Source organism: Staphylococcus sp. SA22, assembly GCF_054165785.1.
The window spans coordinates 1-44,142 of record NZ_JBSZQY010000015.1; the positions used below are offsets into that span (position 1 = coordinate 1).

Below are 44,142 nucleotides of genomic sequence, written 5' to 3' on the forward strand. Positions count from 1 at the left end.
CGTCCGTTCGCTCGACTTGCATGTATTAGGCACGCCGCCAGCGTTCATCCTGAGCCAGGATCAAACTCTCCATAAAAATTATGATGTTTGATTAGCTCATAAATACTAAATAATGTTTGTAACTTATAGTTACGTTTTTTGGAATTAACGTTGACATATTGTCATTCAGTTTTCAATGTTCATTTTTCTTACCGACAAGAATTAATTATACATTTTATTAACATTTAAGTCAACAACTTTTTAAAATTAATTTTCGTTAGTAATTCAAGTTATTTCTTAAGTTGAGTTGTTTTGTTTGCCTCAACAAATAAATACTATACAGACTTTCAAACTGCTTAACAACAGTAAAAATTACACCTTTACTATCCATTCTGAACGCTCTCATTCTAAAAATCGAACTTAAAGAAATTACAATTGTGAATAGTACGTTTTCTAAAACAAATAAGGTGGTTATTTTTATGAAAAGATAATAAAAAAACCGCAAAACAGAACGTTATTTTTTTACCAGAAATTAAAAATAAATTTACAAGTTTTAAATAATCTCTCAAAACACCGCTATACAGGCTGATTTAATAAGCTTTAGACCAAAGAAGTACAACTACTAAGCCAGCATCTATCATTTCAATTACAAAAGAATTTCATTTGCATAGTCATTAACCATCAACCGCATTTATCAAATTAATAACACCAACACACCATAACGGTATTCCTACTTCGATAATCCAATTCGAATCATTACTATTAGAAGTAACAAATCACAACAAACGGCTTGCTTCCTAAATATTCCCCACCCTCAGTAAAACTAGCTAAACCATGCCACCAACACACCACAAATAAAGTAGTACACCTCACCATAAAAAAAGCCACAATGATTACACTGTGACTTTTCTTACTATAGTATTAAATTCAAAAATGTTTAATAGAAGACATTACATTTCTGTTCTACCTGCGATTGCTTTAGATAATGTTACTTCGTCAGCATACTCTAAATCGCCACCTACCGATAACCCTTGTGCTAATCTCGTCACTTTGATACCTATAGGCTTAACTAATCTAGAAATATACATGGCTGTAGATTCCCCTTCTAAGTTCGGGTTCATAGCTAAGATTAATTCGCTAACTTCATCGTTTTTCAAGCGTTCAATCAATGAAGGAATATTAATATCTTCTGGTCCAATTCCATCCATAGGCGAAATAGACCCATGTAAAACGTGATATAAACCTTTGTATTCTCTCATTTTTTCCATAGCTATGACATCTTTGTCATCTTCCACAACACAAATAACTGAACGATCTCTTTGCTTATCTTCACAAATATAACATGGATCATTTTCAGTAATGTGACCACATACGCTACAATATGTTAATTCTCTTTTAACATCTACTAATGCTTTGGCAAACTGAACAACATCGTCTTCTTTCATATCTAAGGTATGAAAAGCCAGACGTTGGGCTGTCTTTGGACCAATGCCTGGCAATTTCATAAAGCTATCAATAAGTTTTGATATAGGTTCTGGATAATGCATCTATGATCACATTCCAGGGATGTTTAAGCCTTGAGTATGTTTACCTAAACGTTCTTGAGTAAGCTCATCAGCTTTGTTCATCGCTTCATTAGTAGCTGCTAACACTAAGTCTTGTAGCATTTCAATATCATCTGGGTCTACAGCTTCTTCTTTGATTTCAACGTCGACAACTTCTTTATGACCAGTTACAGTAACTGCAACCATGCCACCGCCAGCTGTTCCTACAATACGCTCTTCTTTAAGTTTTTCTTGTTCTTGAGCCATTTTCTTTTGCATTTTTTGCATTTGTTTCATCATTTGTTGCATGTTTCCGCCACCGCGCATATTCCATTTCCTCCTTGAAAATCAATAAATATTTATCAATAAAATGATGTTTCTTTCATTATACATACGATTATATCGCTTGTCATGTATCACTCTTCATCTATCACATGTACAGTTTCTTCACCGAAAAGATCTTTTGCTTTTTGAGCAATATCTGTTTGTTGCGCTTGTTGCTTTGGCATATCATCGCCTTCGTTTTTACGATTTTGTAAATACTCCGTTCGAACTCTTTGCCATTGATCTGATGGTACACCAACAACTTTAACGTTTTTATTAACGATATTACATACAACACTTTCTATACTACTACGTTTCTCGTCGTCTTTATTGACGATTTCACAATGGATCTCTTCCTCAAATTTCACAAGTACGTGATCTTCACTTGCCGCCACAGGTTCCGAATTTTGCAATAAACTAACGAGTGATTTTTTATCATTGTTTTTGGCATGATCAATCACTTCTTGCCAATGATCTTTCAACAATTTGATATCTGCCTTATTCGCTTTATCTAGCACTTTTGCAATTTGTTGCATTGAAAATGCATTTTTAGATTTTTGTATACCTCTCGCAGGCTTTTTCGAAGATTTTTGAGCAGGAGCGACACTCACTCCTTGTGCTTTTAGTGTTTTTAGTTCTTGCTCTAACTGTTCCATACGTTGCAACAATACATCTGTGTTTGGCGATGAAGCAATTTGTGCTGGTTCAGCTACATTCGCAATCACTTGTGGTTGACCCTTAATCTGCTCAGCTAATTTTACTAACAACACTTCAAAATGAACGTTTTGATTCACACTAAAACGAATCGACACTAATGTATCATTAATAAGATCAATCATTTGATATAACATATCTAATTCTAAGTTCATCAGTGCTCGATACTCAGTATCTTTCTCAGATGTTTTATTCATAATCGTATCTCTGACAAAATAAATCATATCATTTATTAGGCGATTCACTTCTTTACCTTCTGTTATAAACTGATGGTATTTTTTAAAAGATGCTTGTACGTCACCTTGTACAATATCATCAAACAAGTGATCCAACGCTTCATCATGAACGCTACCCGTAACATTTAGGGCATCTTGTAATGTCAATGTGCCATCGCCGAAAGCAATAGCCTGATCCATAATACTTAATGCATCACGCATACCCCCTTCAGACGCTTTAGCGATAAATGCCAAGGCTTCATCTCCACATTCAATTTGTTGTGCATCTGCTACAAATTTTAAACGTTCAACAATTTGATCTAGGCTAATTGCTTTAAAATCAAAACGTTGTGCCCTAGAAATGATTGTTGGAGGGATTTTATGTGGTTCTGTCGTTGCCAATATAAAAATAGCGTGTGCTGGAGGTTCTTCTAACGTCTTTAAAAGGGCATTAAAAGCACCTGTTGTTAGCATGTGCACCTCATCTATAATATAAACTTTATATTTCGATTCACTTGGTGCATATTTAACTTTGTCTCTAATATTTCTTATTTCATCAACGCCATTATTACTAGCAGCATCAATTTCTATCACATCTGAATTAGTCCCCTGCGTAATGCCTTTACAAATATGACATTCATTACAAGGTTCTCCATCAGTGCTATTTAAACAGTTGATTGCTTTAGCAAACACTTTGGCAATACTCGTTTTTCCCGTACCTCTCGGACCACTAAAAATATATGCATGCGACTGTTTTTCTTTCGAAATCGCATTGCGCAATGTCTTCGTGACATGTTCTTGTCCGACGACATCCTCGAAACTTTGGGGTCTGTACATACGATATAAGGCTTGATAATTCAAGTTAGCACCTCCATAAACAATTACCTTTCATTATAGCATGATAATACCTTTACTTCTTAAATGAACAATTAATAAAAATGTTCTGGAAATTTTACGATTCCGTGTGGTGCATCCGTCAAATTATCCCATAAATATTTTACAAGTAACGGTGCATCACCAGATTCTAATTTAATGTCATGCTCAGCAGCATTCTGATAACCCAACTTTTCAAAGTAGTCAAAACAATGGTCTACAACAACCGTACTATACTCTTGCGCTTTTGCACGTTCTTCTACTGCTTGAACCAATCCACGACCTAATTTTTGTCCACGTAATTCAGGATGAACTGATAAAGAGGCAATCGCCAAACCATAATACGTCTTGTCATCACTATTCATTTCTACTTCAATTAATAAAACGTGTCCAACGACATCGTTATTTTCATTTTTCGCTATTACTTCTAATTCAAAATTATAGCAAGGAGATTTCCTTAAATGTTTCACTTTCGCACGTGCTTGCCAACTCGTTTCAGGATTATCATCAAAACTTTCTTCAATACTATTTAAAGATTTATCATAATCTAACTCTGTTAAAGTACTTAAATATATTTGCATATGTCCTCCGTAGGGATTTGATTGTCAATAATCATAACGTATCTCATTAATAATTCTATTGTAAGATACTCCCCCTCATTTCACCATCATTTCTTTATCATCAATTAATAACTTCTTACTTTTTATATCCGTAAAAAATCATTCAAACTGCGCATCGATTTCACTTGAATCAAACTTCACATATAAAAAAGCTACTTCCCCAAACATGTTCCACGTATAATACGCTGAATTGTCTTCAAGAAAGTAGCTTCTATAAATATATATTTTCAACTCTTAATAATCGGTTTAATATTTTTAAAAATAAAAAACCGTGCACCTAAGCATCGAACGTAATTCACGAACGTAACCAAAGTCGTTAGCTAAATCTCGGCTACCCTACGGCACATATGATGATCCACTTAATGCTGCTTCCGTCAGGACCTGACATGGTTCATGGGTTCATATTGCATAGGACCGAAATCTTCAAACACTACGTGCTTTGGGCAGACTTCGCAAAAATACGGCCTCAACAAAGGAATTAAGCCTCGCATAAAGCGGATTTCGAGTACAGGGAACCGCTACCTCCCCACCTAGCACGGCAAGATATATATTACTATATTTTAATAGTTAATTGCAAGTATAAATCATTTATATCATTGTTTACTTTATACGACGTCTTGAGAAGTCGTTAAATTTAAATTCATTTGCAAGATGTTTTGAAATGTTATATTGAAACGGCGTTGTATTTTCTAAATACACAATACTTCGAACTGTTGCTGAATAAGCCACCGAAACATCCCCAAACAATTGATATGCTTGTTCATCAAACGGTTCAAAAGTAATAGACTTACTTGAATAACTAATATTAAGATTTAATACCTTTTCCAAATAATCATAAATAGAATCACTCGCAACATCATTACCTATATCTGAAACAATCGACTTTAGAAAATAATCTTCATCAACAATCTTCACATGTTGGTTAAGCCGACGAGTTCTAACAATATGAATGAGTGATTCACTAGAATTGATGTTTAAAGCATGTTGAACTTCTGGAACTTCATGCGCTTCAACAACCTCATTCACAACAACTTCAGTTAAATATGCGACACCCATTTCTTCTTGCATTTCTTTAAAACTAACAAGTTCAGAAAATGGAAACTCTGTAACCTCCTGATAAATGACAAGTGACCCTTTACCATGAATCTTTTGAATCATACCGTCTAATGCCAACAAATCTAATGCCTTACGCACGGTCTCTCGAGATGACTGGTACAATTGCACCAAATCATGTTCAGACGGAATTTGTTCACCATATTGAATCTGCCCGTTTAGTATATCTTCTTTCAACGCCTCATAAATCTTCATAAACTTCTTTTGCTTCATCATATAAACGCATCCACTCAATTTATTTTACGCGTTTGTTTCGATTACAATTGCACCAAACCCGCTTATCGTATTATTTTCCACTGTGCCTGTTTGAATCACAACACGACCTTCGCTAGCCAATCCTTCTGGCAAATCAACAGCCGATGCTGAGAAATTCGCAATTACTAGCCATTGTTGATTCTTATAATGACGTTCATAAACAAATAAATGATCATGATCCATAAAACGTGGCACAATGTCTCCATACGTAATAATATCATGCGTATGTCTTAATTGTATTAATTTTTGATACGTATAGAAAATAGAATCTTTATTCTGAAGTGCTTGTCTAACGTTGACCTGATGATAATTTTCCGAAATATCAATCCAAGGCTTACCAGCTGTAAATCCAGCATTAACATCATCACTCCATTGCATAGGCGTTCTCGAATTGTCTCGTGACTTCTGTCCTAAAATCGCTAACACATCCGCTTCAGCATGCCCTTCACTTAACAACTGATGGTAGGCATTAATCGATTCAACATCACGATATTGTGCTATTGATGTAAAATGTGGGTCCGTCATACCAATTTCTTCACCTTGGTAAATATATGGCGTCCCTTGCAACATATGCAGTGCGATAGCTAACATTTTAGCACTTTGTATCCTCATCTCTTCCGACGTATCATCACCAAATCTAGACACTACCCGTGGCTGATCATGATTACACCAGAAAATCGCGTTCCATCCGCCACCGTCATAAATACCTCGTTGCCATTGCATCAGAATTTCCTTTAACTTATGAAAATCAAGCTTCGCATTTGTCCACTTTTCACCATCAACATAATCAACCTTTAGATGATGAAAATTAAAAACACTATTCAATTCTTGGCGTTCTGGCTGTGTATACTTAATACAATTTTCAATCGTCGTCGAAGACATTTCTCCTACAGTCATCATGTCAGTGTTACCAAACGTTTGACGATTTAATTCATGCAGAAACTCATGCACTCTAGGACCATCCGTATAAAATTCTTTACCTATTTTGTCAGAGTCCTTAAATTCACCTTTAGAAATTAAGTTAATGACATCAAATCGAAAACCATCAACGCCGAAGTCTATCCAATGATTGACAATACGATATAACGATTGACGTACTTCCGGATTATCCCAATTTAAATCAGCTTGACTGACATCAAATAAATGTAAATAATATTCATCTGTCTCAGAATCATACTTCCATGCATTACCACCAAATTTAGAATGCCAATTTGTTGGCGGTCCGTCTTCAGATGATCTGAAAAAGTAATAATCTCTATAAGAGTTGTCTTTAGATTTACGGGCTTCTTTAAACCATTCATGCTCCGTCGACGTATGATTAATGACAATATCTAACATCACTTTCAAGTCTTTTTGATGAGCAACTTTGATTAACTTTTCAAAATCATCCATCGTTCCAAAGTCTTCATTGATTTCTAAATAATTGCTGATATCATAGCCATTATCATTCATCGGTGATTCATACACTGGTGTTAACCAAATATAATCAACACCCAATAACTTGATATAATCCAATTTTTCTATAATTCCGTTAATATCTCCTATACCATTCCCCGTCGTATCATTAAACGACTTAGGATAAATTTGATATACAACGGATTTTCTCCAATCTATTTCTTTCGACACACAATTACCACCTTATAACGTAATAAAGGACGTCCAAATAACGAACGCCCCTTTTTTATTTTATTAATCTTCAACAATTTCTTTCGCTTTTTGTTTACTAAAATGAGACATCACAATTGTTAGTATACATGGTACAACAATAGCAATAGCTGTCACAATAAGATATACTGGCCAAAATTCTTTTTGAATTGAAATGAATGCTGGCACGCCACCAACACCAACTTTTCCAAGTACGTTATTCATACCAACGATTGCCCCCAATACACAAGACGTTGATATCGCAGCGATAAATGGATATTTCAGAGGTAAGTTCACACCAAACATAGCTGGTTCAGTAACACCTAACATACCAGAAATACCAGATGTTAATGCCAAGCCTTCTTCTTTAACCATTTTACGACGTTTATAGACAAACCATGCGCCAAATGCTGCAGACCCCTGACAAATATTGGAAATCGCAACAATTGGCCATAAATACGTACCACCTAAGCTGCTACCCATCAATTGGAAATCTACTGCTAAAAACATATGGTGTAGTCCTGTAATTACAAGTGGTGCATATAACAATCCATATATTGCTCCGCCAAGCCATCCTGCATGTTGGAATATAAATGTAACACCAGATGTAATACCTGTACCAATCAATAATGCAACTGGTCCAATGATAATAAATGCTAAAAATCCAGTAACTAAAAGCGCTACGGGTCCAACGACCAACATTTTTATCGAATCGTGAACGACTTTATTTAATCCTTTTTCAATTTTAGCTAGAACATAAGCTGCAATTAAAACTGGCAACACTTGACCTTGGTAATTCAACTGCTTAATCTCTAAGCCAAATAAGTTCCACGTCGGAATATTCCCTTTTGCCAAATCATACTGAGATACTAATTGCGGGTGCATTAAAATCAAACCTAAGACTAAACCTAGAATCGGACTACCACCAAATACACGCATACTACTCCAACCAATTAATGCTGGTAAGAAAATAAATGCCGTACTCGCAATCACATTAATGATGTTTGAAATATCAGCAATTTGTGGATACATCTCAATAAGTGTTTTTGGACCAAATAAACCTTTCATTGTAAGTAAATTATTGATTCCCATTAACAAACCAGCTGTCACAATCGCAGGTAATATTGGTATAAAAATATCCCCCAATAATTTGATCAAACGTTGTACTGGATTCCCTTTTTGCGCAGCTGCTTGTTTCGCTTCATCTTTCGAAGCTTCTTGAGCACCTGTTTCATCAATAAACTGCTTATACACTTCATCGACTGTTCCTGGACCAATGACAATTTGATATTGATGGTCTGCTTTGAACTGCCCCTTGACCAACGCGTTATTACTTAATGCGTCTTTATCAACTTTACTTTCATCCTTCAGCACTAAACGTAATCGTGTTACACAATGCGTTGCAGCTTCAAGATTTTCTTTTCCCCCAATAGCGGTTACGATGGCTTTTACATCTTCTCTTTTTACAGCCATATATTTCACTCCCTTAATGTCTTAAAACGAGTATAACTTGTCTAGACAAGTTATGTAAAGGCTTTCAACAAAATATTTTTATTTTGTCACAATTATCTGAGGTAGCCATTTCAGAAAATCAATGAGCCATAACGACATATGTAGCAATAACCCCTCGCTACAATTGTGTTATTAACAATACCTCACCACGCTCTCGCCATTATAAAGTGTAAATGCATGGCCAACTCCTAAATTGAAAAATGCATATCTACAAATAGCAAACTTGCCCACACAAGCCATCCATCATATTTCACAAAACAAAAAAGACATTTAGCTATGTATATTGCACAAGCCAAATGCCCTTCCAATCTCAATGCCTTATCATTTCTATTATCAAAAATACGAGTCATTCAAAGGCATATAAAAAAGGTAAACACTCAAACTTTGAGTACTTACCTTTTTTATATATAGTATTTAATATAAATATTGATGGCGGAGGAAGAGGGATTCGAACCCCCGCGAGCCGTTAAGCCCCTGTCGGTTTTCAAGACCGATCCCTTCAGCCGGACTTGGGTATTCCTCCTAAACACAATATTTATCATATATGAACGTTCTGTAAAAGTCAATATTGTTTTTTAGCATTACATGATTACCACAAATCATTGTCTTCCACTACAGTTGACTTATAAAACGCACTTAAAAAATCACTACTTATAATTAATCTATTTGTTGTCTTACAAACCTTTGTTTTTAGGTTACAAAGATGGCATGTGACGTTGATAGATACTAGATTATTTCAAACTCGATTCAGCATGACACAACGTCAACGTAACCACCATTTCCATACAAAGATTATACACAAACTTTACTCGCTAAATACTGATCTACTGCTTTCGCTACGCCTCTACCTTCTTTAATCGCCCATACAACTAAACTTTGACCACGTCTAGCATCTCCAGCAGCAAATACCTTTTCATTATTAGTTTGATAGTTTGTATCATCCGCCACGATTCGATTTCTATCCGTTTTAATGTTAAAAGCATTCGGTACTGTTGGTTCTGTACCTTCGAAGCCGATTGATAATAATACAAGGTCAGCAGGCCAAAATCTTTCAGGTCCTTCTTTCATGACCATACCATTTTCGCCTTGCTCTAAAATTTGAGTATACAAACCACGTATGTGTCCTTTATCGTCAACATCGTAACGCATTGTTTGAACACCATATGCACGTGGTTCCTTACCAAACTTAGCTTCGTACTCTTGGTGCGCATAGTCCATTTTAAACACCGGCATTGCTAAAGGCCATGATGCATTTTCTGTAAACGTAATTGCTTCTGGCAATTTCGTATATTTATTAAATTGAACAATCGATTTACAATTTTCTCTTAATGCTGTCGCTACACAGTCTGCCCCTGTATCACCAGCACCAATGATAATGACATTCTTATCTTTTGCAGTTATTGTTATATCATCAATTTCTCCATTTAACAGTTGCGTTTGTTCAGTTAAATAATCCATAGCGAAATGTATACCATCACCCATGCGTCCTTCTAAAGGTAAATCTCTACCTTTTTGTGCACCAGTACATAATATAATGGCATCATACTCAGATTCTAACGTTGCTTTATCAATATCAACGCCTACTTCAACACCATTAATGAAAGTAATGCCCGCTTCTTCCATTAACTTAATACGACGTCGAACCACATCTTTATCAAGTTTCATATTCGGAATACCATACATTAATAAACCGCCTGATTCTCTAGCACGTTCATAAATAGTTACTTGATATCCTAGTAGATTAAGTTCTTCAGCAGCAGTTAATCCTGCTGGACCGCTCCCAACGATTGCCACTTTTTCATCTCTACGGCGACTCGGAACTTTCGGCGCTACCCAACCATTTTCAAAAGCTTCATCAATGATTGTGCGTTCAATACCTTTAATCGCAATCGATTCTCTATTAATCTTCATCACACAAGCACTTTCACATGGTGCAGGACATACACGCCCTGTAAAGTCAGGAAAGTTATTTGTTTCACTTAAGCGTTCATAAGCAGTTTTAAAATCTTGATGATACACTAAGTCGTTCCATTCAGGAATGTAGTTTCCAATTGGACAACCTATTGTTTCCCTACCATACTGTTGTCCGGTTTGACAAAACGGCGTTCCACAATCCATACATCGTGCACCTTGGATAGAGGCATCTTCTTTAGTAAATCGTTGTTGATATGCTTTATGATGCTTCAAACGGTCTACCAGTGATAATTCACCTAAGTACTGTTTGTCATACTTCATAAATCCTTTAAATTCGCCCATCGTATCTCCCCCTTTCCTTAATACACAACGGCTGGTTTATGTTTAGCGTCGATTGTTTTACTGTTATCGTAAAATGCAGCTAACATCGCTTCATCTTCATTGTCATGTAATGATTTGTGCAAATGAATTTTTTGCATCATTAATTGATAATCTTTAGGAATAACTTTAACGACGACATCTTCAATACGATCAAAATGTTTTAACACATGAATCGCTCTCGTACTATTCGTATGTGACACATGTTCTTCCAGCATTTGCTTAATGAATGCTTTTTCTTCTTGGTGTTTAATCTTTGTAAACGAAAGCGTATCTAGTTGATTATTTTCAACAAAAGTTTCTACATCAGACGGGATAACGTAAGCAATACCACCACTCATACCTTGACCAAAGTTCTTACCTACATCACCTAAATTAATGACATGTCCACCAGTCATGTACTCTAATCCATGGTCGCCGATACCTTCAACGACAACATCTACACCACTATTTCTAATACAGAATCTTTCTCCTGCACTACCGTTAATAAATGCCTTACCACCTGTCGCACCATAGAATGAGACGTTACCAGCAATAATTTCATTTTGTCGTTCTTCAAAAGGTGCTTTGACAATGACCGTACCACCAGATAATCCTTTACCAACATAGTCATTCGCATCTCCAGTATGATGAATCATTAAGCCTTTCGGTGCATATGCTGCAAGACTTTGACCAGCATGACCATTCGTATAAACATTAATTGTATTTTCAGGAAGTCCTGCTTCTCCATATTGTTTCGAAATCTCACTACCTGTAATAACCCCTACATCACGTTGTTCATTATTTACTGTAAAGCTACCTGTATAGCGACGCCCTTCAGCAATATATGGCTTCGTTACTTCATATAAATTTGTTAAATCAAATCCATGCTCAAGATTATGATTTTGTTGAATTTCTTTTGTGTTTGGCCCATCGAAAGGACATAACAGTTTTTCAACATCAATACTAGCCGCTTTGCTATTCGCTTTTAATGTTGATGATCGTTGTAATAAATCAGTTCTTCCAACTAAGTCTTCTACACGTTTCAAACCTAAAGATGCTAAAATTTCTCTTAATTCTTGTGCAATAAAATGCATAAAATTAACAACATGATGTGCTTTACCTCTATATAAAGCACGTAAATCTTTGTTTTGAGTTGCAACTCCTACTGGACATGTATCTTTATGGCATACACGCATCATAATACAGCCCAACACCACTAATGGTGCAGTTGCAAATCCAAATTCTTCCGCTCCAAGCGCATATGCGTACGCTACATCTTTACCAGTTAATAACTTACCGTCTGTTTCTAACTTAACACGACTTCTTAAGTCATTTAGTTTTAATGTTTGATGTGTTTCTGCTAAACCAATCTCCCAAGGAACACCGGCATGCTGAATACTCGTTTTAGGTGAAGCCCCTGTACCACCATCGTAACCACTGATGACAATTTTATCCGCAAATGCTTTTGCCACCCCAGATGCAATGGTACCAACACCTGTTTTCGAAACTAATTTCACCGCGATATCTGCATCTTTATTCGCATTTTTCAAATCATGTATCAGTTGCGCTAAATCTTCTATTGAATAAATATCATGATGTGGCGGTGGTGAAATCAGACCGATACCTGGCGTTGACCCTCTTGTCTTCGCAATCCACGGATATACCTTAGTACCAGGTAATTGACCACCTTCACCAGGCTTTGCACCTTGCGCAACTTTAATTTGAATTTCTTTGGCATGTTGTAAATAATCACTAGTTACACCAAAACGTCCAGAAGCAACTTGTTTAATCGCACTTACTTTGTTGCTTCCATCAACTTGTACTTCATAACGTTTTGCATCTTCGCCACCTTCACCACTATTACTCTTTCCACCTAATTGGTTCATGGCTTGTGCTAACGTTTCATGTGCTTCCGCTGAAATCGATCCATAACTCATCGCCCCTGTATTAAAGCGTTTGACAATGTCACTCACCGGTTCAACTTGGTCGATGTCAATCGGTGTACATGCTTTAAATTCAAGTAAATGTCTAATGTGATCTGTTCTATTTTTGTTTACCGCTTCAGAGTATGCTTTAAATTGCGCATAGTCATTTTCTTTACATGCGTGCTGCAATAAGAAAATAGATTCCGGATTAAAAGCATGATGTTGACCTTGTTGTCTCCATTGGAATGTACTACCTGATGCAAGATAATTATCATCACTTTGTTGACGTGCTTTATTTTCAGCATCAATTTGATCAATCGAAATACCAGATAACTTAGACTGTGTTCCAGTAAAATAACGATCAATCACATCATGAGACAAGCCAATCGCTTCAAATATTTGTGCACCTTGATAACTTTGCACTGTCGAAATTCCCATCTTCGCCATTACTTTAATGACACCTTCCGATAATACATCCGTATATGTCTTAACATTATCGACAACGGTGCCTTGTAACCCTTCTGTCAATGTCAGTTGTTCAACTGTACGTTGCGCTAGGTATGGCACAATTGCATTCGCGCCATATGCTAGTAAACAAGCAACATGATGCACTTCTCGTGTCTCACCAGATTTAGCGACTAAACTTGTAGACATACGTAAATCTGCTTTAATAAGTAATTGATGCACATGACTTATTGCGAGTAACATCGGCATTGCAAAGCCATTGCCATCAACTAATCCACTATCATCTAACACAAGAATTTGAGCGCCTTGCTTTACAGCATCCACTGCTTCTCGGCCTAATGCTTCTAGCGCATCTTCCAAATCCCCTTTATATACCGTTGATAAATATGTTAATTTAAAATGCTCCTGATCAATCGCTGCTAAGTGTGATTCATTCAATACCGGTCTCTTCAATTGAATTCGATCTAAAACCGTTTCGTCAGGTGCTAATAAGTTACCTTCGCCACCTAAATAAGAAAGTTCACTCGTTACGATTTTTTCACGATACGCATCAATTGGTGGATTCGTAACTTGTGCAAACAACTGTTTAAAGTAATTAAATAGTGATTCTGGTCGCTCGTTCAACACTGCAATTGGCGCATCATATCCCATTGCACCGATAGGATCCTTCTTACCTTCTACAAGTTCCTGAATATACTTATGAATCTCTTCTTTCGTGTATGCAAATTGACGTTGTAATTTAAATAACGTTTCATCTTTCCATTGCGAATCTTGATATTGTATATTTTCAAAATCAAAATCAACTTTATGGTTATCAATCCACGCTTTATATGGTAATTCTCCAGCAATCGCACCTTTTAAATCATTATTTTCAATGACTTTATTCTGTTTAAAATCAACAAGCAATAACTTTCCAGGATTCAATTGACCTTTAAAAGCAACATTACTTTCAGGTACGTCCACAACACCCACTTCAGATGAAAAGACAATAAAGTTATCTTTAGTAATCGTATAACGACCTGGACGTAATCCATTTCTATCTGTAAGCGCGCCAAGTTTGTCACCGTTACAGAACGAAATCATTGTAGGACCATCCCACGGTTCCATTAAATAACTATAAAATTCATAAAACGCACGTACATTTGCATCATTCGCTTCATTATATAACCAAGGTTCAGGTATGAGTAGCATCGCTGCCTTTTCTGGTTCCATGGCTAACGATAAGAACTCTAGCGCATTATCTACAATGGCAGAGTCACTACCATCCTCATCGACAATTTGAAACACTTTATGTTGATCCTCGCCAAATAATGTTTCGATTAATTTATGTTGGCGTGCTCGCATCCAGTTCACATTACCTTTTATCGTGTTAATCTCACCATTATGCATTAACATACGGTTAGGATGTGCCCTTTTCCAACTCGGGAATGTATTCGTACTAAATCTCGAATGCACTAACCCTAGCTTTGATTGATATAAATCATCCGATAAATCTGTATAGAGTTTTTTAATTTGGTCTGATCGTAACCAACCTTTATATACAATTGTTTTGCGTGATAAGCTCGTAAAATATAATTCTAAATCGCACTGAGTCGAATAGAACTCTAATTGTTTTCTCGCTAAAAACAAACGCTTTTCAACATCTTCAATGTCCCTAATATCAATAAACACTTGTTGAATGACTGGCATCGTATCTGCTACATGTTTAGCAATGGCATCTTTATTAACTGGTACATTACGATAACCAAGAATTGATAACCCTTCGCCTTCAAAATATTTTTTAAAAACTGCTTCATGTTCAGAACCTAAAACGCGTTCTTTGGAAAAAAATAACCCCACGGCATATTCACCTTCACCTGGGATTTCAAAGTCCGTTACATGTTGTTTGAAAAATGCAAAAGGTATTTCAGTCATAATACCTGCGCCATCACCAGTGATGCCATCTGCGCCGACCCCGCCCCTGTGATCTAAACGTCGCAACATTTCAAGCGATTTATCAATGATGTCGTGAGACCTTTTATTGTCCATATTCGCATAAAAACCAATACCACACGCATCATGTTCCTCACGATAGTCATATAAGCCTTTAATTAATTTCTCATTGTGCATGATGCACACCCCTTTTTTTAGAATATTCTGATATTAGTTATTAATGATAATTACTATAATCTAAAAAATTTATCTGTTCAATATATAAAATAGAAGATATTCATCTAAAAAATAGAACATTTATCAATAATATTGCTATAATAGTTACAAAACACTCATTTTCGGAGGTGCCTATATCGCTATGGAAATTAAACAATTAAGATATTTTATCGAGGTCGCTAAAAGAGAACATATCTCCGAAACAGCACTTGAACTAAACATTGCTCAATCAGCGATAAGCCGTCAAATTACATTATTAGAACAAGAACTTAATGTGTCTTTATTTAAAAAGCAAGGACGTAATATTACGCTCACATCTGAAGGGAAATTATTATTTAATGAAGCTCTGCGTATTATTGAACATTTAGATAGCACGATTGAACAATTTCAAAGCCATGGATTAACTAAAAATAAAAGTATCTACATTGGCTATGATGAGAGTGACGTATCCCACATGTTACTACCACTTATCCAAACGTTTCATTTACAAAATGATACACATGTCATACCGAACTTATTAGATCATGACACGATTATAAATAGCGTATTAAATGGGAATATAGACATTGGTTTCACGGAACTTACACCAGAAATACGTAAACACAAACAATTACATATGCTACCTTTATTCGAAGAGCACTATCATTTATATGCGCCTTCAGACGATCCAATCACGATGGCGACACACCCACCATTAATTCAGTTTGAGCATAGTCATATTTATTGCTTGGCACCATTTGCCGAATCTGTAAAAAAGCAATTGCGTAAGATTACTAAATCAGATGTATACACAATCAGTAGCCAACCACTTGCGCAGTATCTCCTTCGTCAAAAAGAAGGTTACATCATTTCATCACAAAATATACATTTACCAGAATCTAAATCATGGATAGATATAAAATTAGATCATACTGAATTAAAAAGAACGATATGTGCTATTACGAAAGAACCTTATACGAAGAGTGATATTGGTATCTTATTAACACTCATTCAGCAATTAATGACTAAAACGTCTACATTCCATTAAGTAATTCGACGCTATCAATGATGATTTTCGTTTTACACTTCACAGTAATATCTTTGAAAATAAAAAATTAAGGGCGTATAATCACCATATTAATTCATTCATAGAATTGGGGTTTTGTTTTTGAAATATAGAAATTTATTTACAAAGCCATTTAATATAATTTTAGGTTTGTTCTGCATCGCATTCATTGGTGCTATTTTATTTACATTCAATAATGAGAACTTTTACAACAAACCAATTGGTCAAATTATAGATGTCAAACACGTTTCATCGACACCTATAAAAGATGCACAAAATAACCGCGATACTAAGTATAAAAATCAATTAAAAGTCAAAATATTAAATGGTCAATTTGCTGGAGAAACGACGACGATTAATCATCAGTACGTCAAATCTCAAGCAGATTCAGAAGCATTTCGCACACACGAAAAAGTATTATTACATATTTCTAACAAGCCGAGTGATGCTTATATTATAGAAAAGAAGCGTGATACCTTATCGGTTATCATCACTGGTTTGTTTTTATTAACTGTATTATTGGTTGGTCGCAAAGTCGGACTGCAATCGATTTTATCGTTAATCTTGAATTCTATTGCCATATTAATCGCAATTTACATTCATATTCAACATAGCAATATTAATTTATTCTTACTCATGACCATTGCCATGATCTGTTCAACAATACTCACTTTATTGCTCGTTACAGGCTGGCATATGCGTACACTCATTACCGTAGCAAGTACAATTATCGGAACTTTTTTGAGTATAGGTTTAACAGAATTAATCATATATATGACAGATGGTAAAGGCATTAAATATGAAACGATGAATTTTTTATCATTACCACCGAAAGATATCTTCCTAGCCTCAGTGTTAATAGGTTCACTTGGCGCTATTATGGATGTTGCAATTACAATTGCTAGTGGTATGCATGAAATTTTACAGCGTACGCCACACATTTCAATGAGGAGATGGGCGCTTGCTGGGCGAAACATCGGCCAAGATATTATGGGAACAATGACTAACATCTTATTATTCTCATATTTATCCGGTGCACTACCTATGTTTTTAATCTTTTTAAAAAATGCCAATACAGTGACTTATACTATTTCGATGAATTGGTCGTTAGAAATTGCGCGCGCACTAACAGGTGGTATAGGTATCGTACTTACAATTCCTATCACAATATTGTTTATGGAAATATTTGAATCATTAAGGAGGGCGAAACAATGAATGCTGTATTTATATTGGCGTTATTGCTCCTCTTTCTGATGATAATTTTCGGAGGTAAAAAGGGATTCATCTCTTATTTAACCCTATTTTTAAATTTTGCTATTTTAATTATTAGTATTGTATTGATTATTTTTGGCGTACCGATTTATGTCGTCACATTCTTTTTCTGCATTATTATTGGCGCTTGTAATTTATTCGTACTCAATAGTTACAATGTTAAAACACAAGCTGCATTTATCAGCACTATCGTTACAACAATATTGTTGATTACACTCATTTATTTATCGGTCTACTTCGGTCATCTACAAGGCTTTTCAACCGAACAACAAGATGAAACATATGTGTATTCAATGAATATTGGCATTGATATGGTTCAATTTATGGTGTTCACTATTATTCTTGCTGTTATTGCAGCTGTGATAGATTTAACGATTACCATTAGTTCACCCATTTATGAATTGCATCAAGTGAATCCAACACTTACGCAATACGAATTATTCCAATCTGGCATGCGTGTTGGTAGAGAAATTTTAGCGACATCTGCGAACACGATTTACCTTGCCTTTTTTGGTGGCCAACTTGCTTTATTTATTTGGTTTTTCAAACTTAAATATTCATTTGGCCATATTATAAACTCGAAAATATTTGCCCAAGAATTTATTTCTATTATTTTAGGCGGTATTGCCGTTGCAATCAGTATTCCGATTACGGCTTGGATTACGGCATTTTTAATAAAAAGACCATCTCGACAGCGCAAAAATGATGAGTCTATCAATTAATCGCAACTAGCAATATAACTTAAGTTAAGCGACCTGTGGATATATGTCAATTGTTCACTAGGTCGCTTTTTACTATAGTAAATTGTCCGGTGGTCTATAACAAAAAGCACCTTTATTCATCATTAATTGTTGTGGTCGACGATGAGTAAAGATGCTTTTAAATTTAATTTATTTTATAGTTAGCGCCATAATATGAACAGGTCTTCCGACGAACATACTATCTCCCATATATTGATATCCTTGTTGGCGATAAAGTGCCATGGCATGTGGATTGTCAGTATTAACCGTTAACACAATCTCATTAATATCCTGAAATGTTGAAGTGATAAATGACGCCAATTTTTCCATTACCACTTTACCTATTCCTCTATTACGATAACGTTGATCAACACTAAATGACCTGAAAAATACTGCATCTTGGTTATCGCTAAATGGTGCGACCCCTTTTCCACGATGTAATGTAAAAAAGGCCACACATTGCCTGTCATCCATTACAACGATGGGATACCTTTCATTATCAGACATTGCAGCTGTAATATTTTCCTCTGGCGTTTTAACAAACTTCAAATCACTTTCACTTAATTGAAAAGCTTCTAACATCGAATAATCCTGTGGGACATAATGTCGTAACATGATAGTGTCATTATTTGTCATGTTTACCACCATACGTTTCAATCCAAACTTTGACAGCAGGCGCAATCAACGCATCATTATCTTTATCAATCCAGCGTATATCTGTAATTTCATTATTGATAGTTACGTTTTCCCAATCGATTTTGGTTAATGCGCGAAATCCATTTAACTCAGTTAACATATCCTGTTGTGGATATGCAGGACCTACAATTGTCCCGATATATTCAATTTCATCCATTGTTAATGTTAAATTTAATTCTTCTTTTACTTCTCTTAACAGCGCTTGTACTTGTGATTCCCCTTCTTCTATTTTACCACCTGGGAAATAATACTTTTCGCGATTCCTTACTTGAACAAGCAATATTTTATCAGCTGTTTCTTCAACTAAACAGACACATTTAATCATCTTTGACACCCCAACTTTGTGAAATCAATTTTTCAAATTATACTGTACAATTATGTTATCATATATGAGTAGTTATAGCGCAAAACGTTAGCAATTCAGCGCACCCAATTTTTCATATAAACAGAAGATACTAGGGGGAATTATTATTATGGCAAAACGTTCCAAATCACAACGTTTATCAAGTTTACTAAATGTCGCAGGTTTCATAGTCGACGGCTACAATGGCTATAAATATCATGCTAAAAATAAAAAATTAGTATATCTTTCATTAGGTTTAAGCACTGTAGGAACCGTGTTAGACTTTTACATTTCAATTAAGTCACCACGCAAGTTCAAAAAAGCAGTGGCAGTTGTTACTTTAATAACAAACGGTGCTAGATTATTTACAAGCATTCGCAAAGTAAAGCATGAATACTGAATCAGAAAAGGATTGGTCGAACATAGAACATGAAGTTCATTCGACCAATCCTTTTTCTTATACAAAAATTCCTATTACAACAATCACGACTTTGATAGCCCCACCATAAAGTTTAGGATTCAATCCAACTTTTCAGCTTGTGAAATGTAATAGGAATTCATTATATATATTTATATACGTAAGACTTTAGTGAATATATCTATAATTATTTACTTGGTAAGCTGGTACCGTTCTGTAAGTTAAAATACCTGGTGCAGCTGAATAGTTCATTTCTGAAACTAAAATACTACCATCGTTATTTACACGTTCTACAAACATAACATGACCATAGTAACCTACATCTGTTTGAGCGATAGAACCTACAGTAGGTCTATTGTCGATAGTGTAACCATCTGCTGCCGCTGCGTTATCCCAGTTATTAGCATTCCACCAATAAGTACTAATACCTTTACCAATTTCAGCACGACGATTAAATACATGATATGTACATTGACCCCATGTATATAAGTTTTGATGACTGAATACTGGTGTATTGTAACCTCTATTCGTAGTTGTTGCAGATGCTGAGTTTGAAGATGCATTACCAGTTACTTTCAATTTTTGACCCGGATAAATAAAGAAATTATTTAAGCCATTTAAGCTCATAATTTTTTGATAAGTTGTACCATATTTTGATGCGATTAATGACAATGAGTCACCTGCTTGTACTGTGTAGTATGATCCACCGCCTGAGTTCGTTGATGGACGGCTACTATTGCTCGCAGCGTTACTTGAGCTAGCAGTACCTGATACTTTTAATTTTTGACCTGGATAAATAAAGAAATTATTTAAACCATTAAGTCGCATAATGTTTTGGTAAGTTGTACCATATTTTGATGCGATTAATGATAATGAGTCGCCTGCTTGTACTGTGTAGTATGATCCGCCACCTGAGTTCGTTGATGGACGGCTACTATTACTCGTAGAATTACTTGAGCCAGATACTTTTAGTACTTGGTTTGGGAAAATTAGATTAGATGTTAAATTGTTTAATGACTTTAATTTAGCAATCGAAATCCCATACTTATTTGAAATTGCCCACACTGATTCACCCGGTTTTACTGTGTGAGTTGTAGCCGCATTTGCTTGAGTTGCCGCAACAGCGCTAATCGCGCTTGTCCCAATAATAGCTGCAATTACTTTTTTTTGCACTTTAAAATCCTCCTCTTGCTTAACTTTCCTAGCATTCTTTTATCCGAATTTATGAATACTACATCATTATACGATTTTATTATGTATAATAGGTTGATGTTTGATGACATTATGATTACAAAAAAATCATATACTGTATCATCAAATTTTATAATTATCCCTTAAAATTATTACAACTTATTAGATTTTACAATATCTAAATTATTACAATTTCATAATATTTCACTATAAAATGATTACAATCCCTTTCTCTACTGGAAATAATTTTATTCTCAAACAATAACGCCCTACAAACATAAGCATGAACTTTGCTTGTAGGACGCAATATAATTTATTTTGCTAATGACGTTTCTATTGCCTTAATCTCATCTTTAGATAAATTAACAGGTTTCTCTCCATCTTTGACATCTTCCTGCAACGCTTTTTGAGCTTCTTTTGAATGATACAATTCTACGATTTTAGCATATGTTTTGTTATCCAAGTCTTTGTCGTTAACTGCAACAATATTAATATATGGCTTTACAGCATCTGAATCTGATTTTTCCAAGAAAATCGGATCATTTTTTGGATCTTTTCCAGCTTTAGTTGCGACTCCATTATTAATAACTGCAATATCGACATCAGATAAAGCACGTGCAGTTTGTTGTGCGTCTACTGCAGTAATTTTTAAATGTTTTGGATTTGACGTTATATCTTTCACTGTACCTGCTAATCCGAAATCTTTTTTCAGTTTTATTAAACCAGCTGCTTCTAATAGTTTAAGTGCACGTGCTTGGTTTGATACATCATTTGGAATGACAACTTTAGCACCATCTTTAACCTTTTTGACATCTTTAATTTTATCTGAGTAAATACCCAACGGTGCTAAAACTGTTGTACTTAATGCTGAAATCTTTGTTCCTTTATGTGCCTTTTTATATTGATCTAAAAATGCAAAATGTTGGAATGCATTCATATCAATATCACCATCGTTTAATGCTTTATTCGGTAAATTGTAATCGGAGAAGTGCTTAATCTCCACGTCAATATCATCTTTTTTAGCTAATTCTTTTACCTTCTCCCAAGCCTTAGTGTCATTTGATGCGACACCAATTGTTACTTTTTTATCATTGTTACTACCACACGCTGCTAATAATACAAGTGCTACGATAACTAACCCAATCAATCTTTTCATTCTATCAATTCCTTTCAAAATATTCACTATATATCATTAATGTCTACGTATGAATCTAGCTAGGACATTCCCTAGCGTTTGAATCACTTGGACAATAATGACTAATACAATAACGGTAATAATAATGACCGTCGTATCAAATCTTTGATAACCATACACTAAAGCTAAGTCTCCTATACCACCACCGCCAACAGCTCCTGCCATCGCCGTACTTCCAATAAGTCCAATAATCGCAGTGGTAATTGCTAATACTAATGAACCTAACGCTTCAGGAATTAAAAAATATCTAATGATTTGTAGTGGTGAAGCGCCCATCGCTTTCGCCGCTTCAATAATCCCCTCGTCTACTTCCAACAATGAGTTTTCAACAAGTCTTGCAATGTAAGGTGCCACATATACAGTTAAAGGTACGATGGCAGCAGTCGTACCAATTGAAGTACCTACTACTAATTTTGTGAATGGCACAATCGCAATTAACAAAATAATAAATGGTAGTGACCTTAAAATATTGATTAAAGGATTTAAAACTTGATGTATCACTATATTGGGCCATATGCCTTGTTTTCGAGTAATTACCAATAAGACACCTAATGGAATACCAATCACTGCTCCTAAAAATAAAGCAATAGATACCATATATAGCGTTTCGTATAATGCTTGTAATAACTGTGCACTGTCTAAATCAGAACCAAACATATGTTAATGCACCTCCTCAAATTGAATATTTTTCTCTTTGAAATATTGATTTATTGTCGTGTCATCAAATTGTTGATCCATATTAAATCGAAGCCACATATAACATACGGTGTTACCTTGTATTTCTGACATAGATGAAAATAAAATTTTAACCTCTCTACCACAAATTTGAATCAAGTCATTTATAATCGGTTGTGTCACCTGAGTTTCCTCGACGAAGATTTTATAATCTTTAAAATCGCCAACTTGTTCATCATTCAATCGACGAATCAATGATGTACTTGGCTCAGTCTGTATAACTGTAGACACAAAATTTTGTGCAATCGTCGTTTTAGGGTGAATAAATACCTCTTTAACAGTTCCTGTTTCAACCACTTGCCCCTTTTCCATTACAGCAACACGATTACAAATGTCTTTAATAACGCGCATTTCATGTGTAATCATCATAATTGTAATGCCAAAGGTTTGATTGACATTCTTTAATAACGTCAATATCGAAGCAGTCGTTGCTGGATCCAATGCGCTTGTTGCTTCATCGCATAGGAGTATTTTCGGATTAGTAACAAGCGCTCTTGCAATAGCCACCCTTTGCTTCTGCCCACCAGATAATTCATCAGGAAATTGGTCTTTTTTATCACTCAATCCTACAAATTCAAGCATTTCCGTTACTCGTTGCTTAATTTCTGTTTTGCTTTTCTTACTTAAAATGAGCGGCATAGCTACATTTTTAAATACCGTAGCTGAATTTAGTAAATTAAAATGCTGAAATATCATACCGATATCTTTCTTAATATCCCTCATCATTTTATCGCTATAATTCGTAATATCATGTCCATCTACAATCACTTGTCCATTCGAGGCAGCTTCAAGATGATTCACGAGTCTTACCAACGTACTTTTTCCTGCACCACTATATCCAATCACACCAAAAATATCATTGCGATTGACCGTAAATGATACGTCCTTCAAAGCATCTATTGTTTGCTTTTTCTTATGATATGATTTACTAACTTGTCGAAACTCAATCATCATCGCCCCTCCTACAAATTCTTATTAATCCACTAGGAATAAGAGCATTATATGTAAAATTGCATATATCGTCAATACAATTTGCCGAATTTTCTAAAAAATTAAAAAAATAAGCAATTCATGTGATAATGATGAATTGTGAGACTACTATGACATTTATCGAATTAAATCCATAAAAATGTCCACCAAACGTCCACAACGCAATTACTAAATATTAACATCGCACAAAAAAAGCACTAGCATATTCAAGAACAACAAACGTTGAACTCAAAATATATGCCAGTGCTGCTATTATTTATAACGTATCTAGTGCTTGTTTTAAATCATCCACTAAATCTTCAGTATCTTCAATACCTACAGAAATTCTTACAAGTCCGTCCGTAATACCTTCTTTAGCTCGAATATCTGCTGGAATAGATGCATGTGTCATCAATGCAGGTACTGAAATTAAACTTTCTACTGCACCTAAACTTTCAGCCAATGTGTAATACGATGTTGCTTTAATCAATTGTTTGGCACTTTCTGTATCTTCCACTTCAAATGCAATCACACCTGTATGGCCATCCGCTTGAGCCATATGGACATCATGATTTAAATGACTTTCAATACTTGGATGGAACACTTGTTGCACAGCTGGATGTGCTTGTAACATTTTAATAATTTCAATAACACTGCGATTAATTTGTTCCATACGTAAACCTAATGTTTTAATACCCCTCACAAGTAAATAGCTATCTTGAGGTCCTAAAATGCCACCTGTTGAATTTGAAATAAATGCTAAACGTTCTGCAAGCTTGTCATCCGATGTTGCAACTAAACCAGCAACGACATCACTATGTCCACCTAAATATTTCGTTGCAGAATGTAAGACAATATCGATGCCTAAATCTAATGGATTCTGATAATAAGGTGTCATAAATGTGTTATCAACGACTGAAATCAAACCGTGTTCTTTCGCAATTTCAGCAGACTTTTTAATGTCAGTAACACGTAATAATGGATTAGAAGGTGTTTCAATAAACAACATCTTTGTTGTTGGGCGTATCGCTTGTACAATTGAATCTGTATTCGTTGTATCTACAAAATCCACTTCAATGCCAAATCGTGTAAATACTTTTGTCAATGCGCGATAAGTACCGCCGTATACATCTGAATTTAAAATAATATGATCACCTTTGTCAAACAGCATAACAACTGCACTGATTGCTGCAACACCTGAACTAAATGCAAAGCCATGTTTGCCATTTTCTAATGCCGCAATAACGCTTTCTACAGAACTTCTTGTTGGATTCGCAGTACGAGAATATTCATATCCTTGACATAAATCACCAATATCATCTTGTAAATATGTACTTGTTTGATAAATTGGTGTTGTAACTGCACCTGTATAGTCGTCCGTTGTGTGTCCACCGTGAATTAATTTCGTTTTCTTATTCATAATCATTCTCCTCATAATTAAATATTTCCTTAGACATATATCGATCACTACCATCTGGAAATACGACAACAATCGTACCTTCAGATAATTGCGCTTTTAAATTCAATGCACCTTGTAATGCTGCACCTGAAGAACTGCCTACCAGTAATCCTTCATGCTTTGCCAAACTTTTGACATTTCGAAAGGCATCTTGGTCTTTAATCGTAAATATCCCATCTACAAGACTTCTTTCTAAAAATATCGGCCATTTCTCAGAACCGATACCTTCAGTGTCATGTGCATGAGCTGGCCCTCCATTTAACACGGACCCTTCTGGCTCAACGGCATAACATTGCACGTGATGTTGCTTTAAATAACGTGCGGTACCTGTAAATGTACCACCAGAGCCAATACCAGCCACAAAATAATCAATTTGCTGTAATGCAGAAGTCAATTCAGGTCCCAATGTATGAAAATATGTATCCGGATTATGTTCGGATTCAAATTGATTCATATAAACGGCACCATATTTTTCAGCATAGGAACGTGCAGCTAATTGTGCCCCATGCATACCTTCAGACTGACTCGTTCTTGAAACATCTGCACCAAGCGCTATCATAATATTAATCTTTTCTTCTGAAAAACCATACGGCGCAAAGATCTTACATTTCAAATGATGTCTATTTGCTGCAATAGCTAACCCTATGCCTGTATTGCCAGCAGTCGCTTCAACAATAGTTTGACCTGCACGCACACGCCCTTCTTGAATTGCCATCTCTACTAAATATTTCCCGAGTCTGTCTTTAACACTGCCTCCAGGATTCCATTGTTCAAGCTTGGCATAAATTTTAACTTTATCATCACTATAATGTTCTAACAGTACTAATGGTGTATTGCCAATTAAATCATAAGTAATCATAGATGCACCCTCATCTGACATGCCGATCAAATGAATGAAACCTTTCTTCATGTCTCAATTTTAATTCTTACTTTTCAGATAAGAATTAAAAACGACATTTTGTTATTTTGCAATTATCTAAGTTTCGATTAATTCAGAACCAGTACAAACTTTTCAATTCCAAACAAAAAAACACCTGAGCAACACAAATACTTGTGTGTCAGATGCTTCTATATATTAACTAAATAATTGCACGATAAAGACTAAAATAATAACGACAGGCATCGCATACTTAATTAAGTAATACCAACCACTGAATAATCTAAATCGATCTTTACCAAAATATTGTTGTAATAATTTTTTATCTAATAATTGTCCTACGACAAGCGTAGTACCTAATGCGCCTAATGGCATCAATACATTCGAAACGATGAAATCCATATTATCAAAAATCGTTCCCGCACCGAATCTTACATCTTTTAAGATACCAAAAGATAAGGTTGCTGGAATACTAATGATAAATACTAAAATACTACCGATCACTGCGACTTTTTTACGTTTTGTATTGTCATTCTTCGTGAAGTTAGAAACATTTAATTCTAATAAAGAAATAGATGACGTTAAAGCCGCAAATAAGAACAGCACTAAGAATCCCAAATAGAATAATGTGCCTAGATGCATTTGACTAAAGACCATTGGCAGTACTTTAAATAATAATCCAGGCCCTTCTTGTGGTTCATAGCCAAAACTATGTAACGCCGGAAATATAGCTAAGCCTGCCAATACAGATACAAAGATATTCATAACAACGATAGAAATAGCTGATGACTTAATCGTCATGTCTTTAGAGGCATAACTCGCATAAGTAATCATACCTGTAGTTCCTAATGATAACGTAAAGAATGATTGGCCTAGCGCAAACAAGATACCGTCAGCAGTAATCTCTGACACTCTTGGTTGTAAAATAAATTTCACACCTTCTAAGGCGCCATCTAATGTTAAAGACTTAATCACAATGATGATTAAAAAGACAAACAGCAACGGCATCATAACTTTCGATGCCTTTTCTAATCCTTTTTCAACACCTAACATGACAATAATCATCGTAGCGAATATGAATATACCTTGCCCTAGAACGGTTAACCAAGGATTTGATATTACCGCTTCAAAATTCATTTCTTGGAGATGATTGATGCGTTGAAATATAACTAATTGCCATAATACTTGTCCGATGTAAATGACAATCCAACCACCGATAACACTATAGAAGCCAAATAAAATAAACACTGCCAAATTACCGTTCCAGCCAATGATATTGAGCCATTTCTTGCCAGTTAATTTACTATATATTTGTGTTGTATACGTCCGTCCCATTTTCCCAACAGTGAATTCCATAATGAGTAATGGTAACCCAACAAAAATGGTGAATATTAAGAACATAGCTAGAAAGGCACCGCCGCCATAGATCCCTGCCATATATGGGAATTTCCACATGGCACCAAGACCGATTGCAGAACCCGCACTAGCTAAAATAAATCCAGTTGATGACTTCCATTGTGATTGTTGTCTTTTCATCATTCACATCTCCTTTAAAGCGTTAAAGCGTCTACGTGTTTAAGTAACACTCTAACATGTATGTAAATAACATGCAATACACCTGCATCAAAATTGTTTCATTAATACGGTAGCACCTGGGTTTATAATAATATAGTAAATCACTTGTAATGTGTTGTCATTACACTACATTAAAATTTCTGGTTCAACGCTGTATACGTGCGCCAACATCTCGCCACATAACAACTTCAGGTACAATGCCCATAACATTCCCACGACATTACAATACAAATCAACTTCAGGTACAATGCCCATAAAATTTCCACGACATCACACTACAAATTAACTTTAGCTAAGTTCCCTATACTATCACGCCACAAAAAACACTCAAATGACAAATATAATAACATCGTCACTCAAGTGTTAATTTTTAAAATCTTCAATTATGTTAAAGCATTGAAAAAGCGAATGACATTTTCTTCTAAAATATCTCTGCCTTCTCCATGTGTCATTAAATGATGCGAATCCTTCAGACCATTTAATTCTTTGTCTACTGATCCTAAATGTTCATAAATAAAGTGTGCACTTGTTTCATAGGATGGCGCATCTTTACCACCAAATAATATATTAGCTGGCATTTTAATAACATTTAAATTTGTCATGATATCATCAATAAAATGTTGAAACTTCGTAATTTCACCTTCATAATCATCAATTGCTGCTAATTGCGCACTCGATGCTTGCTGATCTAAATTTAAAATATTCGACATGCGTTGACTATAATAAACTAAATGTTCTATTAAGCCATTATCACTCTTTTCCTTTGGTGCTGACATGACAGCGATACGTTTCAACGGGTAGTGTTGCGCCAATTTTAATGTCATTAATCCACCTAAAGACACACCAGTTGCACTGATAGATTCATAACCTTCATTGACTAAAAATTGGTAAGCTTTCTCAACTTCTTCCCACCAATCATCTACATTATATGTCATGAAATCTTTCAACAATAAACCATGACCTGGATAATTCGGTGCATAACAACTAAATCCTTGGTCATTTAACTCAGCTGCAAGATGCTTCACATCCCGATTTGTACCTGTAAATGAATGTAATAATAATATCGCATGTCCATTTGTGCCTTTTAAATAAGATGGACTCGGTGTTTTAATTCTCATTTTTCTATATACCTCCACTATGTCTAAAGATGTTTGCTAAACGCGTTGTCGTCGATGATTAATAAAGTATGGGTATACCATTAAGAATAACGCTACCCAAATGATTGCTAGTGACGTGCCGCCAATAACATCTGAAAAGTAATGCGCATGAAAATAAAGGCGACAAAATAATATGCTAAGCCATAATATCCCCATAACCAGCGCACTCAACACTTTTGTTATTGTCTTAGCAGCAACTGAAATAATAATGATCATTAAGGCGAAATATAATAATGTGCTGGCGTTAGAATGTCCACTCGGAAATGAAAAGCCTGTATCAACGGCTAAATGATTATATGGTCTTGGACGTAAAACAGTATCTTTAATTAATTTGTTCATGATGACACCTGAAACCAAATATGTCACAAACCAAACCGCTAAATGCCTCTGTTTAATAAACAGTATGATTGTGACGATAATGGAAATCAACACGACACCTTTGACATCTCCAATTTCCGCACTAAACGTCATATAGTAATTAAACAAATTGTTAACATACTGACGTTGTGGCTCACCGAAATAATCTGTAAACCATGTTAATGATCCCATATCTAAATTTTTAAGCCATTCTTGGCTTGTCACTACACTGTAAAACATACCTATAAATACAATCAGCGCGATTAAAAATAAAGGCACTGTCATTTTCGGTGATGTTAATTTTTTATCTATCATCTTACAATCTCCTCGTATCATCATTTTCATTTTACAAATGTTATCCATAATATCAATGTGCCACAAATTTCACTTTACCGACAATATCAAAATTATAAAGTTCATATTGTTATGTATATTGCAAATAAAACATTGTATAATTGAAATAACAATATTTTGCTATTTTCAATTTAGTACGATCTATATTTATTATACAGAGGGGGTAAGGCGTATCAATAGAGTAATTTTTGTCTATATAGCGTTAATCATTACATTAGTTAGATTCTTTACCCCTATACATCCATCGTTTTCAAATTTGATTTACTGGATATTTGTATTATATTTTATTCCTATTATACTATGCGTTATCGGTTTCAAGGCCGAAAAACTTATTGCAACAATGGTTATTATACCTAATTTTTTAGGTATACTTTATCGATTATATGCCTACGTCACACATATACTCTTTATGTAAAAGGATAGTGGGCAGTCTCGCAACAAATATGCTTGCGTTGACTTGTCACCATTCGCAAATTTTATGCCATACGCCTTTCACGGGCTATATTCAGAGCCACATATTCTTCCAGATGATAAACACATCATATAATAGAAAAACAGCACACCCAAATATATGGCGTTGCGCTGTTTAACCGAGCATACTTCTATAGCTTTAATAAGCCTGCAGAAGCATACCTAACCTTCTTAAATATGCTTTTCCAAATTATCCTCAAGTTTGAATACGATAATACGTTCACCTGTAACTGTACTTAAATCACTATGGAAGCTCATCACTTTGATACCTGTAATTTTAAAAATGATATCATTCAAATCTTGCTCACCGGATTCAACTAATTCAGAACGTGTTCGTTTAATATTTAATAATCCTTCATTCGTACTACACACACGATATTCTGCTGGCGTTAAGATACCTTGCAAACTAATAATCACCATATCTCTTAAAATGTCTGATTTAACCGACAAGGAACCTCTGCCAAGGAAATCTTTTTCCCATTGCGTAATGGCTTTACTGATTTCAGCTTCGATTTCACCTTTCGTTCTTTTCATATCACTAACTCCAATAATATTAAAATTGATTACTTCATCTTTGTATCGTTATCACGACATCAACTATTACATTAAGTTTATCATTTTTAGTATATTTTAAGAAGCTAGAACATTGTAGATATGATGATATATTAGTTACTTAGCATCGCAACATTTCATCGTTAAATCCAACTTTTAAAACGCCCTTCCTCATTAACACTCATTAAACGCAGCCAATGATTAGACACCTTCCTAGCGAAATGCTCATTATTCGCGAGTAGTCTAGCTACAACATAGTCGGGTGCCTGAATAACGACAAGTAAACGAATAGGGGAATGATACATCGTTCGATCAGCAGCCATAACAGATTGCCATGATAAGCCATACATCAGATCACTCGCATTACCTTGCATGACACCAACACCTGACGTGACGGTTTGTGTCGCTTTATTCCCACTGCCGTAAAAATGCGGCGCAACTGTCGACGCATAATATTGTAAATTAATCCATTGTGCCACAAGTGCCGGACCAGAAATGATGGTATTTAACAATGTGCCATCTTTATCTTTACGCCAATCATAATTGTGTAAAAATGTCCGCCCTTCTAAATCAATGCCTTTTGTTAATTGGCGTCGTCCAATTATAAATGATGCATTTTTAGCCAAGCCCCATTCTGGACGTACTTCACTCCAATCACTCGCAAACCGCTGCGCTTCTTCCACTGGATGATTCACACGACCAATCGTTGGCAGTTTGTCCAAACGTTCGCGATTCGCGTGTTCAGAAATCATCGGCATAGCGTCATTCAATGATTCATATGCATCTAGAGCTAAAGCTGATAATGTGTCTGGCACATATACCCATGCCAACGTATCAGTAGACGTATGATGTTCTGCTGCCGCAAAAACAGTTGTCTCTGGAATATACACACCTGCTTGTTTTAATCCTTGTCTGACATTTGGACGATTACAAATCATCGCTAATAACTTAGCATTAAAACCGCTTGATGCACCACCACAAGCCCCACATTCGAGTGATGCATGATGTGGATTATTGTGAGAATGACTAGCATGACCTGCTAACACAACGAACGGCGCAAATGCTTCGGTTAAATCCATCAATTTCAACGCTTGTAACGCGAAATCAATTTGCTCTTGCTCAGTAAATCCAACAGGTAAGTCTGATGTTCTGTCAAACTCACGATCAATCGTTAACTTTGTTTCAGGTTTCTTCAACCATTTTTGTTTTATTTTCTGTAAAGACGCGCGACTTTTTCTAGGCATAATCGTATTGACAATGGTACTCAAGCTTAAAAATGGCCCACTTAATTCAGGCAATAACAGACTAGGCATGACATTATTTTTCATCAATTTAAATGTGTAAAACATCGATGACATTGTCTGTTGCTGTTGTCGATAAACATTCATATCGTAACGGTCTGCAAACTCTTTAATGCGATATGCCGGCGGTACCATGACAGGTAATGAATCATGTTTGAATTGTTCGTCTACGGCATCTTTTTGAATAGGTAATCCAAAGAAACCTGCAATACCAATCGTTTCAAATGGACCTGCTGCTTCGATATGTCTACGAAATGGTTCTGAACGAACATCTATACAAAATGCAATTTGCGCTTTCGTTGATGTGCCCACCTGATTTAGCTCGCTATTATTTTCATCAACTGCTTGTGTATCATTTAACGATACTGAATGTGACTGATTAGCGTTGTCATTTTCAGTAACATTTACTTGGTTTACATCTAATACGCCCGCCAAACTTTCATGACCTGCTTTAATTTTTTGTTTTAACTGAGATTCGTATGTCATTTCCCAGGCAATCAACCATAAATTTTTAAATACATTTTTATTCATAGTTGCTGCAAAATGAATAAACGTTTGAATTTCATTGACGTCATGTTGTAGTAATACATCGCTAGGCATATCACTGTAGTAACACCATGATGCAACAGTTTGCTTAAACCAATTTTCCGATCTACTTTCACAATCTTTAGTGACTGACTTAAACTCATCACCAACTAGCAATTGTTCGACAACTAACCGAATGGTCAAATAATCCGTTAACAAATGTTGTTCAAAGTGATGCTGTTGTGAGCGGTAGTATAACATACCTGCCCAACCCGGTAACGCCAAAAGATGTCCTTCAACATAAGCCTGGTAGTCTTCCTGCGCTATTGAAAAATGATTTAATACTGACTCTATCGTCATTTTAGGATCATTGGGTAAGTCTTTAATCACTTGGCGCTGTGCTTTAGTAAAACTATGGTCATGTTGCGCTAAATGCAACCATGCATGGTAAAAACTTTGTTCACGCTTCGGCATTGTCCAACTCGATAAAAATTGGTCGATATAAAGTTTCGTCCATTTAATCATTTGACGATTCACTTGTTCGCTAAGTGGCTCACCTTGTTCATCTATTATTGCATCACTCATCGGACGTACATCATAGTGATGATATGATTCAGCCATATCACGTTTTGATTTTTCTAATAGTAGATCAGCAACAACATCAACATTTGAATGATTCATATATGATGCAGGTACGTCTTTTAATGTTTTAATGTTATCAATATAAAGATTGATGTAGTGTTGCGGGATATTGTAGTGATGTTCAAGTAACATATCAGTAACAAGTTGATTAAAGACACTTTCGTCTAATTCACCACGTGCCACAGCACTTTCTATTAATGCTTTATTTGGGAAAATATCCACATCTCGAACATCACGTAACCATTTTGCGACATCTTCAAATGTATCCGCTTCTAATCCTTCCCATGGATTTCGTGCTGCAAAAATCGAAATCGGTGATAATGGTGTAATAACACGTTTCGCATTTTCAATGACTGAATTGATATTTAACTGTGTTGTCATACCTTTCACCTCCTATAAATACTTCTTCAAATAATTCGGATGACTTTCTATCGCTTTCGAGCGTGCTTCACCTAGATTAACTAACCACACGTACAATACCGCAAAAGCCTTAGAGTATCGATGACGCGCCACCCAGATACTTAATAAACTACCAAAGATTAAAATGACAACACTAATGATGACACTAATTGTAGGCGGTGTTGTCGCATGTGTTGTTATATTTTGTAATACATCGTAAAAATAATTATGTGTGATGATGTAGATAAATGTCACAATTGAAATCAAAATCATGCCAACCAGACGTGCCATACGCCCTTTACTAAAGGCTACCATTTGATTCCAAGATACAAGTAATGACCATGCTAGAATGAGTGCACTTAACACTTCATATGCACTTCTGTCACTACTCATCCAAAACAGAAATGCCACGATAATAGCTAATACACGTCCCATGACAATCCAGCCATAAGCGTCTTTAGCAGATGCTTGTTTTGGAATATTGAATCGCTTCACGATAGAACCTGATTGTAAAAATAATGTTGCTTTAAAAATACCGTGCAATATTAAATGAATAATCGCTGCTGAATATACGCCCAATGCGCATTGAACTAACATAAAGCCCATTTGACTCATCGTAGAGCCCACTAATTGGCGTTTATAGTCAACTTGAACCAAACTTATGCCTGATCCTAACAATACTGAAATACTAGAAAGGATAAGTAATAATGATATCGCAAATCCATTATCAAATATCGGCGCAAAACGAGTTAGAATAACACCACCTGCATTCACAATTCCTGCATGCATAATTGCCGATACTGGCGTTGGTGCTGTTACAGATTCAATCAACCATCGATGAAAAGGAAATTGTGCTGCCGGTATCATGACAGCTAATACAAGTAGTACATTCGTCAACAATGACCATGTCGGATGCGCTATATGTTGTGATACCCGCCACTCGCCAGTTGCAATATAAATAGATACAATTGCTCCAACGAATGCAAGCCAACCACATAAAAATGTCATGCTCGATAATTTCGCAGACTCACGTGGCACTTTCCAAAAACGATTAACGTTCATCAGCAATGTTAAACATAATAATGTCATACCCCAGCAGAGTGCCATCAATCTTAAGTCTTCAGACATCCATGCTAAAGATGCAAACGACGTAATCGCAGTGAACAATGGAAAGTAATGTCTATAATGATGATCACCTAGTAAATATCGCATTGAAAACTTTTGAATAATAAAGCCAAGCGCCATTACAAAGCCAGCTAATAACCAAGATAAACGATCTATTTTAAATGGACCTAAGACATGTTGACCATGAATACCGAAAAAGCCAATTACTGCAAATAAGACTGGCATGACTAGTATGTATAAATGTAATTTAATATATCTCATTGGCATAACTGGTGCTAAAAACAACAAGCCACTTATCAATGCAATGATAAGCGCAATAACAAACAGTGAAAATAGCAATTGAAAACTTAACACTGCATAACCTCCTTATTTCTAATCTCTCGCATAATGCTTATGTATAAAAATAAAAACCTACAATAGTAGATTCTGTACATAATGGCAGAAAATTTACTATTGCAGGTTTCAGTTTAACTAGACACTGCACCATGGTATGTTGATATACCTTGTTACACTGTTCTCTTTAAGCGTGCTCCCATGCACATGTGTATATAAAATGTTACTTCTGTCTGTTCAATTCATCATGATCCAATGCCTTGCCTAGACGAGACCTAACGTGTTATTCGTTTTAAACTTATAACATAAAATATAATTAAATTTCTGCTTCATGTCAAATTCATGAGCTTAACCTCTATTAAACCAATGATTGTAAAGATTTTGTAAATGCACCTGTACAGTTAGGCAGTATTTCCCGTCCTTTTAAAATAAAAAATTCGCAGTTATGATCATAACAATTCAAGTTAGGAAAAAAATCAATTACGCACAAGATAACTATGTACAATGAAGTTAACTCATAAGCAAAGGAGGTAATCTTAATGGGTATCATCGCTGGCATCATTAAAGTTATCAAAAGCTTAATCGAACAATTCACTGGTAAATAAGTTTTCATAACAAACAAAGGAGGTCTTTCACATGGGTATCATTGCAGGAATCATTAAATTCATTAAAGGATTAATTGAGAAATTCACTGGTAAGTAAGTTATAAAAATATCATAGATATGAACATCTTATTTGAAGGGGGCCATTCACATGGAATTCGTAGCAAAATTATTCAAATTCTTTAAAGATTTACTTGGTAAATTTTTAGGTAACAACTAAATCTCAAACATTAACGATCAACAACTCATCACTATGTTAAATCAACATACAGGAGGACAAAACGATGGCTATTGTAGGTACTATCATTAAAATCATCAAAGCAATTATCGACATTTTCGCAAAATAATTTAAGCGAATTGAATACTTAAAATTCTCAGGCCACTATACCAATAGGGATGGTGGCTTTGCTTTGTGTTGATTTATTGATATGAGGTGAGTCTGGGTAATTTGTTGCAAATAAATGGTCTTGGTATTTTTTGTATAGGATGTTCTTAGTGGGACGTACAGAATATTCGTGATCTTTGTAGTCTGACGCGTTATATTTTTGTGGCGTGTTTTATGTTTGATACTCGAGGTCTGAGAAATTCATGATTTGGCGTGCTAAATCTTAATGATCTTCTTGATCTAGCGCAAGATATATTGGCCGCGTGCAGAATTTCGTTGCACGTTTAGTCTGAAACACTCGTGTGACCGTAAGCAGTAATAGTACATTGATAGCTGCAATTACTTCACTCATTTTTATGACCGTTAAACAATAATTGTACTTTCAATTAACAGTTGGTACGATGGTTTTATCATTTTTCATCAACGCAAATATAAAAAGGACTAAGACACATACATGTCCTAGCCCTATGGATAAAATGCAAATTTCTGCTTTATCAAAACTATCACACTTTAGATAGATTGAAAACAAAAAGATCCTAAGAACATCTTAACTTTTTATTAATTGTCATAAATTGCAAACAATTAAGCCACAATTTAAAAATGATTACACTTCATTCAACTTAGCGTGCTGGTCTAATTTGCCATTGATATGGATCTTCAAATTGTTGCCAATCTGCATCAATTTCTTGCGCATTGACTAAGCATGCATCGAGTTCTTTTGTTAATTTTTCTTCATCTAAGTCGGTACCAATAATGACAAATTGTGTATGACGATCGCCATATTCTGGATCCCATTCAGCTGCGACATCTTGACGTTCTGCTAATATTTGTGTTTGTTGCGCTTCAGACATACTAGCCACCCAATATGTAACTGGATGAATATTGCAAGATGATCCTGCTTGAGATAATAGACATGCTACATGATTGTATTGTGCTAGCCATACGATACCTTTTGATCGAACGACATTATTTGGCATGCTTTCTAACCAATCATTGAACCTTTTAGCATGGAAAGGTAGACGACGTTTATATACAAACGATGATATACCATATTCTTCTGTTTCAGGTGTATGCGATGCATGCCCACCAGACTCAAGTTCTTTGATCCATCCTGCTGACTCGCTCGCTTTTTCAAAATCAAAACGCTGCGTATTTAAAACTTCTTTTAAATCTACTTCAGAATTTGTTGTCTTAATGATTTTAGCAGTCGGTTGCAATGCACTTAACACTTTTTCTAACTTCGCAAGTTCTTCTTCACTAATTAAATCTATTTTATTAATAATCAATACATCACAAAATTCAACTTGGTCAATTAATAAATCAGCAATCGAACGTTCATCTGTTTCATCAACGCTTTGATCACGATCCATCAATAAATCTTCTGAGTTAATGTCATGTACGAAGCGGTTAGCATCCACAACTGTAACCATTGTATCTAAACGGCAAATCGCTGTAAGATCAATGCCAAGTTCATCATCAATATATGAGAAAGTTTGTGCAACAGGTACTGGCTCTGAAATCCCTGTTGACTCAATAACAATTTGATCGATGCCACCTTTTTTCACTAAACGCTCAACTTCTTTTAATAAATCGTCTCTAAGTGTACAACAGATACAACCATTAGAAAGTTCGACTAATTTTTCATCTGTACGCGACAGTCCCCCACCATCTGCGACAAGATCTTTATCGATATTAACTTCACTCATATCATTTACAATTACTGCGATACGTCGACCTTCACGATTTTGTAAAATATGATTTAACAACGTTGTCTTCCCCGAGCCTAAATAACCACTTAATACCGTAACTGGAATTTTAGCCATATATATACCCTCACTTCAATTTATTTGTTTCGTTCATTTGCAAATAGGAATAATTACGTTTTACATTATATAGGAGCATTTCCTCTTTCGCAATCTTCGATAATAAAAAAATAGTATACTTAATTAAATTATTGAGCGCTTTACTTTATAATGGAGACAAAGATATATCTCACGAAAGAGAATCGAGGTGTATAAACATGTTATTTGTCATTTTAGTTTTATATGTCATTGGCATTGCATTTATTCTACTAAGTGTTTTTGGTTCTAAGACGGAAGGTTTATCTACGAAACATACTTTATATACAATTGGTAGTGCCATTATAACGATTGCTATTTTCATTTCAATTGGCTATGCCATTCAATACTTAACTGCAGCGCTTTATGGTTTGTAAGGTGAAGATGATTTATGGCGGGTAGTTCCAGAGAGGTTAACTTGCGTTGATTTTGATAAAGTGATCATAGCTTTTGGTACTTGAGGATTTTGTTGTTGCTGTTTGGAATGTGGATATGTTTAATACGGGACAGTAATTTAAGTTGTGTTTTTACAATTGTGAGTGTGATATTTCGATTCGGTTCGAATCACTTTACATGGGAATAAATTAAAAAGAAGCGGCCTAGTGTCAGTTGTGAATATACTGAACATTGGTCGCTTTATTTAGTAGTATGATATGTAGTTTAGCTATTAATTTTTTTCAAATCATCCTTAATACTGTCTATCTCAGACATGGCACTTTTAACCCACTCTCCTTGAGCTGCGCCCTTAAAATTAGCTTTAAAAGCTTCGCAATGTTGCGCCATTTGTTTAATTAATACTTTTTCTTCACCTTTTAATCCGTTTTCAATATCTTTGTATTTATGCTTATGTTCAGGTGCAATAACTGTGCGAATGTTTTTTTTTGAGCATCTTTTTTCCTTAACGAAATATCCGGTCCTATGTCTGGTACTATAGTCGGTTCTATGTCCGGTACTATATCCGGTCCTATAACTGGTCCTATCATTGGACTCATATAATCTCCTCCAAATTATCAATCACTTAGTTTATCTAACTGGTTTTCATAAGATTTTTTTAAGTCTTCTTTATATTCTTCTAATTTCCATTCTTGCTTTCTAATTATCTCATTGATTTCTTGCTCATACGCTTCTATATTTCTCGTCATTTTCCTTTGTGCATCTTCACTATAATTCATTTCGCGTTTCAAATATTGAAAAACATCATAACTACGTTCATTTTCTTTTCGAGCTCTATGCCTAAGTTCATTCAAATTTTGCAGTTCATTCTCTATACGTTTTTTCTCAGAATTATATGATTCTTCTAATTCATTTTTATTATTAATTTGATTAAACATCATAGTAATCCACCTATTTGAGATGCAAGCACTTGATCTTTATCAACGATTTCATTAATACTAAATCTAACTCTTAGAATATAATTTGATATAGAAGACCCTATCGTTGAAAGTTGCCTTTCATTTAGAGATATCATTTGTTCAGGATCTCCTACCATACTACTTTCATTCACTTGACCTTCATTTAAAGCTTCTAGCACTTCACTCACGGTTAAATCTTTACCTACAGCGTTCCCAGCTTTTTGCGCGTCTTCCCAATTTTTTTCAAATTTCTTTTTCTTTTCATTATACATTTTTTTGATTTGATTAATTTCATCCTCTATCAGTTGATTGAATGACTGTGCAATTGTTAAAGCTGTTAAACTTTCTAAAACTTTCTGTTGTGAAGAAGATAACCAACCACCATTTGTAGTCATCATATTGGCTCTAAGTAATTCTATACTAGCTAATTTAGACATAGCATTATTGGAATTTTTTACGAACGACTTATTATTTTCTTCTACATAACCTTGTACTTTTTTAAGTTCTTTTTTAATGGCTTTTTGTTCTTGTTCAGTTAAGAATCCATCCATTGAATGACCTTTACCATTCTTAAGAACTATATCATTACCAAAAAACATAAAATGCTTATATTTCTTCAGATTTTCTGTCAATTCATCATTTTCTGCAACAAACCTAGTAATATTACCTTTATAATTCTTATATAATTCTAATAAACGTTTTCCTTCCGGGGAATTAGGGTTCAAATTAAATATAGAAATAGGAGCTGGATTATAAACAACAATATTCGGAATACCATTACTCATTCCTAATATTACCGCTTCTCTACCACCTAGTGAATGCCCAGTAATAAAATCAATGTCATACTTATTTTTTATTTTTTTGATGAACTCTTGTGTTTCTTCATAATGTTTGCTTTTATCAGACGGAGGAGATATTCCAATTTCGAAATCGGAAATTAAATCCTTTTCAGTCTCATCTGAGTCTATTTTATCTTGTTTGTCTCCGTTTCCCGAATATCGCTTCGCAAGGGCATCCTTTTTGAAATTTGTACCAGTCATGCCAATAATTACTTTCCCAGTATCTTTGTTTAGGAAAGCTGATGCTGTCACACCGTACTTTTTATCTGTGTGACTATCTATATATTCAAGATTTGAAGGGAATTCATTAGTTACTTTTAATCTATCAAACTGCATTTGTAAATTATTTTTTGGCAATCCATTAAGATTAGCATTTTCAATTTCATATGATAATTTAGAAACTGCACTAGTTGTCTCAGTCTTATTATTTATAAGACTATGGTCTAAGCGAAATTTATTACTCATTGTTTTCCCCCTTCGAAGGGTTATAATTTAAAAAGTCACTGACAGAAATTTGGTTATCTTTTTGCCTTGAAAAGATATATTCCACTTTTTTATATCCTACCGAGCTACCTTTTATATCCCCATCTATATGAAATTTTAAAGTTGGCGATTCACTGGTTGTAATAGGATAAACATCTCTAAGTTTTTTTACATTACTATCACTATTTTCCATTTTGTACTCTGCTTCATAAAATGGCACATTTTCATTGCTCGATATTTTCCCATTTTGATAATTTTTCAAGTCTTTAAAATCTGCATATTGTCCAAAAAATTTAAAATTTTCTATTTTATGTTTAAGCTCTTCATCTTCTACTTTATCTAAAAGGACTATTTTATTATTTTTAAGCTCAACACGATAATCTTTCCTTTGCGGCATCTTATCCTCTTCATCGTAAGTTTTTCTTACAAAATAATATCCTTTAGCTGTCCGTGTATTTCTATTCAAATGTAGTACCATGCCTTCACTATCCAATTCACCTACTTTTTTACTTTTAGCAAAGTCTGAATATATCGTCCATGTACCCTTGTCGTCCTTTTTAAACTCGCCATCACGATATCCTTCTTTGTCATATAAATCCTCGAGATTCTTAATTGGATACATATCTAACGTTTTCGCAAAACTCTTTTTGATTTGCTCTTCTTTTGAATTTGTTTTATTTGTTTGTGCTTCTTTTTTCTGTTCATCTTTCATATTTCCACATCCCCCAATAAAAATGATTAAAAGTAATACACTCATGTACAAAGCAATTTTTTTTATATACTCCATCATTTCACATCTCTCTGCTTTAATTTTATAAACATTTGAATATTTCATACAACTTAATAAAATAGTGATTATTACACTTTTATGTTATCAAACAAAACTAACTTATTCAATTTAATACATGTAATTCATTTAACTTTATTATTAAATGTTCTAACGTTATTTTTTATATTAGTAATTATATTTATCCTCGCTTGGATTAAAGTAGACACTATCTGTGAAGTAAATGTTTTCTTTCTTATTTTCAACAAAGGTAAATTCAATATTTTTATATCCAACTGATGAGCCTTTTAAATTACCTGAACCCTTCAATAATAATTTAGGCGCCTTTTTCGTCGGTATATTATATCGCTTACGTAGTTGTTCTACATTATAATCACTATTTTTCAATTGATATTGTGCAGAGTATATTGGTGCTTCTGGGTTATATGTCACTTCTCCGTCTTTATAGTTTTCCAATTCTTTGAAATTCCCGTATTGTACAAAGAATTTAAATTCTTCAATTTCTTTTTTTACTTTTTCATCATCAATTGGTTTTAATGGAATGATTTTATTATTTTCAATTTTGACTGGATATTTTCGTTCATCACTATATACCTTGCCCTCACTGTCTTCTTTAACTATCCTTACAAAATATTCACCAGTGCATATTCTACTATTTCTATTTAAACGTATGACCATACCTTTGGATACCATATTTTCATTTTTCAGTTCTGTTGTCATTTCAGATCTAATAACCCATGTACCTTTGTCACCCTTTTTAAATTCGCCATCTCGATATCCTTCTTTGTCATAAAAATCTTCTAGATTTTTCGTAGGGTATACATCTAATGTTTTCACAAAGCTCTTTTTGATCTGTGTTTCTTTCGAATCTCCAGTGATCTTATTACTTTCGCATCCTGCCATTAATACGATTAAAATTAATATAAATATGTATAATTTCTGAAAACACTTCATCTTGTCACATCTCTTTGCACATTTTTTGATATTTGATCATTTCATCAAACCACACATTGTAATTTAACTTTACTTACTTGGTATGAATTCAACACTATCGTTAAAATAAATATTCTCACCTTTTCTTTCAACAAAAGTAAATTCAATATCGTTTTGACCAACTGAGGAATCTTTTAAATCTCCTCCACCTTTCAAAAGTAACTTCGGTGCTTCTTTTGTTGAAATCTCATATCTTTTAAGTAGTTGCCTTACATTGTAATCGTCATTTTGCAATTGATATTTAGCAGAATAAATTGGTGCTTCTGGATTATATGAAAACTCACCATTGTTGTATTTTTCGAAATTTTTAAAATTTCCATATTGAACAAAAAACTTGAAGTTTTCAATTTCTTTTTTTATTTTTTCATCATTAATTTGTTCAGTAGGAATAATTTTATTCCCTACCATTTTCACTTCGTATTTTTCCTCCTTATCTTTATTTACATGATTGTTTTTTTCACTTATTTCTTTCAAAACAAAGAAACCTTTGGCTGTTTTGGTATTTCTATTAATATATAATTGCATACCTCTTGTTTTCATCACTTTGCCCTTTGGCTGTTTAACTATTTCAGATCTAATTAGCCAAGTACCTTTATCATCTTTTTTAAATTCTCCATCTCGATATCCCTCTTTGTCATAAAAGTCTTCTAGATTTTCAGTAGGGTACATATCTAACGTTTTCGCAAAACTCTTTTTAATTTGTGCTTCTTTTGAATCTTCTTTTGGCTTTTCTGAAGTATCGCTTGATTTATCACAACCTATTATAAAAACACTCAAAACCATAACAATTATGTACAGTACAACTCTTTTTAAATATCTCATCATTTCACACCCTAATATTTAATTATCAATACTATTTTTTCGCTGGCTTATAACTTAAATAATCAATGACTGAAATATCCCTATCTTCTTTTGAAAAGTCTATTTCTAACCTTTTATATCCAACAGAACTACCTTTTAAGTCCCCGTCAATATGCATTTTTAACATTGGAGCTTTATCAGTAGGAATGTTATAACGACTTCTTAATTGCTTAACATTTTCATCTTTATTGCTCATTTTATATTCCACGTCATAACTTGGAACATTCCAATTTATTGACACGTCGCCATTGTTGTAATTTTCCAAATCCTTAAAATTTGCATATTGTCCAAAAAACTTAAAATTTTCTATTCTTTCTTTAAGGTTTGGATCGTTTACCTTGTCTAATAAACTAATTTTATTGTTTTTCATTTCAACTTTATAATTTTTTCTATCTGAAAATTTATCCTTTTCATAAAATTTCTTAACAAAATAATATCCCTTAGCCGTTCGAGTATTTCTATCCAGATTTAAAACCATACCTTCATCATCCAATTCGTCTGATTTATTGCTTTTAGCAAAATCTGTATATATCGTCCACATCCCTTTATCGCCCTTTTTAAATTCCCCATCACGATATCCTTCTTTGTCTGGAAATGATAATTTAATAATGTACACTTTTGATTGTTTAAACATGTACAATTTTTAAAAACCTATAGATAATTTTA

At 34.6% G+C, this 44,142-nt stretch carries 39 protein-coding genes, 1 tRNA gene, 1 rRNA gene, 1 other RNA gene and 5 pseudogenes; 10 read left to right on the forward strand and 37 right to left on the reverse strand.

Features of this window, described 5'->3' with window-relative positions; translation table 11 throughout:
- The 14 genes and pseudogenes from ACXQH5_RS11375 to gltB all read right to left on the reverse strand — a co-directional run.
- Window positions 1-76 (reverse strand): 16S ribosomal RNA (locus ACXQH5_RS11375); the annotation flags it as partial.
- A 549-nt stretch (window positions 77-625) separates the two neighbouring features.
- Window positions 626-722, reverse strand: a pseudogene (locus ACXQH5_RS11380) (hypothetical protein).
- 207 nt (window positions 723-929) lie between these two features.
- The gene (recR, locus tag ACXQH5_RS11385; RefSeq protein WP_000559156.1) at window positions 930-1,526 is read right to left on the reverse strand and encodes a recombination mediator RecR; all 597 of its coding nucleotides are present in this window, start codon (window positions 1,524-1,526) and stop codon (window positions 930-932) included.
- Window positions 1,527-1,532: 6 nt separating this feature from the next.
- On the reverse strand, window positions 1,533-1,850 hold the full coding sequence (locus tag ACXQH5_RS11390) for a YbaB/EbfC family nucleoid-associated protein (protein WP_001213992.1): 318 nt from the start codon (window positions 1,848-1,850) through the stop codon (window positions 1,533-1,535).
- Between the two features lie 89 nt (window positions 1,851-1,939).
- Window positions 1,940-3,637, reverse strand: a complete 1,698-nt coding sequence (dnaX, locus tag ACXQH5_RS11395; RefSeq protein WP_001109053.1) for a DNA polymerase III subunit gamma/tau — start codon at window positions 3,635-3,637, stop codon at window positions 1,940-1,942.
- A gap of 68 nt (window positions 3,638-3,705) precedes the next feature.
- A complete protein-coding gene (locus ACXQH5_RS11400; protein ID WP_001167833.1) occupies window positions 3,706-4,230 on the reverse strand; it encodes a GNAT family N-acetyltransferase in 525 nt (174 codons plus the stop codon).
- A 138-nt stretch (window positions 4,231-4,368) separates the two neighbouring features.
- Window positions 4,369-4,469 (reverse strand): annotated as a pseudogene (locus ACXQH5_RS11405) (hypothetical protein).
- 69 nt (window positions 4,470-4,538) lie between these two features.
- Window positions 4,539-4,808: signal recognition particle sRNA large type (gene ffs / locus ACXQH5_RS11410), an RNA gene on the reverse strand.
- A gap of 61 nt (window positions 4,809-4,869) precedes the next feature.
- Window positions 4,870-5,598: a trehalose operon repressor gene (gene treR / locus ACXQH5_RS11415; protein ID WP_000977612.1), complete on the reverse strand. Its 729-nt coding sequence runs from the start codon at window positions 5,596-5,598 to the stop codon at window positions 4,870-4,872.
- 24 nt (window positions 5,599-5,622) lie between these two features.
- Window positions 5,623-7,263, reverse strand: coding sequence for an alpha,alpha-phosphotrehalase (gene treC / locus ACXQH5_RS11420; protein ID WP_000031519.1), 1,641 nt, complete (start codon window positions 7,261-7,263; stop codon window positions 5,623-5,625).
- A 63-nt stretch (window positions 7,264-7,326) separates the two neighbouring features.
- Entirely contained in the window at window positions 7,327-8,754 is a 1,428-nt protein-coding gene (gene treP / locus ACXQH5_RS11425) for a PTS system trehalose-specific EIIBC component (protein WP_000279382.1), read from the reverse strand.
- 469 nt (window positions 8,755-9,223) lie between these two features.
- Window positions 9,224-9,316, reverse strand: a tRNA-Ser gene (locus ACXQH5_RS11430).
- A 269-nt stretch (window positions 9,317-9,585) separates the two neighbouring features.
- Window positions 9,586-11,049, reverse strand: coding sequence for a glutamate synthase subunit beta (locus ACXQH5_RS11435; protein WP_000503590.1), 1,464 nt, complete (start codon window positions 11,047-11,049; stop codon window positions 9,586-9,588).
- Window positions 11,050-11,066: 17 nt separating this feature from the next.
- Complete coding sequence (gltB, locus tag ACXQH5_RS11440; RefSeq protein WP_000551389.1) at window positions 11,067-15,566, reverse strand: glutamate synthase large subunit; 4,500 nt, start codon at window positions 15,564-15,566, stop codon at window positions 11,067-11,069.
- 181 nt (window positions 15,567-15,747) lie between these two features.
- On the opposite strand from gltB, the gene gltC reads away from it, so the two are divergent.
- The 3 genes from gltC to ACXQH5_RS11455 all read left to right on the forward strand — a co-directional run bounded on the left by gltC (window position 15,748) and on the right by ACXQH5_RS11455 (window position 18,644).
- Entirely contained in the window at window positions 15,748-16,632 is an 885-nt protein-coding gene (gene gltC / locus ACXQH5_RS11445) for a glutamate biosynthesis transcriptional regulator GltC (RefSeq protein ID WP_000403910.1), read from the forward strand.
- Window positions 16,633-16,746: 114 nt separating this feature from the next.
- Window positions 16,747-17,865 carry a YibE/F family protein gene (locus tag ACXQH5_RS11450; protein WP_078065136.1) on the forward strand — a complete coding sequence of 373 codons (1,119 nt, stop codon included), beginning with the start codon at window positions 16,747-16,749 and terminating at the stop codon, window positions 17,863-17,865.
- Complete coding sequence (locus ACXQH5_RS11455; protein ID WP_000994678.1) at window positions 17,862-18,644, forward strand: YibE/F family protein; 783 nt, start codon at window positions 17,862-17,864, stop codon at window positions 18,642-18,644. The genes ACXQH5_RS11450 and ACXQH5_RS11455 overlap by 4 nt, the downstream gene beginning before the upstream one ends.
- Before the next feature lie 168 nt (window positions 18,645-18,812).
- Here ACXQH5_RS11455 and ACXQH5_RS11460 read toward each other — a convergent pair whose 3' ends face one another.
- Window positions 18,813-19,298 (reverse strand): GNAT family N-acetyltransferase, encoded by a 486-nt coding sequence (locus tag ACXQH5_RS11460; RefSeq protein ID WP_000183658.1) that lies wholly within the window; start codon window positions 19,296-19,298, stop codon window positions 18,813-18,815.
- Complete coding sequence (locus ACXQH5_RS11465; protein WP_000588528.1) at window positions 19,288-19,683, reverse strand: NUDIX hydrolase; 396 nt, start codon at window positions 19,681-19,683, stop codon at window positions 19,288-19,290. The genes ACXQH5_RS11460 and ACXQH5_RS11465 overlap by 11 nt, the downstream gene beginning before the upstream one ends.
- Before the next feature lie 148 nt (window positions 19,684-19,831).
- On the opposite strand from ACXQH5_RS11465, the gene ACXQH5_RS11470 reads away from it, so the two are divergent.
- Window positions 19,832-20,101: a hypothetical protein gene (locus ACXQH5_RS11470; protein WP_001129473.1), complete on the forward strand. Its 270-nt coding sequence runs from the start codon at window positions 19,832-19,834 to the stop codon at window positions 20,099-20,101.
- 186 nt (window positions 20,102-20,287) lie between these two features.
- Here the strand turns inward: ACXQH5_RS11470 and aaa are convergent, their stop codons facing one another.
- The 10 genes and pseudogenes from aaa to ACXQH5_RS11520 form a co-directional block, all read right to left on the reverse strand.
- Entirely contained in the window at window positions 20,288-21,292 is a 1,005-nt protein-coding gene (gene aaa, locus ACXQH5_RS11475) for an autolysin/adhesin Aaa (protein ID WP_001170262.1), read from the reverse strand.
- Between the two features lie 331 nt (window positions 21,293-21,623).
- On the reverse strand, window positions 21,624-22,466 hold the full coding sequence (gmpC, locus tag ACXQH5_RS11480; protein WP_000825529.1) for a dipeptide ABC transporter glycylmethionine-binding lipoprotein: 843 nt from the start codon (window positions 22,464-22,466) through the stop codon (window positions 21,624-21,626).
- Between the two features lie 36 nt (window positions 22,467-22,502).
- Complete coding sequence (locus ACXQH5_RS11485; RefSeq protein ID WP_000467994.1) at window positions 22,503-23,162, reverse strand: methionine ABC transporter permease; 660 nt, start codon at window positions 23,160-23,162, stop codon at window positions 22,503-22,505.
- Between the two features lie 3 nt (window positions 23,163-23,165).
- Window positions 23,166-24,191, reverse strand: a complete 1,026-nt coding sequence (locus ACXQH5_RS11490; protein ID WP_000569284.1) for a methionine ABC transporter ATP-binding protein — start codon at window positions 24,189-24,191, stop codon at window positions 23,166-23,168.
- 295 nt (window positions 24,192-24,486) lie between these two features.
- Window positions 24,487-25,629, reverse strand: a complete 1,143-nt coding sequence (locus ACXQH5_RS11495; protein ID WP_001036643.1) for a bifunctional cystathionine gamma-lyase/homocysteine desulfhydrase — start codon at window positions 25,627-25,629, stop codon at window positions 24,487-24,489.
- On the reverse strand, window positions 25,622-26,527 hold the full coding sequence (locus ACXQH5_RS11500; RefSeq protein WP_000634111.1) for a PLP-dependent cysteine synthase family protein: 906 nt from the start codon (window positions 26,525-26,527) through the stop codon (window positions 25,622-25,624). Before ACXQH5_RS11500 ends, ACXQH5_RS11495 begins: the two co-directional genes overlap by 8 nt.
- 216 nt (window positions 26,528-26,743) lie before the next feature.
- Complete coding sequence (locus ACXQH5_RS11505; protein ID WP_000828722.1) at window positions 26,744-28,081, reverse strand: sodium-dependent transporter; 1,338 nt, start codon at window positions 28,079-28,081, stop codon at window positions 26,744-26,746.
- A 165-nt stretch (window positions 28,082-28,246) separates the two neighbouring features.
- Window positions 28,247-28,325: pseudogene (locus ACXQH5_RS11510) on the reverse strand (hypothetical protein).
- 178 nt (window positions 28,326-28,503) lie between these two features.
- Window positions 28,504-29,238, reverse strand: a complete 735-nt coding sequence (locus ACXQH5_RS11515) for an alpha/beta hydrolase (RefSeq protein WP_001220814.1) — start codon at window positions 29,236-29,238, stop codon at window positions 28,504-28,506.
- Window positions 29,239-29,274: 36 nt separating this feature from the next.
- Window positions 29,275-29,949 carry a phosphatase PAP2 family protein gene (locus ACXQH5_RS11520; protein WP_000565826.1) on the reverse strand — a complete coding sequence of 225 codons (675 nt, stop codon included), beginning with the start codon at window positions 29,947-29,949 and terminating at the stop codon, window positions 29,275-29,277.
- 37 nt (window positions 29,950-29,986) lie between these two features.
- On the opposite strand from ACXQH5_RS11520, the gene ACXQH5_RS11525 reads away from it, so the two are divergent.
- A complete protein-coding gene (locus ACXQH5_RS11525; RefSeq protein WP_001789536.1) occupies window positions 29,987-30,403 on the forward strand; it encodes a hypothetical protein in 417 nt (138 codons plus the stop codon).
- Between the two features lie 227 nt (window positions 30,404-30,630).
- Here the strand turns inward: ACXQH5_RS11525 and ACXQH5_RS11530 are convergent, their stop codons facing one another.
- From ACXQH5_RS11530 to ACXQH5_RS11540, 3 genes are all read right to left on the reverse strand, one after another.
- A complete protein-coding gene (locus ACXQH5_RS11530; RefSeq protein WP_000831495.1) occupies window positions 30,631-30,993 on the reverse strand; it encodes a Na-translocating system protein MpsC family protein in 363 nt (120 codons plus the stop codon).
- Between the two features lie 161 nt (window positions 30,994-31,154).
- Window positions 31,155-33,860: a DUF2309 domain-containing protein gene (locus ACXQH5_RS11535; protein ID WP_000211537.1), complete on the reverse strand. Its 2,706-nt coding sequence runs from the start codon at window positions 33,858-33,860 to the stop codon at window positions 31,155-31,157.
- A gap of 12 nt (window positions 33,861-33,872) precedes the next feature.
- Window positions 33,873-35,357: an NADH dehydrogenase subunit 5 gene (locus ACXQH5_RS11540; protein ID WP_000948291.1), complete on the reverse strand. Its 1,485-nt coding sequence runs from the start codon at window positions 35,355-35,357 to the stop codon at window positions 33,873-33,875.
- A 518-nt stretch (window positions 35,358-35,875) separates the two neighbouring features.
- On the opposite strand from ACXQH5_RS11540, the gene ACXQH5_RS11545 reads away from it, so the two are divergent.
- The 4 genes from ACXQH5_RS11545 to ACXQH5_RS11560 all read left to right on the forward strand — a co-directional run bounded on the left by ACXQH5_RS11545 (window position 35,876) and on the right by ACXQH5_RS11560 (window position 36,285).
- Window positions 35,876-35,941: a phenol-soluble modulin PSM-alpha-1 gene (locus ACXQH5_RS11545; protein WP_014373781.1), complete on the forward strand. Its 66-nt coding sequence runs from the start codon at window positions 35,876-35,878 to the stop codon at window positions 35,939-35,941.
- 31 nt (window positions 35,942-35,972) lie between these two features.
- A complete protein-coding gene (locus tag ACXQH5_RS11550; RefSeq protein ID WP_014373780.1) occupies window positions 35,973-36,038 on the forward strand; it encodes a phenol-soluble modulin PSM-alpha-2 in 66 nt (21 codons plus the stop codon).
- 51 nt (window positions 36,039-36,089) lie between these two features.
- Window positions 36,090-36,158: a phenol-soluble modulin PSM-alpha-3 gene (locus ACXQH5_RS11555; RefSeq protein WP_014373779.1), complete on the forward strand. Its 69-nt coding sequence runs from the start codon at window positions 36,090-36,092 to the stop codon at window positions 36,156-36,158.
- 64 nt (window positions 36,159-36,222) lie between these two features.
- Complete coding sequence (locus ACXQH5_RS11560) at window positions 36,223-36,285, forward strand: phenol-soluble modulin PSM-alpha-4 (protein WP_014532416.1); 63 nt, start codon at window positions 36,223-36,225, stop codon at window positions 36,283-36,285.
- A gap of 658 nt (window positions 36,286-36,943) precedes the next feature.
- On the opposite strand, the gene ACXQH5_RS11565 is transcribed toward ACXQH5_RS11560, so the two are convergent.
- Window positions 36,944-38,146: a GTP-binding protein gene (locus tag ACXQH5_RS11565; RefSeq protein ID WP_001062989.1), complete on the reverse strand. Its 1,203-nt coding sequence runs from the start codon at window positions 38,144-38,146 to the stop codon at window positions 36,944-36,946.
- A gap of 131 nt (window positions 38,147-38,277) precedes the next feature.
- On the opposite strand from ACXQH5_RS11565, the gene ACXQH5_RS11570 reads away from it, so the two are divergent.
- On the forward strand, window positions 38,278-38,538 hold the full coding sequence (locus ACXQH5_RS11570) for a hypothetical protein (RefSeq protein ID WP_072433528.1): 261 nt from the start codon (window positions 38,278-38,280) through the stop codon (window positions 38,536-38,538).
- A gap of 283 nt (window positions 38,539-38,821) precedes the next feature.
- Here the strand turns inward: ACXQH5_RS11570 and ACXQH5_RS11575 are convergent.
- The 7 genes and pseudogenes from ACXQH5_RS11575 to ACXQH5_RS11605 all read right to left on the reverse strand — a co-directional run.
- Window positions 38,822-39,043: pseudogene (locus ACXQH5_RS11575) on the reverse strand (hypothetical protein); the annotation flags it as partial.
- A gap of 128 nt (window positions 39,044-39,171) precedes the next feature.
- Entirely contained in the window at window positions 39,172-39,495 is a 324-nt protein-coding gene (locus ACXQH5_RS11580) for a hypothetical protein (protein ID WP_000971501.1), read from the reverse strand.
- The gene (locus ACXQH5_RS11585; RefSeq protein ID WP_000066174.1) at window positions 39,492-40,817 is read right to left on the reverse strand and encodes an alpha/beta hydrolase family protein; all 1,326 of its coding nucleotides are present in this window, start codon (window positions 40,815-40,817) and stop codon (window positions 39,492-39,494) included. Before ACXQH5_RS11585 ends, ACXQH5_RS11580 begins: the two co-directional genes overlap by 4 nt.
- Complete coding sequence (locus ACXQH5_RS11590) at window positions 40,810-41,625, reverse strand: tandem-type lipoprotein (RefSeq protein WP_000970843.1); 816 nt, start codon at window positions 41,623-41,625, stop codon at window positions 40,810-40,812. The genes ACXQH5_RS11585 and ACXQH5_RS11590 overlap by 8 nt, the downstream gene beginning before the upstream one ends.
- A gap of 165 nt (window positions 41,626-41,790) precedes the next feature.
- Complete coding sequence (lpl7, locus tag ACXQH5_RS11595) at window positions 41,791-42,576, reverse strand: tandem-type lipoprotein Lpl7 (RefSeq protein WP_000649614.1); 786 nt, start codon at window positions 42,574-42,576, stop codon at window positions 41,791-41,793.
- A 69-nt stretch (window positions 42,577-42,645) separates the two neighbouring features.
- Entirely contained in the window at window positions 42,646-43,437 is a 792-nt protein-coding gene (locus ACXQH5_RS11600; protein WP_001269766.1) for a tandem-type lipoprotein, read from the reverse strand.
- A 31-nt stretch (window positions 43,438-43,468) separates the two neighbouring features.
- Window positions 43,469-44,065, reverse strand: a pseudogene (locus ACXQH5_RS11605) (tandem-type lipoprotein); the annotation flags it as partial.
- Between the last annotated feature and the right edge of the window lie 77 nt (window positions 44,066-44,142).

Excerpts from the sequence above, each read along its gene's own strand:
- ACXQH5_RS11565 (WP_001062989.1), bottom strand. The coding sequence starts at position 38,146 with ATGGCTAAAATTCCAGTTACGGTATTAAGTGGTTATTTAGGCTCGGGG.
- gmpC (WP_000825529.1), bottom strand. The coding sequence starts at position 22,466 with ATGAAAAGATTGATTGGGTTAGTTATCGTAGCACTTGTATTATTAGCA.
- gltB (WP_000551389.1), bottom strand. The coding sequence starts at position 15,566 with ATGCACAATGAGAAATTAATTAAAGGCTTATATGACTATCGTGAGGAA.
- ACXQH5_RS11585 (WP_000066174.1), bottom strand. The coding sequence starts at position 40,817 with ATGAGTAATAAATTTCGCTTAGACCATAGTCTTATAAATAATAAGACT.
- recR (WP_000559156.1), bottom strand. The coding sequence starts at position 1,526 with ATGCATTATCCAGAACCTATATCAAAACTTATTGATAGCTTTATGAAA.
- treP (WP_000279382.1), bottom strand. The coding sequence starts at position 8,754 with ATGGCTGTAAAAAGAGAAGATGTAAAAGCCATCGTAACCGCTATTGGG.
- ACXQH5_RS11505 (WP_000828722.1), bottom strand. The coding sequence starts at position 28,081 with ATGAAAAGACAACAATCACAATGGAAGTCATCAACTGGATTTATTTTA.
- ACXQH5_RS11390 (WP_001213992.1), bottom strand. The coding sequence starts at position 1,850 with ATGCGCGGTGGCGGAAACATGCAACAAATGATGAAACAAATGCAAAAA.
- ACXQH5_RS11490 (WP_000569284.1), bottom strand. The coding sequence starts at position 24,191 with ATGATTGAGTTTCGACAAGTTAGTAAATCATATCATAAGAAAAAGCAA.
- ACXQH5_RS11400 (WP_001167833.1), bottom strand. The coding sequence starts at position 4,230 with ATGCAAATATATTTAAGTACTTTAACAGAGTTAGATTATGATAAATCT.
- ACXQH5_RS11520 (WP_000565826.1), bottom strand. The coding sequence starts at position 29,949 with ATGATAGATAAAAAATTAACATCACCGAAAATGACAGTGCCTTTATTT.
- ACXQH5_RS11600 (WP_001269766.1), bottom strand. The coding sequence starts at position 43,437 with ATGAGATATTTAAAAAGAGTTGTACTGTACATAATTGTTATGGTTTTG.
- ACXQH5_RS11495 (WP_001036643.1), bottom strand. The coding sequence starts at position 25,629 with ATGAATAAGAAAACGAAATTAATTCACGGTGGACACACAACGGACGAC.
- ACXQH5_RS11580 (WP_000971501.1), bottom strand. The coding sequence starts at position 39,495 with ATGATGTTTAATCAAATTAATAATAAAAATGAATTAGAAGAATCATAT.
- ACXQH5_RS11530 (WP_000831495.1), bottom strand. The coding sequence starts at position 30,993 with ATGAAAAGAACGAAAGGTGAAATCGAAGCTGAAATCAGTAAAGCCATT.
- ACXQH5_RS11535 (WP_000211537.1), bottom strand. The coding sequence starts at position 33,860 with ATGACAACACAGTTAAATATCAATTCAGTCATTGAAAATGCGAAACGT.
- ACXQH5_RS11590 (WP_000970843.1), bottom strand. The coding sequence starts at position 41,625 with ATGATGGAGTATATAAAAAAAATTGCTTTGTACATGAGTGTATTACTT.
- treR (WP_000977612.1), bottom strand. The coding sequence starts at position 5,598 with ATGATGAAGCAAAAGAAGTTTATGAAGATTTATGAGGCGTTGAAAGAA.
- lpl7 (WP_000649614.1), bottom strand. The coding sequence starts at position 42,576 with ATGAAGTGTTTTCAGAAATTATACATATTTATATTAATTTTAATCGTA.
- ACXQH5_RS11485 (WP_000467994.1), bottom strand. The coding sequence starts at position 23,162 with ATGTTTGGTTCTGATTTAGACAGTGCACAGTTATTACAAGCATTATAC.
- ACXQH5_RS11470 (WP_001129473.1), top strand. The coding sequence starts at position 19,832 with ATGGCAAAACGTTCCAAATCACAACGTTTATCAAGTTTACTAAATGTC.
- ACXQH5_RS11500 (WP_000634111.1), bottom strand. The coding sequence starts at position 26,527 with ATGATTACTTATGATTTAATTGGCAATACACCATTAGTACTGTTAGAA.
- ACXQH5_RS11525 (WP_001789536.1), top strand. The coding sequence starts at position 29,987 with ATGTTATCCATAATATCAATGTGCCACAAATTTCACTTTACCGACAAT.
- gltC (WP_000403910.1), top strand. The coding sequence starts at position 15,748 with ATGGAAATTAAACAATTAAGATATTTTATCGAGGTCGCTAAAAGAGAA.
- ACXQH5_RS11460 (WP_000183658.1), bottom strand. The coding sequence starts at position 19,298 with ATGACAAATAATGACACTATCATGTTACGACATTATGTCCCACAGGAT.
- ACXQH5_RS11515 (WP_001220814.1), bottom strand. The coding sequence starts at position 29,238 with ATGAGAATTAAAACACCGAGTCCATCTTATTTAAAAGGCACAAATGGA.
- ACXQH5_RS11455 (WP_000994678.1), top strand. The coding sequence starts at position 17,862 with ATGAATGCTGTATTTATATTGGCGTTATTGCTCCTCTTTCTGATGATA.
- ACXQH5_RS11465 (WP_000588528.1), bottom strand. The coding sequence starts at position 19,683 with ATGATTAAATGTGTCTGTTTAGTTGAAGAAACAGCTGATAAAATATTG.
- ACXQH5_RS11435 (WP_000503590.1), bottom strand. The coding sequence starts at position 11,049 with ATGGGCGAATTTAAAGGATTTATGAAGTATGACAAACAGTACTTAGGT.